At 61.2% G+C, this 42,616-nt stretch carries 52 protein-coding genes; 28 read left to right on the plus strand and 24 right to left on the minus strand.

All coding sequences use genetic code 11. From position 1 onward, the window contains the following. From F3J45_RS30205 to F3J45_RS27990, 6 genes are all read right to left on the minus strand, one after another. On the minus strand, positions 1 to 4,649 hold a 4,649-nt coding region (locus F3J45_RS30205; RefSeq protein WP_240164728.1), incomplete at its 3' end, for a zincin-like metallopeptidase domain-containing protein. Positions 4,650 to 4,651: 2 nt separating this feature from the next. Continuing rightward, positions 4,652 to 5,554, minus strand: coding sequence for a lytic transglycosylase domain-containing protein (locus F3J45_RS27965; protein WP_167070590.1), 903 nt, complete (start codon positions 5,552 to 5,554; stop codon positions 4,652 to 4,654). Continuing rightward, a complete protein-coding gene (locus F3J45_RS27970) occupies positions 5,551 to 6,117 on the minus strand; it encodes a S26 family signal peptidase (protein WP_167070591.1) in 567 nt (188 codons plus the stop codon). Before F3J45_RS27970 ends, F3J45_RS27965 begins: the two co-directional genes overlap by 4 nt. Next, positions 6,114 to 8,108, minus strand: a complete 1,995-nt coding sequence (locus F3J45_RS27975) for a type IV secretory system conjugative DNA transfer family protein (RefSeq protein ID WP_167070592.1) — start codon at positions 8,106 to 8,108, stop codon at positions 6,114 to 6,116. The genes F3J45_RS27970 and F3J45_RS27975 overlap by 4 nt, the downstream gene beginning before the upstream one ends. Before the next feature lie 71 nt (positions 8,109 to 8,179). Next, positions 8,180 to 11,068 carry a TraI/MobA(P) family conjugative relaxase gene (gene traI / locus F3J45_RS27980; protein WP_240164729.1) on the minus strand — a complete coding sequence of 963 codons (2,889 nt, stop codon included), beginning with the start codon at positions 11,066 to 11,068 and terminating at the stop codon, positions 8,180 to 8,182. Next, positions 11,065 to 11,427, minus strand: a complete 363-nt coding sequence (locus tag F3J45_RS27990) for a CopG family transcriptional regulator (RefSeq protein ID WP_167070593.1) — start codon at positions 11,425 to 11,427, stop codon at positions 11,065 to 11,067. Before F3J45_RS27990 ends, traI begins: the two co-directional genes overlap by 4 nt. Before the next feature lie 395 nt (positions 11,428 to 11,822). Here F3J45_RS27990 and F3J45_RS30210 point away from each other — a divergent pair, with 395 nt between their 5' ends. The 6 genes from F3J45_RS30210 to F3J45_RS28020 are packed head-to-tail and all read left to right on the plus strand — an operon-like array spanning position 11,823 to position 14,741. After that, a complete protein-coding gene (locus F3J45_RS30210; RefSeq protein WP_167070594.1) occupies positions 11,823 to 12,206 on the plus strand; it encodes a TraK family protein in 384 nt (127 codons plus the stop codon). Between the two features lie 16 nt (positions 12,207 to 12,222). Continuing rightward, the gene (locus F3J45_RS28000; RefSeq protein ID WP_167070595.1) at positions 12,223 to 12,981 is read left to right on the plus strand and encodes a conjugal transfer protein TraL; all 759 of its coding nucleotides are present in this window, start codon (positions 12,223 to 12,225) and stop codon (positions 12,979 to 12,981) included. A 10-nt stretch (positions 12,982 to 12,991) separates the two neighbouring features. Next, complete coding sequence (locus tag F3J45_RS28005; RefSeq protein WP_167070596.1) at positions 12,992 to 13,447, plus strand: conjugal transfer protein TraM; 456 nt, start codon at positions 12,992 to 12,994, stop codon at positions 13,445 to 13,447. A gap of 45 nt (positions 13,448 to 13,492) precedes the next feature. Continuing rightward, positions 13,493 to 13,870, plus strand: a complete 378-nt coding sequence (locus tag F3J45_RS28010) for a urate hydroxylase PuuD (RefSeq protein ID WP_167070597.1) — start codon at positions 13,493 to 13,495, stop codon at positions 13,868 to 13,870. Positions 13,871 to 13,873: 3 nt separating this feature from the next. Continuing rightward, the gene (locus F3J45_RS28015; RefSeq protein WP_167070598.1) at positions 13,874 to 14,374 is read left to right on the plus strand and encodes a hypothetical protein; all 501 of its coding nucleotides are present in this window, start codon (positions 13,874 to 13,876) and stop codon (positions 14,372 to 14,374) included. A gap of 28 nt (positions 14,375 to 14,402) precedes the next feature. Continuing rightward, complete coding sequence (locus tag F3J45_RS28020) at positions 14,403 to 14,741, plus strand: hypothetical protein (protein WP_167070599.1); 339 nt, start codon at positions 14,403 to 14,405, stop codon at positions 14,739 to 14,741. 69 nt (positions 14,742 to 14,810) lie between these two features. On the opposite strand, the gene F3J45_RS28025 is transcribed toward F3J45_RS28020, so the two are convergent. Next, positions 14,811 to 15,122, minus strand: coding sequence for a DNA-binding protein (locus F3J45_RS28025; RefSeq protein ID WP_167070600.1), 312 nt, complete (start codon positions 15,120 to 15,122; stop codon positions 14,811 to 14,813). A gap of 3 nt (positions 15,123 to 15,125) precedes the next feature. Beyond that, complete coding sequence (locus tag F3J45_RS28030) at positions 15,126 to 15,452, minus strand: type II toxin-antitoxin system RelE/ParE family toxin (protein WP_167070601.1); 327 nt, start codon at positions 15,450 to 15,452, stop codon at positions 15,126 to 15,128. A 454-nt stretch (positions 15,453 to 15,906) separates the two neighbouring features. Here F3J45_RS28030 and F3J45_RS28035 point away from each other — a divergent pair, with 454 nt between their 5' ends. Further along, positions 15,907 to 16,428 carry a hypothetical protein gene (locus tag F3J45_RS28035; RefSeq protein WP_167070602.1) on the plus strand — a complete coding sequence of 174 codons (522 nt, stop codon included), beginning with the start codon at positions 15,907 to 15,909 and terminating at the stop codon, positions 16,426 to 16,428. A gap of 121 nt (positions 16,429 to 16,549) precedes the next feature. On the opposite strand, the gene F3J45_RS28040 is transcribed toward F3J45_RS28035, so the two are convergent. The 3 genes from F3J45_RS28040 to parC form a co-directional block, all read right to left on the minus strand. Continuing rightward, positions 16,550 to 16,885, minus strand: a complete 336-nt coding sequence (locus tag F3J45_RS28040; RefSeq protein WP_370526497.1) for a hypothetical protein — start codon at positions 16,883 to 16,885, stop codon at positions 16,550 to 16,552. 234 nt (positions 16,886 to 17,119) lie between these two features. Further along, on the minus strand, positions 17,120 to 18,544 hold the full coding sequence (locus F3J45_RS28045) for a replication protein (RefSeq protein ID WP_167070603.1): 1,425 nt from the start codon (positions 18,542 to 18,544) through the stop codon (positions 17,120 to 17,122). 187 nt (positions 18,545 to 18,731) lie between these two features. Continuing rightward, positions 18,732 to 19,079 carry a ParC family partition-associated protein gene (gene parC / locus F3J45_RS28050; RefSeq protein ID WP_167070604.1) on the minus strand — a complete coding sequence of 116 codons (348 nt, stop codon included), beginning with the start codon at positions 19,077 to 19,079 and terminating at the stop codon, positions 18,732 to 18,734. Between the two features lie 273 nt (positions 19,080 to 19,352). On the opposite strand from parC, the gene F3J45_RS28055 reads away from it, so the two are divergent. The 15 genes from F3J45_RS28055 to F3J45_RS28125 all read left to right on the plus strand — a co-directional run bounded on the left by F3J45_RS28055 (position 19,353) and on the right by F3J45_RS28125 (position 31,571). Continuing rightward, a complete protein-coding gene (locus F3J45_RS28055; RefSeq protein ID WP_167070605.1) occupies positions 19,353 to 19,616 on the plus strand; it encodes a helix-turn-helix domain-containing protein in 264 nt (87 codons plus the stop codon). A gap of 179 nt (positions 19,617 to 19,795) precedes the next feature. Continuing rightward, a complete protein-coding gene (gene trbB, locus F3J45_RS28060) occupies positions 19,796 to 20,779 on the plus strand; it encodes a P-type conjugative transfer ATPase TrbB (RefSeq protein WP_167070606.1) in 984 nt (327 codons plus the stop codon). Between the two features lie 11 nt (positions 20,780 to 20,790). Continuing rightward, a complete protein-coding gene (locus F3J45_RS28065; RefSeq protein ID WP_167070607.1) occupies positions 20,791 to 21,279 on the plus strand; it encodes a TrbC/VirB2 family protein in 489 nt (162 codons plus the stop codon). Continuing rightward, positions 21,279 to 21,593: a conjugal transfer protein TrbD gene (locus F3J45_RS28070; RefSeq protein ID WP_167070608.1), complete on the plus strand. Its 315-nt coding sequence runs from the start codon at positions 21,279 to 21,281 to the stop codon at positions 21,591 to 21,593. The genes F3J45_RS28065 and F3J45_RS28070 overlap by 1 nt, the downstream gene beginning before the upstream one ends. 13 nt (positions 21,594 to 21,606) lie before the next feature. After that, positions 21,607 to 24,114: a transporter gene (locus F3J45_RS28075; RefSeq protein WP_167070609.1), complete on the plus strand. Its 2,508-nt coding sequence runs from the start codon at positions 21,607 to 21,609 to the stop codon at positions 24,112 to 24,114. Then, entirely contained in the window at positions 24,083 to 24,868 is a 786-nt protein-coding gene (trbJ, locus tag F3J45_RS28080) for a P-type conjugative transfer protein TrbJ (protein ID WP_167070610.1), read from the plus strand. The genes F3J45_RS28075 and trbJ overlap by 32 nt, the downstream gene beginning before the upstream one ends. Then, positions 24,869 to 25,072, plus strand: a complete 204-nt coding sequence (locus tag F3J45_RS28085; protein ID WP_167070611.1) for a hypothetical protein — start codon at positions 24,869 to 24,871, stop codon at positions 25,070 to 25,072. Between the two features lie 3 nt (positions 25,073 to 25,075). After that, complete coding sequence (gene trbL / locus F3J45_RS28090; RefSeq protein ID WP_167070612.1) at positions 25,076 to 26,764, plus strand: P-type conjugative transfer protein TrbL; 1,689 nt, start codon at positions 25,076 to 25,078, stop codon at positions 26,762 to 26,764. Positions 26,765 to 26,767: 3 nt separating this feature from the next. Then, on the plus strand, positions 26,768 to 27,064 hold the full coding sequence (locus tag F3J45_RS28095) for a hypothetical protein (RefSeq protein ID WP_167070613.1): 297 nt from the start codon (positions 26,768 to 26,770) through the stop codon (positions 27,062 to 27,064). A gap of 90 nt (positions 27,065 to 27,154) precedes the next feature. Beyond that, positions 27,155 to 27,871, plus strand: coding sequence for a type IV secretion system protein (locus F3J45_RS28100; RefSeq protein WP_167070614.1), 717 nt, complete (start codon positions 27,155 to 27,157; stop codon positions 27,869 to 27,871). 17 nt (positions 27,872 to 27,888) lie between these two features. Continuing rightward, on the plus strand, positions 27,889 to 28,809 hold the full coding sequence (gene trbG, locus F3J45_RS28105; RefSeq protein WP_167070615.1) for a P-type conjugative transfer protein TrbG: 921 nt from the start codon (positions 27,889 to 27,891) through the stop codon (positions 28,807 to 28,809). Then, complete coding sequence (locus F3J45_RS28110; RefSeq protein WP_167070616.1) at positions 28,810 to 29,265, plus strand: conjugal transfer protein TrbH; 456 nt, start codon at positions 28,810 to 28,812, stop codon at positions 29,263 to 29,265. Then, the gene (locus F3J45_RS28115) at positions 29,265 to 30,758 is read left to right on the plus strand and encodes a TrbI/VirB10 family protein (RefSeq protein WP_167070617.1); all 1,494 of its coding nucleotides are present in this window, start codon (positions 29,265 to 29,267) and stop codon (positions 30,756 to 30,758) included. The genes F3J45_RS28110 and F3J45_RS28115 overlap by 1 nt, the downstream gene beginning before the upstream one ends. 48 nt (positions 30,759 to 30,806) lie before the next feature. Next, on the plus strand, positions 30,807 to 31,265 hold the full coding sequence (locus tag F3J45_RS28120; RefSeq protein ID WP_167070618.1) for a KfrB domain-containing protein: 459 nt from the start codon (positions 30,807 to 30,809) through the stop codon (positions 31,263 to 31,265). A gap of 57 nt (positions 31,266 to 31,322) precedes the next feature. Next, positions 31,323 to 31,571 (plus strand): hypothetical protein, encoded by a 249-nt coding sequence (locus F3J45_RS28125; protein WP_167070619.1) that lies wholly within the window; start codon positions 31,323 to 31,325, stop codon positions 31,569 to 31,571. A 249-nt stretch (positions 31,572 to 31,820) separates the two neighbouring features. Here F3J45_RS28125 and F3J45_RS28130 read toward each other — a convergent pair whose 3' ends face one another. The 9 genes from F3J45_RS28130 to F3J45_RS28170 form a co-directional block, all read right to left on the minus strand. After that, positions 31,821 to 32,660 carry a 3'-5' exonuclease gene (locus F3J45_RS28130; protein WP_167070620.1) on the minus strand — a complete coding sequence of 280 codons (840 nt, stop codon included), beginning with the start codon at positions 32,658 to 32,660 and terminating at the stop codon, positions 31,821 to 31,823. A gap of 49 nt (positions 32,661 to 32,709) precedes the next feature. Next, the gene (locus F3J45_RS28135; protein ID WP_167070621.1) at positions 32,710 to 32,925 is read right to left on the minus strand and encodes a hypothetical protein; all 216 of its coding nucleotides are present in this window, start codon (positions 32,923 to 32,925) and stop codon (positions 32,710 to 32,712) included. Further along, positions 32,922 to 33,449 (minus strand): hypothetical protein, encoded by a 528-nt coding sequence (locus F3J45_RS28140; protein WP_167070622.1) that lies wholly within the window; start codon positions 33,447 to 33,449, stop codon positions 32,922 to 32,924. Before F3J45_RS28140 ends, F3J45_RS28135 begins: the two co-directional genes overlap by 4 nt. A gap of 35 nt (positions 33,450 to 33,484) precedes the next feature. After that, a complete protein-coding gene (locus F3J45_RS28145; protein WP_167070623.1) occupies positions 33,485 to 33,739 on the minus strand; it encodes a hypothetical protein in 255 nt (84 codons plus the stop codon). 173 nt (positions 33,740 to 33,912) lie between these two features. Continuing rightward, positions 33,913 to 34,527, minus strand: a complete 615-nt coding sequence (locus tag F3J45_RS28150; RefSeq protein WP_304623207.1) for a recombinase family protein — start codon at positions 34,525 to 34,527, stop codon at positions 33,913 to 33,915. Positions 34,528 to 34,650: 123 nt separating this feature from the next. Continuing rightward, positions 34,651 to 35,256: a DUF6012 family protein gene (locus tag F3J45_RS28155; RefSeq protein ID WP_167070624.1), complete on the minus strand. Its 606-nt coding sequence runs from the start codon at positions 35,254 to 35,256 to the stop codon at positions 34,651 to 34,653. 17 nt (positions 35,257 to 35,273) lie between these two features. Then, positions 35,274 to 35,450 carry a hypothetical protein gene (locus F3J45_RS28160; protein ID WP_167070625.1) on the minus strand — a complete coding sequence of 59 codons (177 nt, stop codon included), beginning with the start codon at positions 35,448 to 35,450 and terminating at the stop codon, positions 35,274 to 35,276. Positions 35,451 to 35,540: 90 nt separating this feature from the next. Continuing rightward, a complete protein-coding gene (locus F3J45_RS28165) occupies positions 35,541 to 35,942 on the minus strand; it encodes a hypothetical protein (protein WP_167070626.1) in 402 nt (133 codons plus the stop codon). Beyond that, on the minus strand, positions 35,939 to 36,220 hold the full coding sequence (locus F3J45_RS28170) for a hypothetical protein (RefSeq protein ID WP_167070627.1): 282 nt from the start codon (positions 36,218 to 36,220) through the stop codon (positions 35,939 to 35,941). Before F3J45_RS28170 ends, F3J45_RS28165 begins: the two co-directional genes overlap by 4 nt. A gap of 180 nt (positions 36,221 to 36,400) precedes the next feature. On the opposite strand from F3J45_RS28170, the gene F3J45_RS28175 reads away from it, so the two are divergent. The 6 genes from F3J45_RS28175 to F3J45_RS28200 are packed head-to-tail and all read left to right on the plus strand — an operon-like array spanning position 36,401 to position 39,041. Next, complete coding sequence (locus F3J45_RS28175; protein ID WP_167070628.1) at positions 36,401 to 36,613, plus strand: hypothetical protein; 213 nt, start codon at positions 36,401 to 36,403, stop codon at positions 36,611 to 36,613. Beyond that, positions 36,610 to 36,909, plus strand: coding sequence for a hypothetical protein (locus F3J45_RS28180; protein WP_167070629.1), 300 nt, complete (start codon positions 36,610 to 36,612; stop codon positions 36,907 to 36,909). Before F3J45_RS28175 ends, F3J45_RS28180 begins: the two co-directional genes overlap by 4 nt. Beyond that, positions 36,906 to 37,643, plus strand: coding sequence for a SprT-like domain-containing protein (locus F3J45_RS28185; RefSeq protein ID WP_167070630.1), 738 nt, complete (start codon positions 36,906 to 36,908; stop codon positions 37,641 to 37,643). The genes F3J45_RS28180 and F3J45_RS28185 overlap by 4 nt, the downstream gene beginning before the upstream one ends. Before the next feature lie 11 nt (positions 37,644 to 37,654). Next, positions 37,655 to 37,894, plus strand: a complete 240-nt coding sequence (locus tag F3J45_RS28190) for an antirestriction protein ArdR (RefSeq protein ID WP_167070631.1) — start codon at positions 37,655 to 37,657, stop codon at positions 37,892 to 37,894. 18 nt (positions 37,895 to 37,912) lie between these two features. Beyond that, positions 37,913 to 38,377 (plus strand): hypothetical protein, encoded by a 465-nt coding sequence (locus F3J45_RS28195; protein WP_167070632.1) that lies wholly within the window; start codon positions 37,913 to 37,915, stop codon positions 38,375 to 38,377. Next, complete coding sequence (locus F3J45_RS28200; protein ID WP_167070633.1) at positions 38,370 to 39,041, plus strand: hypothetical protein; 672 nt, start codon at positions 38,370 to 38,372, stop codon at positions 39,039 to 39,041. The genes F3J45_RS28195 and F3J45_RS28200 overlap by 8 nt, the downstream gene beginning before the upstream one ends. 226 nt (positions 39,042 to 39,267) lie before the next feature. Here F3J45_RS28200 and F3J45_RS28205 read toward each other — a convergent pair whose 3' ends face one another. The 4 genes from F3J45_RS28205 to F3J45_RS28220 all read right to left on the minus strand — a co-directional run. Continuing rightward, positions 39,268 to 39,966 (minus strand): fertility inhibition factor FiwA, encoded by a 699-nt coding sequence (locus F3J45_RS28205; protein WP_167070634.1) that lies wholly within the window; start codon positions 39,964 to 39,966, stop codon positions 39,268 to 39,270. A gap of 75 nt (positions 39,967 to 40,041) precedes the next feature. Beyond that, positions 40,042 to 40,287 carry a hypothetical protein gene (locus F3J45_RS28210; RefSeq protein WP_167070635.1) on the minus strand — a complete coding sequence of 82 codons (246 nt, stop codon included), beginning with the start codon at positions 40,285 to 40,287 and terminating at the stop codon, positions 40,042 to 40,044. Then, positions 40,287 to 42,308, minus strand: a complete 2,022-nt coding sequence (gene topA / locus F3J45_RS28215) for a type I DNA topoisomerase (RefSeq protein WP_167070636.1) — start codon at positions 42,306 to 42,308, stop codon at positions 40,287 to 40,289. Before topA ends, F3J45_RS28210 begins: the two co-directional genes overlap by 1 nt. Positions 42,309 to 42,362: 54 nt before the next feature. After that, positions 42,363 to 42,616, minus strand: a 254-nt coding sequence (locus F3J45_RS28220; protein WP_205300716.1) for a hypothetical protein, incomplete at its 5' end; no start/stop codon positions are given.

A 42,616-nucleotide genomic window follows, 5' to 3' on the forward strand; every position in this document is an offset into this window, starting at 1 on the left:
GCGATCAGTTGTTGCTTGACCTGCTCGGGCAACTTCTTCCACGACACTCCGGCGGTGCTGCCGTCCAGTGCGCCGGGCTGGGCGTGATTCATCACGTCCTGCCGTTCCTCGTTGGCCTTGTCGTGCATGGCCTCGACCTTGTGGCTGATGCCCGCCTTGACCGAAGCAGCCGACCGCCCTGCCCCTTTGGTGCCGCTCGACCGGGTTTCTGCGGCCATGCTGCGCACCTCGCCGAGCATGGCCTGAGCACCGGCCATGACTTCGGCCGCGTGGCCGCGTTCGATGGATACCGCCGCGTCGTCGGCACTGGTGGTCGGGTCGTTGCGCGCTTCCATGTCGCGAGTGCGTGCAAGGGTGGTCAGGCGTTCGGCGGTGATCGCCGCGTCACGCTTGGCCACGGCCATCTGCTCGTTGAGCATCCGGCTTGCAGCCGCATCGCCCTGCGCGGTGGCCACGTCGTTCCAGTCCGACCCCTTGTCGCCGTCCTTGAACTGGGGAACCATCAGGCCGCCGCCGTTCTTCTCGGCCGCCTCTTTGCCTTTGACAAGCCCGACGTTGACCTTGGGCTTGCCGTTGGCGTCCAGCTCCTTCGGGGCGTTGTGGTCGTTGTCTGCGGCGATCAGCAACGGGCGATCCGGGCTGCGCTCGCGCAGGTCGCGCGCCACGGCGTCGAGGTTGCCACTGTCGAAGGCGACGAACACCGGCTTGCCTCCCATGAGGCGCGACACGGTGTCGGCCGTGGCATAGCCTTCGGCGATCACCAAAGGGGAGCCGTCTTTGCTGGCCAGCGCCTTCGCCGGGTCGTCAGTCCCGACGACGGTGTACGTCCCGGCCTTCCTGCCGCCCTTCATCAACGCCTTGAAATGCGGGTTGACGCTCTGCAACGTCCATAGCTTGCCCTCGCCGTCCATGCCCGGAATGAGCAAGTCGCCCGACTTGAACACACGATTGGCCGGGTCGGCCTCGCGCAGCGCCTTGGCCTCTTTGACGGTCTTGGCGATCCTGATGCCTTGGGCCTCCATTTCCGGGGTTGCCTTCTCCGGCACGGTGCGCAGGCCGACAGGGTTGGTGATGCCCTTGGCCTTGCAATAGGCGTTCTCGGCCGTCGCGGCCGGTGCGCCTTTCCACAACGCCTGTGCAGCACTGGCGGTCGCTTCGTGCTTCGCATCAAGCGCGTTGTCTCGCGCCTGCTGCCGTTCGCGTGCTTCCTTGGCCAGCGTGGCCCGCTCGGCCTCGGACAGCGCCGCTACGGCTCCCTCGGGCTTCCAATGCACGACTTCGCCGGTTTTGAAGTTCTCGATATAGCCGCCGGGCGTCTTGCCTTCCAAGTGCAGCGCATAGGCCCCGCTTGTGTTGGCGGATCGGCGACCGAACACGGGCAGGCGGTGCATTTCACCATCGGCCACCGGGTGGTCTTTCTTGTCCCGAGCGCCGGACACGTCAAGCCCCGCGTCTCGCAGCGCGACAAGGAATTGGTCTTTGATTTCCCGAACCGCGTTCGAGCTGGCGACGTTGGTGTTTTCGACCTTCCACCGGGCAAGGCCCGAGGTGGCCACGTCCATGCCTTCGGGCGCGTACCATGCCTTGGCTTCCTTGTCCCACTTGGCCCCCAGCCCCTTCGCCTCGTTCTTCTCGGTGAAGGGCACGGCCAGATAGGTGCGGCCCTGCGCGGGGTTCTCGGGCTTCTCATGCTTCACCGGGCGGGTGGCTTGGCGGTCAGCATCGAGGCCGACACGTTGCGCCTGCTTAACAGCGGATTTTTCGGCCGCTTCGTCGGAGCCGCCAAAGCCCCAAGCCCGGCGGCCATCATCGAGCTGCACGTAGACGGCCTGCTGGCCTGCGTGCTGGGCGGCGTTCTCCGGCACGGTACGGCGGCTGTGGACGGTGTACGCCTGCCCGGCCGGGTCGTTATAGCCCTGCTGCTTGCGCTGTTCGGCAAGGTCGCTTTCCTCGCGGTGGACGGCTGCGGCGTCGTGGTCGCCACTGGCGATGTAGTGCCGCTGGGTCAGTTCATCGCCAAGCAACTGATCGGCCGCGCCAATCTTGGCGTCTAGGGCGTCCACGTCGTCGGGCAGGTCATGGCGCTGCCAAAAGGCGTTCTGCGTGTTGAGCGGCTGCATGTCTCGCAACACGTCGTGCGCCTTTTCCATCTGCACGGTACTGGCATTGACCATTGCACGGCCAATGGTTGAGTTCTGGACGTGCGCCAGTACCCAAGCCTCGGCGCGTTGCGTAGCATCGGGCGTGGCTGACCGCTCGGTGGGTTGTTGTCCGCTGGACATTTCGGCGAGGTAGTCGTGACGCGCTTTATCGGTCGCGGCATCGCCCGTATCACGCCCGAAGTCGCGCACCGTCTCGAACATCCGTTCTTTCACGACCGGATTTAACAGCACATTGTCATGAATCCACTGCGCCGCCTCGTCCATCGCAGGTTTGCGTTCATCAAGTTCTGCTTGATTGTGCGACCAATACTCAAAGTCCATTTCTTCATACTGGCGCAGCGCCGATGACAGTTGCTGCGCACTGTCATAGTCAGGGTTTCCGGTGGCTATCGCCATCTCTGCATCAAACACCCTGCACGCCTCGTAGCGCCAATCTACCGGAACCGGCGCGGGTTCCTGCTGCGGGGCTTCAACTTGGGCAACGTCGGCCTGCTCCAGCGAAAGCCCGGCCATCAGGCCGATGGCGTTAAGACGCTGCGCGGTGGCCTTCGCCTGAGCGCCGTCCGGGGTATCGTCGTTGGCAAACCACTCCCAGCGCTCGACCCCCTCTATTTCGCCCGTGAACGTGTCAACGTGTGGCCCGCGCTGTACCTCGACCTGCCAATGGGTGGGCTGCACGCCCGGCGGCGCTACCACGTCGATGCCGTCCGGGTCGTCCTCTGTGTTGCCACCCTCAACAATGAGGCCGACCGCACGCGCTTGCCCTGTCCACTGCTCCGGCAAGCTGCCCTTGTTGCGCGACGGCTTGAACTCGCCGAACGCTTCGGCGGTCGCCTTGCTCACGTCGCGCATCAGCCATTGTTGTCCGTTGCTGCCCGGTTCTGGATGGTTGGCGGCCAGTGCGACCGCCTCGGCCAATCGCTGATCGGGAGTGGTAGCGCCCGGCCGGGTGATGGGCAAGCTGATGCCCTGTTCTTCCGCGTGGACCATAGCGACCAGCTTTGCCGATGTGTTCCATTGCGGCGAGGAACCATCGCGCACCCATTCCGTGCTGCCTGCACTTTCCCCGGTGTAGTTGTCGATCACGTTAGTGTCAGGCTTGCTTTTGAATACGGCCAGCGCCTCGGCCGCGCTGTCGGTCTGGCCGATCACTACCGTCTCGATGGGCTGGCTGAACGTGTCGCGGCGCTCGATAGTCCAGCGCGGGCTATTGATCGCCTTTTCATGCTCGCCGATAGCCTTGGCCAGCGTGGCCGGTTGGCTCTCGTCGTCGTTGGAAATGTACTGTGACAGCCGCTTGCCGTTGCGCTCGGTCATCAGCTTGCTGTCGCTGCCCATTTCCGTGCGGATGCCGGTTGGCTGGCCCTGCTTGTCGAAATAACTAATGTCGTAGCTCGGGCCGTACTGGCCTGCATCGGCTGGATCGTGCGCGAAGTCGATTCGCGCTGTGTAGCCGTGGCGCTCGGCCTCTGCCTTCATCATCTGCCAGCTTTCCAGCGGCGAATAACCCTCGACGGCGTTGGCGTCCTGCTCTTGCAGGACGGCCAGCACTTCGGGGGCTACCTCGGGCACCGGCTGACGCTCGACGGTCTGCATTTTCGTTTGCTCCTGCTCGAAGCCCATAACGTAACCGGCGATGCGCTCGGCGTCGGCGGCGGCCCGGAAAATCTCTTTCGGGTCTTCTTTCAGGGCCTTGATCCATGAACCGACATAGGCCGCGTGCTGGCCCGGATCGTGGCCAAGGTCGAGGCGCTCGCCCAGCATCAGCGAGGCGATTTCGGCGCGCAGTTCCTCGCGGGCGTACCCTTCGGAACCGAACGGGTGGGACAGGTCGCGGTCGAGGCGTGACGGGTGGCCCGTCCAGTGGCCGACCTCATGCAGCGCCGTGGCGTAGTAGGCATCGGCGGTCGGGAACTGGTTGCGCTCCGGCAGCGTGATGCTGTCGGTGCTCGGCCGGTAATAGGCCCGGTCGCCGGGTACGTGCTGAATGCTCGCGCCCGAGTTGGTCATGATGGCCTCGGCACGGGCGTGACGTTCCGGCTCTGGCATGGTGGGGCGCGCTTCGAGCGGCGGCAGACCGTCGATCTGCGAAGCGTTGAACACCACGGCCATGAATGAGCGCGGGCGTTCGAGCTGCACATTGATGGTCTTTTGCTTGCCGGTTTCCGGGTCGAGGATCGGGCGGCCCTGCTCGTCGGTTGCCTTGCGTTCCTCGCTGAACTTCCAATAGACAATGTGGGTGCCCTTGGAACCCTTCTTGACCTGACCACCATCGGCGCTGGCTTGGTTGTAGGTCATCCAACGCGGGTCACTGTGGCCCTGCATGGACAGCCACATGCTGTTCATGCCCTTGTATTCCTTCCCGGTCGTGGGGTTGTACGGCAAGCGCAGCTCGCCCGGCTGCCATGGCTTTTGCCACGGTGCGGTGCCCTGCTCCAGTTGCTCGACAATCCGCGCCGCGACTTCCTCGGCGTACTCCTTTTTCATGGTCAGTTACTCCCCTTCCGTACAGCCTTGCGGTTCACGATGATGGCCGTGCCGCTCGGGTCGTCGGCCAAATCGGCGTTCGACTGCCACGCCTCGGCCTCGGTCATCGCGGTTTCGTGAAACGCGCCATTGGCTTCTGCTTCCTCTGCCGTGTGCTCGATCTGCACGCCGGGGGTGCCGCCATCTTCTGGCGACTTACTCACGACGGGATCGACACGCGGGGCCAAGGCGGTCACTGCTTCGGCGACCTGCTGGGTGCTGCTCGCGTCTTCTTTGGTGCTCATGGCTTCGTCCTTCTTCGGTGGTTTGCGTACAAACACGGCGGTGTCTGCCGTGTAGGGGTTCACTGCGGGCACATTGACGGCGACCTGCTGCTGGCCGATGCCGTAGCGGGCCAAGTAGCCGTTCAAATAGCCCTTGTTGTAATCGCCGGTGTTGTAGGCCGACAGCGCGGCCTTGAGCGCCGTTTGCTGCTCCGGGTGTTCCTTCAACGCGCCCGCGTAGAAGGCGGTCAGCACGCGGGCACCGGCGGCGAGGTTTTTACAGCCGTCGAACATATCTTCGACGCTGTAGCCGAGGGCTGGCAGGTTCTTGCTGTTCACCTGCATGTAGCCCATATCGACGCTGTGACCGGCCGCTATCGCCGCGTAGGCGACGGTCACGGCGTCTTGCACGTTCTTGACCTCCATCGGTGGCTTGAACGTGACCTTGCGGCGCTTGGGCTTGGTGGTGCCATCCTCGGCCGTGACCATGATCGGCTGCCCTTTGTCGTCGCGCTCGATCACCCATTTAACGTTCACGTTGAGGGCCAGCGGGTCGCCCGCGCTCTCCACCTGAATGACCTTCTCAATCGTGGCCGGGGCCACGTTCGGCGCGCACGCCATCATCATGTCGAGGCCGATCATTGCTTGGTCACTCCTGTAGTCACGGCGGCAACGTCGCCACTGATGGCCAGTGGCTGAGCGATGCCGCGAACGCTGGCCAGCTCCACCGGCCCGAAATAGCGGCTGTCGAAGCTGCCCGCGCTGTAGGTCGAGAACAGCCAGACTTGGCCCGGCTGCACGATGTAGCGGCCCGCTGGCCAGCTCGGCACGGCGGGCATCGCGGCGGTGTTCGGCAGGGCTACGCCGTTGACTGTCACCGGCTTGCCCGGTTCGAGCTGGATGGCGTCACCCGGCACGGCCGACACGGGCTTGAGCAAGGGCGTCAGGCCGGTGTCATCGCAGTTGCCCGCTGTCAGGTAGTGCCGTTCGGCCATGAGGCGAACGACAGGGAGCGCAGGCGGGCAGACCTCGACCAGCTCGCCCCGCTTGATGCTGGCCGCTTCGGCGGTCTGCACAAGCCAAAGCCCGTGCGGGGCTGAGTCTGTGAAGTTGAGGCGCAAGCCTGCGTAGTTGGCGGTGGTGATGGCGAAGCCGATCACCCCGGCCGCGCACACGGCGGCGATTCCGAAGCGGCGTTGTTTCATGAGACGACAAAGCCCCCGTTGCTGTTAATGGCCTCGTCGTCAGGCGATGCGGCGATGGCCGCGTGACGCCCCGGAGCCTTGCGCACCACGTCGCTCGGCACTGGCTTGACCTTCGAGCGCTTGGCAAAAACGGGGTCTTTGAAGTACAGAATCTGTCGGCCGCGGATCACGGGCTTACCCGCGACGAACACCAGCATTTCCCCGGCTTCAAGGATTTTTTCGCCGGTCACGTCCTTGGTTGGGCCGGGTAGTGTCATCACCTCGTCAGCGGTCAACAGCGGCCGCTGAGTCGGCGAGAAGCTGCGCGACACGTTGTCGAGGATCGCGCCGAAACGCTTACCCGACGTGGTGATTTGCTCGACCACAACCGTCGTGATGCCGGTCATTTTCGACATCCATTCGGCGGTGTTGTAGTTGTTGGGCGCGTAGGCGACCCGGATATGGCAGTTGGAAATGATGCTTTCGTAGTTCGTGTAGGACTTGTAGAGCTGCTGCACGTCCTGCGTGATTAGGTAGCACTTGATGCCGTAGCCGCCGATCATGGCCAAGGCTTCCTCGAACACGTCGAGCCGTCCGAGGCTTGGGAACTCGTCAAGCAACATCAGCAAGCGGTGCTTGTGCAGGGTCTTTGATCGGCCGTCGTCAAACTCCATTTCATCCGCAAGCGTGGTCACAATCATGGTGACCAGCAGGCGGGTTAGCGGGGTCAGGCGGCGCGATGTTTTCAGCGTCGAAATGAAGTACAGCGAAACCGGCCGGTCGTGATCCATGAGGTCGGCAATCTTGAAGTCGCTGCGCGATGTGTTCTCGCCCACGATGGGGTCGCGGTACAGGGCAAGGGCGTTGTTCGCGGTGGAAATAATGCTGCCCAGCTCGCGGGCGGGTGTGGTGGCCATCCGCGTGCCAACGCCGGTGATGACGATCTGCGCCTCTCGGTCTGCTTGCATGGTCGCGGCATCGCCGACCAAATGTACCGCCCGCATTTCCTCGAACAGCCCTGCCAGTGCCTTCGGATCGCCTTCGTCGTCGTCGGCCAAGTCATTCTCGGTATCAGGCGCGGCGAAGTCGCCAACGCCGGTCAGCATGTGCGCCACGTCTTGCAGGCAAGGCGTGCGGCCAACTGCTGCCCCCTTGTAAAGGGCGTGCAGCATGAGGCCCACAAGCAGCTCGTAAGCAGCGGTGCGGAAGTGGTCGCTTTCGATGCCCTTACCATCAGAATCGACAATCATCAGGGCGATGCTCTGCGTGTCGCTGACCTGAAAACGGGTCTTGAACTGGATTTCTTCGACCGGGTTCCAAGCGCAGCTATTGCCCGGCTTTGCTGGGTCGAAACGCAGGATCACGTTATTGGCATACTTCTGCCGCCAGCCCGAGGTCATGGCGTAGTTTTCGCCCTTGCGGTCGAGTACCAGCACTGAATGCGGCCAGCTAAGCAGGGTCGGGATGACAAGGCCCACACCCTTACCCGAGCGGGTCGGGGCCAAGGCGCAAATGTGCTCCGGGCCGTCGTGGCGCAGGTAGTGAATGTTCCCGGTTTCCGGGTCATCGAACGCACCGCAATAGACGCCCTGCCCCTTCTTGCCATCCTGCGGCAACAGGCCGGAGTCTTTAACGTCGTCCATATCGGCGAACCGGGCAGTGCCGTGCAGGTCGTCATGCTTGCGCGAGCTGCGGGACTTGAAGCCGACCCACAACACATAGACCAGCATCCCCACAAGGATGCCCAGCGCGAAGAAGATAAAGGCGTAGGTGTACGACTGCGGCGCGTAGTCGTAGAACTTAAACATCCAATCCCACCACGCGAACGGCGAGTAGATTTGCCCGAACAGGGGCGCGCCGAGTGCTGGATGGTAGGCCACCCGGTAGGCGATGAACTGCGTGCAAAGCGCGTTGAGCGCGCATATGTAGGCAATGAGATAAGCCGCGCCGATAAGCCGAAGCCTACCGCCTGACTCGTTCTTTTCTTCGTTGATTTCGGGGTTGCTGCTCATATGTCCGTGTTCTCCTTTCTTGGGACTGCTTCGCTGTCTGCTGCGCCGGGGCGCGTCAATGAGTCGATGCGTTATCGCTCAATGACGGGTGCCCCTTTGCCGGACTCTTTGAACCTGCCGCGAGCGTCTAGCTCGACCTCGCGGCCGATCTTCCAGTGGGTGGCCTTTGCCACGACTCTTGTGGTGGATGGTTTCACCAGCATCTCGTCGCCCCGCTTCAACAGCAGCACCTCGCTGCCGTCTTCCATGCGGCGGCGGCCCTGATACGTGGCCTTGCCCGCATCGGTTGCCTGCCATTGCCGATGATAGTTTAAAGACGATATTTTGTCGCGCTTTTTATTGCGATCCGCAATCCATTTTTCGACCGCCGGGCTAGACGGCACGGGCTGCGCGGGCTTGGCTGGTGTCCGGCTTCCCGTCTTTTTGCCGGACAGGCCAGTGGCGGCCATAAATTCGGCTTCCATGTCGTCGGGCGCAGGGGTTGTGCGAGTTGGTTTGCGGGTCTGCTCGGGGGCCGGGCTTGCCTTTGGTGCCACATCGACCTGCCAGTTGTTGCGGTCGAACGTGCGACCGTCTGGCAAGGTCACGCTCTCGCTGCCGGTGTGCTCCACCCGCACGCGGTCGCCCACGCTCGCGCCGCTGCGAGCAATCGCCGGTTCGAGGCCGACACCCCATAGGGTGCGTTCTTCGCCATGCTCGTCGCGCATCGTGACAAAGTAGCTTTTGCTGTTGCCCTTGACGTGCTCGAACGGGGCCTTGCCGTGGTCTACCAGTTCGGCGAAGTCGGCCAGGCGCTGCGCTTCCTTCTCCATGTCTTTATGCGCGGCAGTGTCGCGGCGAAGCTGCTCCATTGCCGGATCAGCGAACCGCACCTTGAAGCCGTGCATACCGGCCAGCATGGCCACCTCCTGCCGGAACTCGTCTGTGCCCTCCACTACCAACGGCTGGCCGTCGAAACGCTTGGACGCCAGTTCGAGCGCGACCAGTGCCGCGCCGGTGGTGGCCTTCTGTGCCTGAACATGAGTGTTCCGGTCGATGACCATACCGCCGTCGATGGTGCTGTAAGCCATCGTGCCGTCCTTGCGCGCCTTCGGCTTGAGCTTGTCGAGAACGATGGCCTTGGCCTTGTCGGCTCGGTTGGCGGTGAGCAAGTCGCCCTGCCACTTGCGTTGGCGTTCCTCACGGCTGCGCAGCACGGCCAGCGCCTCGGCGTTGCCGTGCTCGGCCTGCTGGGTCAGCCAGTCGGCCCACGACGGCATACCCGTCTGCTTAAACAGCGCATCGCGGCGGGCGCTCGCGGTCGCCCGGTTCCTGTTTCTGGTGGCGTCGGCCTGCTGCTTGATGGTGGAGTACATCACACGCTTGGCGGCCCCCTTGGCTGCCACCTTGACCATCATCCGCTGCGTTTGGCTCCAGTGGCGTAGCTGGGCATTGGCCAGCGCGCTGTCGCGCTTGATGGCATCGAAGCCCTGACGGCGGCCGACAATCGCCGCCTGCCGCTCGCGCTGGTACTGCGCGAACAGCGCCGACGTGGCCGCGCCTTCTTGTCGCCGTGGCTTGGGTTCGTAGCGCTTTCGGGCGGCCTTCGCATCGGCCTGCTGCTGGTTTGGCTGGAAAGGCCCGAGTCGGTCGGTTAGCGCCTTCATGGATAGATCGCGACCGGCGTTGCTCGCCTTCGCCCATAGGTTCAATTCGGGATCACCGATCACCAGACCCGCGCCGCGCTGGCGAACCTGTAAGCCATGCTCGGCGGCTGCATCGTGCAGCTCTTGCCAGCTCGTCGCCGCTCGCAGCGCCGGGGCCACTTCGCGGGCTGCGTAGCCCGTCAGTGTCTCGATGCCGCTTTGGGCTTCAATGTCGGCCGCCTTGCCGCCTACCCGCGTGCGTCCGCTTTTTCCTGCTTCGCTAGTAGCTGCTCTATCGCCATTTCGCGGCCGTCGCACGCCGTCAGCGCCGTTTTCTCCTCCTTGCTGTAGACCATTACGTGCGTCACCCGGCAATAGCACTGGAGCTGATTTTTCTGAGCCATCCAGACGGCAGCCGGACAGCTTTCGCAAACCGTTGAGGGTTTCGGCCTCTGGTGGCTCGGTAAGCGTGAGATCGTAGGACTCTCGTAAATGTCGTCGAACGCTGCTAGGTCGTTGCTCTGGTCGTCGTTCGGGGTCGAGTCGGAAACTATCAAGTCCGTCATTGTCGTTTTCCTCTGCTGTAGGTTCAGTAGTTTTTCCAGCGCTATCTAGATAACAATCAGATAGCTTTCGTAACCCGCCCAGCGTCTTTGCCTCGGGCGGTTCGGTTATTTCAAGGTCGTATGCTTCTTTTAGAAACTCTCGGAATCGAGTTGGGCGCAGCTCTGGCCGCTGTTCCGGCCCAAGGTCTACGCTGTCGCGGATTTTGTCTTGCGCGGATTGGCTTAATCCGTGATTGGTTCTTTCCAATCCGTATTTAATTTCAAGCCGTTCGCACGCCTCCATCAGCCGTTTTTTATCGTAGAACGGTTCGATATTTTGCAGCCCAGTCGGATGCACCTTGTTAATGGCGACGTGTACATGCAAATGGTCAGTGTCTGTATGAACTGCCGAAACTCGCTGATGATCGGCATAACCGATTGTCGCGCAAAGTTCGTCCTCGATGGCGTGCAATACTTCAAGCGATGGCTGTTCACCGGGCGGAAATGAATAAACCAGATGATAGGTCTTATCTGACTTAGACCTGATATTGGCGGCTTGTATTGCTTCGATTGCGATGGCCGCAGCGGCTGGGTCTTCAGTACCGCAATTAGTCACCCGGTAACTGTGTACCTTCTCGCCTTTAATCGTACTTTCCTTGGTGTCTAGGATATAATCAGAAGTCCTAGCCCAAGTGTTGGGATCAATTTCGCCAACGGCCGCAATCATGTACCGCACCAATCGTGCGGGACTGGATGTGCCTTTATCCCTTGGAACCCGTTTGGCGATCATTTCACTACCCGCGACATAATAGCGAGGACTTCGCCCTGCAACTTGCGAAAGTCATTCATCATCGCTTCTACGTCCATCGGCCTTGCACCTTGGCCGCGCTTCTCTGCGAGCCAAAGTTTCAGCAGCCCCGCGACCCGCCCAAGGTCGCCATTGACCTTGGCCAGATCGGCCACGGCGGTGAGGTCAACAACCGACCGTATTGGCGTGTTCAACCCGAGCGCGCGCAGGTAGCCCGAACGGGACATGCCCGCTTCCTCGGCGCGCTCTGTGATGGCCGCCTTTTCCTCGTCAGTCACCCACACCTCTATCGGCTTTCCGCGCCGTCGAGGTGGAGCCTTTCTTTTGGTGCCGTCTTGCATGGCTTGTGCTCCGGTTGTTGCTTTTCAGCTCTTAGACGCGGCAGCGGCTGGGGCCTCGCAGAGCAAGATGCCGTTGAGCCGAAGGCGAATAAGGGGCGGTGTTGGATGGGGACGGGCTTGCCCGTACCCGTACAACACACATCTTGCCGTCTAGTCCTACGCAATTGTATGCGACAGTGCCCGAACGATCCACCGCAAACCGGCCCAAGGGCCGAAAAAGCCGACGAATCGCATAGAATCGCGTATCGTCGCGCAGAATCGCACTAAATGGCTTGCCTGATCGCATAGAATCGCGTACAGTCGCATTCAATCGCACTGATTCGCGCAGAATCGCATTAGCGTGTATGATGGGCCGTCCGCGATTGAGTCGCGGGGGTCAACAGGAGGAAACAGGCATGGCAGACACGCCTAGCAACAAGCCCCGCCGGGGCGCGGGACGTGTCGCGTTTCTGGCTCGCCTCGATCAGTTCAAGCAACTGATCGAGGCCGGTAACGAACAGCGCACGGTCTATGACGACTGCGGCGGCGAGGATGAACTAGGTATCAGCTACTCCCAGTTCAACCGTTACGTCGTCCGGTACATCACGGGAGCAAAAGACGATGGACACCAAAGGAAAGGCATCGGGCAAAGCGCCCCGCAAAGCCCCTCCCCGGCCGCTACAGGGGCCGCCGGAGGACAAGCCGGGGGCAACCCTGCCCCAGCCCCAAAACCCGGCGCAAAGCGCCCCGGATTCGAGCACAACCCAAACAGCGGAAATAACCGCGACGACCTTATCTAATAGGAGTGAACAAGACATGGCTAATAACGCTACCCCTTCGACCATTACCGAACTCGTCCGCCAAGTTCATTTTATTCTGCAAGGTAAAGGCGGCGTCGGTAAGTCGCTGATTGCATCGGTAGTTTCGCAATTCACTAAAGGCAAAGACCGCCCGCTGGTCGTATATGACACCGACCCGGTAAACGCCACTCTCGCCGGTTATAAAGCGCTGGACACTCAACGCCTCGAACTGATGCGCGACGGCTCGCTGGTCGAACGTAATTTCGACCGCCTGATTGAACAAATCGTAGAACAAGATTCTGATTTCGTGGTCGATAACGGCGCGGCCTCGTTCATCCCACTGTCTTACTATCTGGCCGAGAACGACGCGATTAACCTGATCGCTGAGAACGGCAAACAGGTTTATATCCACACCGTTATTACCGGCGGCCAAGCACTGCGCGATACTTTGGGCGGCTTCGCTTCGTTGTGCGAACAAATGCCGGGCGATGCGCGTCTGGTAGTTTGGCTGAATGAGTTCTTTGGCGATATTGAAGCCGAGGGCAAAACTTTCGAGGAAATGAAAGTTTATCAGTCCAACAAAAACCGCGTGCATGGCATCGTCCGCATTGCTCGCCAGACTGGCAGCACTTACGGCGAAGACGTGAAACTGATGCTCGACAGCAAGTTGACGTTTGACGAAATACAGCAGTCGCCAGACTTCGGCCTTATGTCGAAGTCGCGCCTGAACAAAGTCAAGTCTTCGCTTTTCCAGCAGCTCGACACGATCATCTAAGGGGGTCGTGATGCTCGACTTTGACGACATACGAAAAGAGGTCGCCATACGCCACAACGTGCTGCTTGGCAAAGATGACCCGATTCTGGTCACGGTCACGGTCAACGAGCTGGTGCTGTCCCGCTACCTCGATCTGATTTCCGATCAGTACGATGAAGCAAACCGCACCCTGACCCTGACCCTGCAACAGCAGGTCGAACAGTCGAAGGAAACGGCCGGGAAGATCATCACCGAGGCCGCCAACTACGTCAGTGACCAGTTGCGGCAGGCGGTAGCCGAGGCGGTCAAGGACGCCGGTAAAGACCTGCGCCGTCAGGTCGCCGAGGTACAGGCCGCCAGCCGTGAGGCGGTGGCCAGCGGCCGCGATGCGCAGGTGGCCAAAAGCAGCGCCATGATGGCCGCAGTGCTGTCTGGTGTGGCCGCTCTGGTCGCGGTGGTCGCTCTGGTGGTGGTGCTGGTGAAATGAGGTCGCCGGGCTTCGGCCCGGTGCCTACCAACTGAGGGTATTTCTATGGACGGTCAAGGCATCAACCTAGCGGCGATTAGCCCGTGGGTGGCCATACCCGTTGGCCTCGCATTGGTCGCGTGTATCGGGTGGATCGTGTGGGAAGCGCTGCGCAACCGACCTTTGCCCATAACTCCCGCACTGATCGCCATTGTGCTGATGGGGTCGGTTATGTGGGCCACACATACACCCCAACCGGACGAATGGGAGACGTTCAAGGCCGCGCACAACTGCAAGGTCGTAGGCAAAAGCGAAGGTCATAGCAACAGCGGCGTCGGCATCACGACACGCGGCAGTGTGGCATTCATAGCGGGTGATCGGTCGCCCGATCAGACTGGCTACCTGTGCGACGACGGCGTGACCTACTGGAAAAACGAGAGGTAGAGCATGGAAAGGAAAATTGCAGCTTATGCCGTTCACTGGGTCGGCTTGGTGGCTATGCTGGCGCTGTTCTGGCAAGCGGTGCGGTTCGTCATGGGCGACATAGGCAACCCATTGAACCCGGTGTTTGAGTTTGTACGTCACGGCGCAGGCATAGCCGGGCCAGTGCCTACCCTTTCGAGCTGGGGGCCGTTTGACGGGCTGCTTGATGGCTATCAAAGGCTCATGATGTGGTGCTTTGGCGTCATGGCTTGGATGCTTGCCGCGCTGCTGGTGGGCCACGCCAGTCGGGAGGTTGCTCGCATGATTCTGGTCGGCTGGACGCAGTACCAGACCGAGCGCAAAGAGGAACGCAAAGCGGCCCGGATCGCGGCAACGCGGCAGGCCGCTAAAGATCGCCGCCGTGAGCTGCGCCGGAAGGTTCTCGAAGCGCAGCAGCCGCGCCCTAAATCGTCCGGCATCTTGCCATTCATTGTTGGCGCGCTGTTCGGCTCTTTCTTCCTGTAACACAACAACTAACTTAGAGGGATCGCTTATGTTGGCTGCACTGTTTGAAATCCTGCTGTTTCTGATGCTGGTTCCGGCCCTGATCGTGTTCGCGCTGTTCAAGATCGCGTCGGACATTGCCGACTACTTCGGGTTCTGGCTGTTCCCCGGCATCTTCGGTTTGTGGCTGGGCATCAACCTGTCGATGGTTGCGCCGTCTGATCCGAATGTGCCCTTTGAAAGCCTGATTGAAGTTATCGCACACTCTCACATTGTCGGATTTGCCACGCCGCAAGTGCTGTTCGTGATGGGGATTTTCTCGCTACTGGTGCCCCCGGCCTGCTCGCTGTTCAAGCTGATGTTCAGGGCAACGCGAGACGCCAAGTAAAACCGGCCAGAAACAAACAAGCCCGCTCGATAGCGGGCTTTTTGTTGGGCACCAAATGGGGAAGGGTGGTCAGTGAGCGGCCGCCGCTGGGTGTATCGGTTGGATGGCCAGACGCAGGCCCATGACTTTCAAGATGGCGGTCAGGCTGCGCACCTCGGGGTTGCCCTTCTCTGACAGCGTGCGATAGAGCTGGGACGGGTTCAGCTCGGCCGACTTGGCCACGCTGCGCACGCCACCGAACGCCTCTGCCATCTGGCGCAGGGCAATCAACAGTTCGGCTTGCTCGCCGTCTTCAAGGATGCTGTTCAGCAGCTCGACCGCGTAGGCCGGATCGCTGCGGAACACCTCGGCCATCGCCGTGTCGTGTGATCTGTCTTTCATCGCTCAATCTCCAGTTCGTTCTTGCCAGTCGCGCCAGTACGCGCAGGCCCGGTCAATGTCGCTGCTCTGCTTGCGCTTGTCGCCGCCGCAAAGCAGCAGAACGACGGTCAAGCCCGCCTTGGCGTAGTAGACGCGGTAGCCTGGCCCTACGTCTATGCGCAGCTCCCACACGCCGTCTCGCAGCGGCTTGTGATCGCCGAAGTTGCCCAGCTCCACACGCATGATGCGCCGGTCTATCGCAATTCGCGCCTTCGTGTCGCGTACCTGCTCGCGCCACTCTGCGAAGTGGTCGCGGCCGTTGGGGTCGAGGTAGTGCCGTATTTCTTGCATGTGGTTATTGTCGTTTATAAACGATAAAAGGTCAATATGCAAATCGACCGAAACGGATGTTTTTTTATCCGCATACGCGCCGGGCGCTGATCGACTTTACCGGATCAATGGTTACGCTCGCGTGATCGCCATGTGATGACGGGGCTTTATCCGTGTACAGATAGAGAACCATCCGCACAAACGATAGATTGCCGTCCGTATACGGATAAATGACAATCCGCACACAAAACGGATAAACTACTATCCGTATGCGGATATTTTACACTCGGTATATACGGATGGTTTATATCTGCATATGCTGACGAACTATCGTCCGCATGCGGATAGTTTTATATCCTAAAAATGTACCGATCACTTTCTATCTGTATGCGGATAGTTGCTTGCCGTATGCGGATGATGTGCTATCATTAGCTAAGGATAGATGGCTATCCGCATAGCGACCGGGAGGGCTACCATGCAGATTCGAGAACAGGGCCGTAAAATCCAGTGCATTCGCACGGTCTACGACAAGGCGATTGGTCGCGGTCGGCAGGTGGTTGTGGCCACGGTGCCGCGTTGGAGCACCAGCCTGATGCCGTCTGAGGACGGGCTTGTTAATCTCACTGAGGCCGAGCGCGAGCAACTGGCCGAGTTCTTGGCCAAGCGCCGGGCAGAGTCCGAAGAATCGAACAGCCGCTACACCGTCATGTCGGCAGACACTTGGATGGCCACGCTAGCCAAGTCCATCAAGGCCGGTCAGACACTCCGGCCGGAGCAGGCCGACGCGATCTGGCAGAGCATGGGGGAGGTGGCCAAGGCGCTGCGCAAGGCTGGCTATGCGAAGCCCAAGGCGATCAGGAAGGCCAAACCAGAACCGACACCAGCAACGCCGGAGCCGGACACGTCGGCGTTAGGGTCGAAAGCGATCAGGCCCAAACGGGTCAGGAAGCCAAGCGCCGCAAAGGCCGCGGCTGACAGCACGGGCAAGGTAGAGTAGGGCGCGCCTACGCGGCGGCTGTGCCTGTAGCCCTTCCCTTTGGTGCCAGATTTCACGTAGGCGCAGCCTATTCAATGCGATCATGCGCGATTGAATGCGATTCTATGCGACTGTACGCGATTCACGGTTGCGGTATCGACTGCAACCGCTTCACGGCCGCGACGAAATCGAGGCGCAGCAGGTGCATGGCCAAGTCAATCGCCCCGCCACCCCCTCGGTCGGCCTGTACGTCGTACCACTTCGCGCCGGTGGCCAGCAGCTCGATCACGCCACCGCCAAGCGAGACATGCACCCGCACCGTGGCTTTGTCCTTGACTGGCTGAAACGTCGCGTCACGCTTCCAGTACAGCCCCAGCGCATCGAGCACGACCAGCACCGGCACCCCGCGCAAGTGCTCGATCCGGGCATCATCAAATCGTCTTGAGCGCATCGCCTTCCACTCCCCGTCGAACAGCACCGACGTTACCTATCATCAACGGCCCAAGCCTCCGCCCCGTTCCGGGGCTGCGCGACCCGTGGACAACGCTTCGCGTTGACGCACCGGCCTTGCGGGCTACTCGTGATATTTCATCACGGGGGCTACTCCCGGCTGCGCCGGGCAAAAGCGCGGGAGGCTTCGCCATTAGTAATACGCACGGACTTTGAACACCTGTTGTCACGGTACTGCCGGGGGCGGTGTACACCTGCAACATCAGGACGACCGGGCCGCCGTCAAAAGCTCGGGGGCTTCGCCATTAGTAATACGCACGGACTCTGAACACTCTACAGGCGGGGCCTTGAGGTAGCCCGATACGGCACCCACGGATACGCCCATTTGCTTGGCGATGGCCCGCACGCTCAAGCCTTCGCGTCTAAGGGCCTGCGCCTGCGCCTGCTTGGCGTTGGCAGCCTCAAGGTAGGTTTCCCGGTCTACCGCACCGGCAGCGCGTCTACGGCCTTCCTCGCGCTTCCTGTGGCGTTCTGCGGCCTCGGCCTGGCTGACGATGGTCTTGAGCTGACGCTGTTCGTCAGCGGTGATTCTGAACAGGTTGATAAGGGTGTCATTCTTTGGCGTGTACAGCGGCGCGTAGTCCTTGCCGCCAAAGCTGACTTTCTCCCCGGCTTCGTAGGCTTTGGCCTTGCCGAACAAGGTCATCAGCTCTTTCGAGCGACTATTCCATTGCGGGTCAAGCTCGCGGGCCAGCGCGGCCGCTTCGTGGTACATCTGCTTGCTGTTGGTCGCCCCGGACAGTAACAGGAAGTTCAACCGCCAAAACAGGTGCTGCATCCGGCTGCCTTCACCGACGCCACCGCGCAGCTCGGCCAGCTTGCGCAGGTCTTCGAGTCGATCCCACGCGAGCTGTCGGCCGGAGAAACCGCGCAGATTGTCGGCTTTGCCGCCGGGCACCAAAAGGAAAGGCTTTCTCGGTGCGCGCTGCTCGGCCTGCTTCTGCTGTTCTTGCCGTTGCTGCTCGATAGTCCATCGGGCCGCCGGTAGCAGCGCCTCGGCCAGATACTCGAAGTTGTAGCGGATCGGTTGGCCATCGTGGCCGCTCTGGACGTGAACCACGCGGCAGACTTCGCCGCTCTTGCTGTTGACCGTCTCGACGGTGCGCAGCACGCGGCTGGCGTCCTTGGCCATCGGATCGGCGCCGACGTGCGCGAGGCGATCCACAAGGTAGCGTTGGCAGGCGTTCCAGCGGGGCAGGGCCTGACGTGGAATCGTGCCCTCTAGCAGCCACTTGGCCTGTATGCCCCGGCCGCTGTAGATCAACACGGACGGCGGCGGCAAGCCTTCGTCGGCGCAGAAGTACAGGACAGACGCGGCCAGTTGGTCGGGCGAACGCCCGGCCAGCGCGGGCACGCGGTAGGTGTCGAGGTCGGCGAACAGCAGGCCCAGCCGCGAGAGGTTCACGACACGCCGGTTGGGGCGGATGAACTCGGCTTGTGACATCCAAGTGTCGCGAGTCTTGTCCACCAGATTGAGCACGGTGGGCATATCCGCCAAACGATGGGACGACTGGCGCTTGTCGCCGCGAACGTCAACCAGCAGCGCGAAAAACCCGCTCCTGTTGCTGTCGTGGTACAAGTGCGCCTCGTCCTGAGAACTGAACAGCGCAAGCTGTGAACTTGCCATAAAGCTCCTGCCTTTCGAGGCACACCACGCGGGCGCACCTCTTGTCAAAGGCAGAGCGAGACACTAGAATGAACCTGAATTTACCCCGCCAAGGGCGTCTGTTCCGGTTCCCGTCGCCAAACGGTTCTGTAAGTCGCTCTGCTATTCGCCAAAGCCCCGTCGCCAAACGGGGCTTTTGCATTTCTGGTCAACCAACAATCTGCAACACTGCGCGGTCGAGGGCCTGCCGGGCCTTCTGCGCGTGATCGTTGGCGCGGTTACTTCTGGCCAAGGTGCGAGGCACCCAGCCCTGAGCATCTGTTTCCCACTGGTATATGCCGTGCTGCACCAGCACCGAACCGGCACCATCCAGCGATGAAAAGTAGCGCGGGCCGCCACGGTACTGCCCAAGGATGCGGTCTTTCTGAGCGATCCGCAGCACCACGACCAAGCCTTTGTCAGCCTTACCAATGGTTGCCGCATGGACGCCACCGGCGGCCAGCACTTCCTTGAACGATACCGGGTCGATGACAGCATTAGAATCAAACGTAATCATGCCTCACCCCCTAGAGACTGTCTAGCATGGTTGGATTTTGCGAAAAGCATTATTGCATAATAGCGCATTCGTCTACAGCGCGGTGATGGCACGGGTGGCCACTACCTGAAACCTTCTTTTTTGGTGCATTCCTTGACCTTTGCCGTAGACAAAAAGGCTCCGATTCGGGCAACCTTTTTGCTAACATACGGCAATTTACTGCGCGTGTTGTGTGCCCTTTTTGCTACTACAACCCGCTAAATTCACCATTGAAAGGGGAGGTGCCGAGCCGAAATGCCTAGACGACGCGACACCGATTTAGAACAAGAACACGACGAAAAGCCGGTGGCGGCTGAGCGGCTTCTTTTTGCCAAAAACTTTAGAAAGGCTCGCATCGCCGCCAAGATGAGCCAACGAGACGTCAAGGATAAGACGGGATTTGCGCAGTCATGGGTCAGCGAAATCGAGACAGGGAAAATGTCACCTACCATCGACAACATGGCCAAGCTGGCCCACTGCCTTGGCGTGCCTCTCTGGCAGCTTCTAGTACCCTCGTAGCACTCCCCCGCGCCGCGATACCTTTCGTCAGGTTATGCCAACTAGACCCCACATCGCCGTGGGGTCTTTTCGTTTTTGGATACATTCGCCCTTGTTCCGGTGATAGTGTTTAGACTATCATTATGCCGTCAAGCCTGATCGGCTTGATGCTATCGTGGCAACCGGTAAGGACGAAAGGAATGGACGTAAATTCTCCCGACCCGAAGGCTTCTAGCCTCGCATCCAACAGGGCCGAGCACGACCGGCGCATTGCTGAAAAGCTGCGCCGCGAACTCGGGCCGCAGGTCTGCGAGCTGCTGGAAGATTCGAAAGTTATTGAAATCATGCTGAACCCCGACGGTTCGCTTTGGTGCGAATGGCTCGGGGCACCAATGGAACGAATCGGGACAATGGCCAAGTCGCAGGCCGAGTCGCTGATGGGCACTGTAGCTTCTTCGTTACGAACCCATATCACCGCAGCGAACCCGATCCTTGAGTGCGAGCTACCGCTTGACGGCTCGCGGTTCGAGGCGCTGATTCCGCCAGTCGTCAGCGGCCCTACCTTCACTATCCGTAAGAAAGCGAGCATCGTTTTCACGCTGGCCAACTATGTGAAGTCGGGGATCATGACCGAGGCGCAATGCGCCGCGATCAAGAGTGCTGTTCTCGAACGCCGCAACATCCTTGTTGTGGGCGGCACTGGCACCGGCAAAACCACGCTCACTAACGCCATCATCGCCGAGATTGATGCCGTCACCCCTGAGCACCGTATTGTCATCATCGAGGACACGCGGGAGCTGCAATGTAGCTCTCCGAACGTTGTCCCGTTGCGGGCTGTCGATCACGTCGATATGACCCGTCTTCTCAAAGCAACCATGCGCCTGCGCCCTGACCGGATTCTTGTCGGTGAGGCCCGCGACGGGTCGGCGCTGGCGTTGCTCAAGGCATGGAACACTGGCCACCCCGGCGGGGCGGCCACTGTTCACGCGAACTCGGCAAATGCGGGGCTTATCCGCATGGAACAGCTTGTGGCGGAAGCCACGGCAGCGCCGATGCAAGCGCTTATCGCCGAGGCCGTCGATTTGATCATTGCGATTGAAAAGACGGCCACGGGTCGGCGCATCAAAGAAGTCGTCACCGTCACCGGACACGACGGCACCAACTACATCACCCAACCGATATAGGAAATCATCACATGACCGCAAATGCCCTGTTCGCTTCGCCTGTGGCGTCGTCGGCTCCAACCTTCACGTCGAAGGCTCGGGCCGTCCTGACAAGCCCTTACTTCTGGCTGATGGCCGCGCTGTTCGTGGCTCTTTTCTTTGGTGCCGAACCTGCCCATGCAGCGAACGCTACCGAGGGCGGCGGCTCCGGCCTGCCGTGGGAAAGCCCTATCTCGAAACTCGTCCAGTCGATCAGTGGCCCCGTTGCCTTCGGTATCGCCCTGCTCGGCATCATCGCCTGCGGCGCGACCCTGATCTGGGGCGGTGAAATCTCCGAGTTCACCCGCCGCATCATCTACGTGATCCTCGTTGTCTGCATCATCGTGTTCGCCAAGAACCTGCTTACCGGCACCATGTTCTCGGGCGCAGTGATCCCGGCAAACGCGGCGATCACTGCTGACGATCTGGCCACCGCCTCGAAGGCCCAAGCCAACGCACTGCCGGGTGCAGGGGGTAACTGATGCAAGCCGAGGAAGCGCGTCGATTGACGCCTTTCCACCGGGCACTGCACCGGCCGCAACAGGTATGGGGGGGCGAGCGCGAGCTAATGCTGTTCTCCATGCTGGTTGCGGGCGGCCTGATCGTGTCGGCCATGAACTGGCCCGCCACGATCCTTGGGACGTGCATCTGGTTGGTTTGCGTCTATGGCCTTCGCAAGATGGCGAAGGCCGACCCGAACATGAGCAAGGTCTACGTTCGCCAGCTCAAGTACGGCAACTATTACGGGCCGTTCTCGCGGCCTCACCGGGTGGCCAAGACGCCACGTATCTACTGATAAGGAGCGGACAATGCTTGCGTTAGCACCCTTCCGTAGCAAGGCCGCTGGCTTGCCCGACCTGCTCAACTACGCCGCGCTGATTGACGAAGGCGTGGTGTTGGGCAAAGACGGCTCGCTGATGGCTGGTTTCTTCTTTCGTGGTGACGACGCGGCATCCGCCACCACGTCAGAGCGCAACTACCTGACCGCATTGGTCAATCAATATCTCGCCCGGTTCGGCTCGGGCTGGTCGCTTTGGACTGATGCCTCACGGTTGGCATCGCCGGGCTATCCAACCCCGGAAGAATCGCATTTTCCTGAGCCGATCACGGCCCTGATCGACGCCGAGCGCCGGGGAACCTTCGTCAAGGAACACGCGCTGTTCGAGAGCGAGTATGCGCTGATTCTGACCTACCTTCCCCCAAGCCGCCGCGACTCGAAACTGGCCGAAATGGTCTACGACGATGACGGCGTAGACGACAGCGACCCGGCCGACCGCCTGTTGCTGGACTTCAAGAAAAAGCTCGATGACCTGCAAGATGGCGTCGGCGATCTGCTGCATATGCGCCGTATGGCCACGATCACGGTGGGGGAGGGCGACGACGCCTATCAGAGTGACGAACTGGTCAACTACCTGCACTACACGCTGACAGATGAACCTATCGCGCTGCGCATTCCTGACTGCCCGATGTATCTGGATGCTTGGCTGGGCTACCCGGCGCTGTGGCCGGGCGACACGCCGAAGGTCGGCGACAAGTTCGTGTCGTGCGTGGCTATCGAAGGTTTCCCCGGCAACTCGTTCCCCGGCATCCTCGACATGCTCGACAGCCTGCCGATGGCCTATCGCTGGTCGTCGCGGTTTATCTTCCTCGAACAGCACGAAGCCGTGGCCGCCCTCAACCGTTACCGCTTGAAGTGGCAACAGAAGGTGCGCGGTTTCTGGTCGCAGGTCTTCAAGTCGCAGAAGGGCATGATTAACACCGACGCCCTGAAAATGGCGCAGGAATCCGAGGTGGCAATTAACGACGCCAGTTCGGGCTTGGTCGCCTACGGCTACTACACGCCAGTGATCGTTCTGATGCACGAAAACCGCGCCTTTCTGGCCGAGCAATCACGCTACGTTAAGCGCGAGCTGGAGCGTAAAGGTTTCGCCGCCCGCGTCGAGTCGGTCAACGCTGTAGAGGCATGGCTGGGCACACTGCCGGGGCACACGTTCCCGAACGTGCGTCGTCCTTTGGTGCATACCCTGAACCTCGCCGATCTGCTGCCGCTGGCCAGCCTGTGGCCCGGCCTGCGCGAGTGCCCGTGCGACCTGTACCCGGCTGGCTCGCCGCCGCTGATGCACACGGTTACGACCGGGGCGACCCCCTTTCGCCTGAATCTGCATGTTGGCGACGTGGGTCACACGCTCGTTTTCGGCCCGACCGGCGCGGGTAAATCGACGTTGTTGGCGACGATGCACGCGCAGTTTCGGCGCTACCGCAGCCGTCGCCGCCGTGACGGCAGCCGTGCGCCCGCGACCATTACCGCCTTCGATAAAGGCCGGTCGCTGTACGCGCTTTGCAAGGCCACAAAGGGCGTGCATTACGACATTGGCAACGACGAATCCGATACTCCCGCGTTGACGCCGTTGGTGGACATTGACAGCGAATCCGAAGCCCTGTGGGCCGAGGAATGGATTGCTACCTGCTTCGAGCTGCAAGCGGGCAACCCGCCAACCCCGCAGCAAAAGGCCGAGATTCACCGGGCCATGAACCTGCTGCGTGAGGCACCCCGCGATTTCCGTTCGCTGACCAACTTCGTGTCAACGGTGCAAGATCAGGAAGTGCGCGACGCACTGACCCACTACACCCTGTCCGGCTCGATGGGCCACCTACTCGATGGTGTCGAAGATAAGTTGCAGACCAGCACCTACACGGTCTACGAAATTGACGACCTGATGAAGATGGGCAACAACAACGCCATTCCGGTGCTGTTGTATCTGTTCCGTCGCTTCGAGCGCTCGCTGACCGGGCAACCGGCCATGCTGTCGCTCGATGAAGCGTGGGTGATGCTGGGCCACCCGGTGTTCGCGCCGAAAATCCGCGAGTGGCTGAAAGAGCTGCGTAAGAAAAACTGCCTCGTCATCATGGCCACGCAAAGCCTGTCCGACGCGGTGTCGTCCGGCCTGCTCGACGTGCTGCTTGAACAGTGCCCGACGAAAATCCTCTTGCCGAACAAAGAAGCGCACCTGCACGGCACCAAAGAGACGCCGGGACCGGCTGACCTCTACGCCATGTTCGGCCTGAACTCGAAGGAAATCCAGATTCTCAAACACGGCCGCTACAAGCGCGAATACTACTACAAGTCGCCCTTGGGTCGCCGCGTCTTCGAGCTGGGCTTGGGGCCGCTGGCTCTGGCCTTCGTTGCGGTATCCGACAAGGAGGACTTGGCGGAAGTGCGGCACCTGATCGCCGATCACGGCGATGACTGGCCGCTTTATTGGTTGGATCACAAAGGAGTGGATTATGAACAGTATCTTTCGCGCAAAGCTGCGTAATGGCGTGCTCTCGGCGGCTGTGACCGCCACCCTCGTCGTCGGTGGTGGCTTCGCCACCCCGACCCCGGCCTATGCGATCTATTGCGCCAACTGCTCGACGTTCTATCAGCAAATGATTGATTACGTCGAGGCGGCCAATACCGCGTTGAACACGGCCGACCAGCTCAAAACGCAAATGCAGCAGTACCAGAACATGGTCACGCAAGGCACCGGCCTGCCGGATTCCAAGTGGGCCAGCATCGCCGCTGACTTGAAAGGCGTGGTGAATGTCTACCAGCGTTCGCAGGCGCTGGGCCGCGACATTCAGAACCTTGATTCGCAGTTCAACATGCAGGTGCCGGGCTGGCAAAGCTACCTCAACGAAGTGGCCGGATCGGCGCAATATCCCGCCTCGCAGACCATGCCCGACCGTTACGAAAAGTGGTCGCAGGAAGGACGCGATAACGTCAAGTCGGCGATGGAGGCGGCGAACATGAATACCAGCTCTTTCGAGTCCGAGGATGCCCAGCTCAATCAGATGGTATCCCGTTCGCAGTCGGCCGTAGGCCGTATGCAGGCGATTCAGGCGGGCAACGAAATCGCCTCGCAGAACGTGCAGCAACTGCAAAAGCTGCGCGATCTGTTGGCCACGCAAATCAACTTGCAGGGCAACTACATGGCGCAGGAACAGAACCGCCGCGATCTTGACGACGCGCTGCGCACCCAGCGCCGCAGCGGCACGATCACCCAATCCGGCAATAACAAGGGGTACTAAATGCTCAACATCAAGGTAGTGACTCTGGTTCTGTTGCTGGCCGGTTCCGCCGTTGTCGGCGGGGCCGGTACGGCCTTCTACATCAACAGCGCTTCGGCCAGCGCCGACGCTACGGCCGTTCTCAACTGCAAGCCTGAACAACGTCCGGCTGAGACGTTCAAGCATGTAGACCCGGTGAACACCGGCCGCGATAAGGGGTATTGAGTCATGGGACGGCGCGAGCAACGCTTTACGTTGTGGGTCGTGCTGCTGCTGCTCGCGTCTTTTTTGGTGACAACTGACGCGATGGCCGCCACGAACCTGCACGACCCGAGCGGTTCCTTTACCGGCCTGCTCGATCTGGTGAAAAACAGTGCATCGCAGTGGGATGCCAAGCTGAAAGGCTACGCGGAACGGCTGTTCTGGATGCTGGCCCTGATCCAGTTCATTTGGACGTTCATGCCGCTGGTGTTCAAGCAAGCCGACCTCGGCGAAATCGTCGGCGAGCTGCTGCGCTTCATTCTGGTGATCGGCTTCTTTTGGGCGCTGTTGCAGTTCGCGTCGGAGTGGGCCGAGGCGGTGGTGAACAGCTTCCGCCAAGCGGGCGCAGCGGCCGCCGGGCTGGGTGAGACGGCCATTCGGCCGGGCGACATTTTCGGTACGGCGATTGAGCTGGCCAACACCATCGGCGACGTGGAAACGTGGAACCCTCTCACGGCGTTTATGGTGGCCCTCGCCGGTGTGCTGGTGCTGCTGTGCTTCGCGTTTATCGCCGCGTTCATGGGTCTGACCATCATTGAATCGTATGTGGTCATCAATGCGTCTGTGCTGTTCATGGGTTTTGGCGCTTCGCAGTGGACGCGGGAATACGCAATGGCCATCGTGCGCTATGCCGTTTCCGTTGGTGCCAAACTGTTTATTCTGACGCTGATCGTCGGCCTCATTACCGACTCGGCGAAGCAGTGGCAGGCGGCTTACAACCACGACGATGCCAGCATGTGGACGATGATCGGTCTGGCGTTTGCCTGCGCATACTTCGCAAAGACCATCCCCGAGCTGGTAGCAGGCATGATTAGCGGCACGTCTATGGGCGGCGGCTCCACCATCGGCGGCATGGCGGCGGCCGGTGCAGCCGGTGCAGCAGCGGCTATCGCAACTATCGCCACGGCTGGGGCAGCAGCTCCGGCGGCGGCCGGTGCGATGGGTGCAGCCAGTGCCGGGGGCGGTGCCGCAGCGGCCGGTGGCGCAGCAGGCGCTACGGGTGGTCTGGCAGGCGCGATCAACTCCAGCTTTGCCGGTGCCAGCTCCGCAGGTGGTGCCGCGTCGTCAATGGGTGGCGCTGCGTCCTCTGGCGTAGGTGCCAGCACCGGCGGCGGCGCAGCAGCCAAGGGTGCCAGCTCCGCAGGCGCGAAAACCGGCGGCGCAACAGCCAACCCCGCGTCGGCCGCGCCGTCCTCGCCGAGCAATGGCGTGCAGCAGGCAGCCAAGCAGGCCGGTAAGGCTGCGCAGGGCGACGACGAAGGCAAGTCACAAGCAAAACCTGGCTCTGCCAGCCCGCAGGCCGCCCCGGCATCGAGCGGCGACGGCGGTTCGTCCAGTTCGGCACCGGCGCAGCAAAGCGAAGGGCAGGGCGGCGACTCCGCTTCGAGTGGCAAAGGTATGAGCGGGCGGCAGGTCGCCGAGGGTCTGACTAAGGCGGCGGGCCTCATGTCTGCCATTGCCGTACCGGGCATGGAAAGCGCGGCAGGTCTGTCGCTGGGCGACGGCAAGCCGCAGCCAACCCCTGACAGCGGCAGCGGCGATGCACCGTCCATGGCCTCCGATACCCCCAGCGAACCGCAAAACGTGATCCGTCCGGCTGACACTCCGCCACCGAGCGGCGGCAGCACGAACCCCGGCACCAAAGGGGAGGATTGACCCATGAGCACACTTCTCGCGGTAGTGATGTTGGGGGGCATGTTCCTCGCTGGTATCGGGTTTTGGGCGCTTGGCCAGTGGCTGCGCAGCCGTGGCTACGGTGATCGCTTAGACAAGATCGACGCCAAGGTGACGAAAGGTCAGCAATTCACCAGCCGTCTGCTGGGGCCTTTGGGCGGCGGTTTTGTCGGTATCGCTCGCTCGCTTAGTCGGGTTCCACTCCTTGGAAACCGACGCTCCCGCGATATGTGGGATGACCTCGAAGAGACGGAACGACAGCGCAGAAAAGACCGCACGTAACCCCAAAAAAAAGCCCTCCTAGCGCTTGCTAGGGGGGCTAACTTTGGCCAATAATATCGTTTAAAGACTATCAAACGGACGGACTGAACCATGCAAAACAAAGGCAAGCAAAAAGGGAAGGGGGCCGACGCGAGCGCGAAAGCGTCACCGCCGAGCACGCCCTACCTGAACGCACGGCGCGAATGGAACGAACGCTACGGCGATGTGGTGAAGAACGCCAATAGCTGGCGTGTGGCGGCTCTGGTCGTCGGCGTTTTCGCCATCATTTCGGTCAGCATGAACTTCTATCAGGTGGCCACGGAAAAGATCGCGGTCTACTACGTCAACCTGACCGAGCAGGGCGCGATCAGCTCGATTTTCCGCGCTGACCAAGCCAACAAAACGCCCGAGGCCCAACAGGTTCGTCGGGCGTTGCAGGATTGGGTGATTGGTGCGCGCACGGTCTACGCCGACTACAAGGCAACCAAGAAAGCGGTCGATTACACCTATGCGATGACCCTGCCAGATAGTGCCGCTTTCACCGAGCTGGCCAACTATCACCGTACCAATGACCCATACAAGCGCGCAGCCGAGGAAACCGTAGAAGTCTCCGTGCAGACGCCGGTGAACATGGCCGGGGATACGTGGCTGGTCGAGTGGACGGAAACCCGCCACAACCGCGTTTCCGGCAAGGTGATCGGACAGCCGACCACGTACCAACTGACGGCCAACGTTCTGTTGGCTCAACCTGTGAGCGAACAGCAGCTAATGGCGAACCCTACGGGCATGTACGTCCGCAGCTTCTCTTGGCCCGCTCGTAATAACTGATCTGACTGGTGACCTTTATGAAAAAGACTCAATGGATTGCGGGCCTTGCGGTTGCCGCATTTGCTGTTCCGGTGTTCGCTCAAGACGTACCCGCGCTGGCTACTAGCCCGCAAGGCGAGGCGCTGCCACCGATCCCGATGTTTGCCCCGGATAGCGTCAAGCTGAGCGCCAAAGAGGCCGAAGGCGTGCGTCTGGCCAAGCAATGGATGGCACACCCTGATCGCCCCGTGCGTGGCCCTGACGGCAGTGTGAAGTACCTTTTTGGTGCCACCCAACCGACCCTTGTGTGCGCGCCGCTGGAGCCGTGCAACATCGTGTTGCAGGCGGGCGAAGTGGTGAACGATCTGCACGTAGGCGATAAACCGCGCTGGACGATTACCCCGGCCACGATGGGTTCGCCCGAGGGTGAAGCTACCGTGCTGGTCGTCAAGCCGAAGGACGTGGGCCTGAGCACCAGTCTGACCGTAACCACTGACCGCCGCCTGTATTCGATCAAACTGGTGAGCAAGCCGAAAGACTGGATACCGGTTCTGTCGTTCGACTACCCGGATGACATGGAACGCGCATGGGCTTCCTACCGCGAGCGTCACGCCAAACAGACCTACAGCAACACCATGCCGACCGGCCAGAATCTGGCCAACCTCGATTTCGGGTTCAAGGTCGGCGGCGATAGCCCGAGCTGGAAGCCGGTGCGTGTCTACACCGACGGGTCGAAAACCTATATCCAATTCCCGTCCGCGAATTTTGGCGGCGAGGCCCCGGCACTGGTGGCCAAGGGTGAGGGCGGATGGTTCTCGAAGGCTCCGACCAAGCTAATCAACTATCGCCCGATCGGCGATCGCTACGTGGTTGATAAGGTGATCGACAAGGCCGCGCTGATCGTCGGCGTCGGCAGCGATCAAACCGAAGTCACCATTACCCGCACGGGGGGCAAGTAAATGGCCCGCTTCCAACTGATCGCCACGGTTGCCACGGCGCTGCTTTTGAGCGCCTGCGCAACCTCTCGGCCTACCATGTCCTACGTTGAATCCACCGTTTCCGCGGCCGATTCGCAAACGCTGTCACGCGAGGCAGTGGCCTATCTGGCCGACGCCTTGCCGCCTGCGCGCACCACGCTTGTGCTCGATCCTCCGGCCGCGAAGGATCACGACCACCTGACAGCGGCCATGATTCCAGCCCTGCGCGCGCGGGGCTATGGCGTGACGCTGGTTGACCCGAAAACCGGCCACCCGGCTGGTCAAGGCATCGCCCTGCGTTACCTCGCTTCGCCGCTCGATAGCGGCGTACTGATGCGCTTGCAGTATCAGGGCATCGAGGCGAGCCGCTACTACCCTCGCGGCTCTAATGGCCTGCTGTTGCCGGGCGCTCCGTTCACGGTTCGAGGGGGCCAGTAATGAGCACGAACAACAAAGACAACGACCAAAGCACCGATCTGCCGTTGGAAGATGCAGAGCATCACAACGACAAGGCCAATGGCCGCCAAGAGCCGCCGATAGACGACGATCCAGACATGCGCGACGACGGCGCATCGCCCGACTTTCTGGCGGCACCAAAAAGGGGGAAGGGGGTACGCCGCCTTAACCGTCTGCCGCTGGCCATTGTCGGCGGTGTCGTTGCGCTGGCTGTGATAGGTGTCACCTACACCATGTACGACCGCCAACAGCAACAGATGGCGGCCGCCAGTGGTGCAGGGCAAACGCGCACTGTGGGCGCGGTGGCCACGTCACCAGTGCAGCCGGGGCCAAACGCTTCGGCACCTCCAGCACCGCCGGAAATGCCAACTGATACGGCGCAGGCTGGTGGCACGCAACCGCAGGGCGGTGCGCCGGTAGACCGTGGCGGCCGTGGCCAGAACTCGGGATCAGGTCAGCCGCAGATTTCGCAGGCGATGCAGGATCGCTTGCAGAAAATCAAGCAGGTCGAGGATCGCCGTTTTCAGATGGCCATGCAGTCACTCGATGCTGATTCGTCGGTAGAGATGGGCCGCAAGAACGACCGCAACGCCAACGCGAACAACGCGGCCGGAGCGCAGCAAGCAGCGGCTTCGGGCCGCCTAAGCGCTGACGAACTGATGAACCGCTACGCGGCTGCAACTGGTCGTGCCGGCGGAATGGGTGGCATGGGTGCCGGCGGGATGGATTACGCCGGCGGAATGGGTGGCATGGGCGTCGGCAGCATGGCGGCCGAGAACCAGCAGGATCGCAAGGCTGCGTTCCTCGCCAACACACCAGAGGCCGAGGTCTATTTGGCTCGCCAGCGTAAGGCAGCCATCGCGCCGTCGCAGGAAGTTAAAGCGGGCTGGGTGATTCCCGGCGTGATGATTTCCGGCATCAACTCGGATTTGCCCGGCCAGATCATCGGACAGGTTCGTGAACCGGTGTACGACAGCGCGACCGGCACCCAATGCCTGATCCCGCCCGGCTCCCGCGTCGTGGGCACCTACGACAGCGGCGTGACGCTGGGTCAGACCCGAGCGCTCGCGGTGTGGCGTCGGATCATCTACCCGGACGGTTCGTCAATCTCGATTGACAACATGCCGGGCACCGACATGGGCGGCTACGCTGGTTTCAACGATCTGGTCGATAACCACTACCTGCGCATCTTCGGCAGCGGCTTGCTGTTGTCGGTCTTCTCGGCCGGTATCCAGCTCTCGCAGCCGCAGGCCAGCAACGGCGAGAACTACAGCAGCTCGCAAATCATCGCCGGGTCGCTGGGCCAGCAGATGGGCCAGATTGGTATGCAGATGGCGCAGAAGAACATGAACATTCAGCCGACGCTCGAAATCCGTCCGGGTTACGAGTTCAACATCATGGTGACCAAGGACATTATCCTGCCGACGTGGGAAGGTCACCCGATGGCCGGAAACTCCGGCAAAGGCTGCTACTGAGGGCGCGGCCGTTCGCGGCCGCTTTTATGACGTAAGGAGTACAAAGTAATGGCGAACAACCAAGCCCCAAGCTGGAAAAACCCAACCCCGCCGCCGGTCAAGATGATGCCCGAGGGATCGCGCAAGGTGTGCGTACTCAACGGCAGCCGCCAGATTGACCAAGTGGTTAAAGGCGACTGGATGACGGTCAAGGTGCTGCCCGAAAGCGGGCTGCCAAAGGGTATCTACCAGCTCGCCGAAGCCACCAAGGGCAGCACCGGCAAAGACGCATCTTTCACTGGCCAAGTGCTGTTCAGCGACAGCAAGGCGGTCTACCAGCTTTCCGGCAAGGGCGTGGTCGAACACCCACGCTCGGCCTTCGCTGAGCTGGAAGCCAAGGGCGAGAAGATCGTAGACGGTCGCAGCTACACCGTGGCCTATGCCAACGGCAAGGGCGTGGCCAGCAACGCGCAGACGGCCAACGTCGCGGCCCGTACCGCATCAAAAGGGCAAGGCGCATCGCTGTAACCAACAGGGCGGCCGATCTGGTCGCCCTTTCACTTTGAGAGACTGCAAGGGGGATACATGGTTAGCAAAAGCTGGATCGAGCACGCCTATCCGCTCCAACAGGTGGCCATCTACCTGCAAGGCACCCGGCATAGCGACCGGGCAGCCATTATCAGCCAGTTGGAAACGGTGCTTGCGCGCTTGAAGGCTGGCGAAAACGTCGGCCGCGAGGAAGACGACGATTTCGGCTACTCGTTCAAGTACGTCGCGGCGGCCGAGGGCGAGCCGTCCTATTTCGATGAAGCGTGGGGCGTCAACGGCCCGTGATAGGGCCACCACTACATGCAGCCGAAACGGTGAACCATGCCGGTTGAGCTGTACCACTAAGGGCCGCGAGGCCCTTTTTCTTTGCCCGTAGAAAGGCCGCTAAGCGGCGCAGGCGCGCAAGCGGCAGGATGCCATAGGGAAGGGCGGGAAATCGCCGCTATGGGGCTGCAATGCAGCCCGGCGTGCGTGTAGGTACTGGGTGGGGGAGGTTGGCCAGCGCGCCGGGATCACCGGCGCGGCAGTGGCGCGCTATTGGATTGCACAATCCAAAACAGGGGGCAAAGTCTCCTGCAGGACGGTGGCCACCTTCGGCCGGGGCGGCCGCCGTCCGTTCGTGTAGCGCTGCAAGTAGCGCAGCACACCCAGCGTCATGCGTGCGTCGGCGAGGGCGCGGTGCGCGCCATCTTCTGCCACACCGCATTCGGTCGCCGCGTCGATCAGCTTTAGCCACCTCCAGCGGTCGCGGTTGCTGTCGTATTCGCCATGCCATGCGGCGTACATCAGCATCGCGCAGGCGGTCGAGAACGTCGGCGCAGTCAGGCCGTGGCGCTCGTGGGTCTGCCGCAACAACCGAACGTCGAAAGCGGTGTTGTATGCAACCACTGTCCGGCCAGCGACGATGGCCGCGTACTGCTCGGCCACCTCGGGCCAGCTCGGCGCGCTGGCCAGCATCGCGTTAGTGATGCCGTTGTACGCGCTCGTTTCGTCCGAGATTGGCCGGGTCGGTCGTATCAGCGTGTCGAGGATCGGCGCGCCGGTCACGTCGAGAATCGTTATCTCGCACACCTCGTCATCGTCGCCGACGCCGGTGGTTTCGGTGTCGATGGTCAGACACTCGCCGCCGATCAGGTCTTTGGCTTGCTTGGCCACCGATTGACGACGGAGTTGGGCAGGGCCTGGCTCCCAACGCCACGGCACGCAATCGACTGGATCGTACACGTCATAAGCGCCCTGACCTTGCCAGACGCTGCCAACGGGTCGAGTGCTTAGGCCCGGCATGAGGCGGTGGCGCTCCTTGAGGTGCTTACAGCAAAGCCACCCCTTGGCCTCTGCTTCGGCCGGGGTGAGGTGTATCCGGGTTCTGGCCATGTGGCCCCCTAATAAAAATGCCGGGCTTGCGAGGCCCGGCGCATTCGATTTAATCCGCTTCGGTTTCAAGTGCATCTGCGAGCTGATTTAGAGCATCGGCAAGGCGGCGCATCTGGCCTATCTCGTCTGCCAAATCACCATCCCAATAACGGAGTTCCAGCGTCTTACCGAAAGGCCCGTTGAGGGGAAATATCCCGCCGTAGCTGAGCTGTTCATTGACGTGCTTCTCTGCCCGCTCGATCCGTTCCCGTCGCTCGCCAGTCATGCCCTTTTACCTCTTGACGCGGCGCGCAAACCGCTAGGTGGCGGCGCGGTGCGATAGAGCTGGCCGGTGCGAAGCTCCAATGTCACGCACTCGGGCTGCATGGTCACGATGATGCCGGGGCTACTGAGGTCGCCCACGGGGATCTGCCACCCGGCAATCGTGCTGGGGGTCAGTTCGTAGGCTTGATCGGTGGCGAGGTCGCGCAGCACCCACGACTTGTTACCGGTCATGCCTTTCTGGCTAACGACGTGCAGCGCTGTGCGCAGCCCCTCGGGGAGCTGGGGCAGCCGGTCGGCCTGTGACAGCGGTCGGAATGCGAACGTGTTGTTGCAGCTCGGGCAAGTGGTGCCGAACGTGGCCACGTCCGATATGACGAAGTGGCCGGACTCGTTCACCTGCCAATCCGCTGCTTTGAGCGCGTTGGCAGTGCCGCAATATGGACAGGCAACAGTCACCGACTGCGCCGTGTCGGCGATGGGGTGGGCGACTTCCAGAATATTGGTTGCATCGGGTGCGGTAGCCATCGGAACCTTCCTTTTTGGTGTCGAGGCCGAGCCGATCAGGCCCGGCGTTTGGCGGCGATCCATGCCAGCACCGCGTTGAAGACGCGGGGGGCAAGGATGACGACGGCGGCCAGTGCGGCCGCGAAGCGCAGGCCGGGGCCTGCAAGACTGGTCAGCGGCGCATCTGCGACGGTGGCCAGCACGTACAGCACTGCGAGCTGTACGCCAAACAGCCAAGCGAAAGCCTTGGCGACGGTGCGGGTCAGGCCGCGCACGCGGTAAAGGGTCGAGTAAAGGGCGGTGGTAGTCATGGTGTTTTCTCCGTTCGGTTGTTGGCCTGTCGGCATGTGGTCAGCGGCTGATAAAGCTGCATTGCACCCTTCGGGCCGAAACGTAGTGGCGGACGCTGCAAGCGTTGCAATGCTGCGCAGCCGCTACACTGGCCGATCAGCAGGCCAACGAACGGGGAAAATCACCTGCCGCCCTATTCGTCGCCCTGCTGTGTGTTGCTGTTTGCTTCCGCCTCCTTCAAGGCTTCATACAAAGCTGTTTTGCCTACGTTGATCGCGGCGGCCGCCTCGCGGACGTTTAGGCCCTTGCCTCCGTCTGCGTCCTTGAGCATGAGCTTCTGCGCCCTTGCCAGCTTGGCCGGTGTCACTACCGGCCGCCGTCCACCGTGTCGGCCACGGGCCGACGCGCTGGCCAACCCGGCCTTGGTGCGCTCTCTAATCAAGTCGCGCTCGAACTCGGCGAGCGTGGCGAACAGGTTGAACAGTAGCTTGCCATTGCGCGTGGTCGTGTCGATCCCGGCATCTGTCAGCGACCGAAACCCTACGCCGCGCTCGCGCAGCTCGTCTACGGTCTGCACCAAATGGGCCATCGAGCGGCCGAGGCGGTCAATTTTCCACACCACAAGGGTGTCGCCTTCGCGCAGGTACTCAAGCGCTTTTTCAAGGCCCGGCCGTTCGGCCTTGGCTCCGCTGGCCACGTCGGTGAAAACCTGATGGCATCCGGCGCTTTTCAGCGCCTCGATCTGCATGTCTAGCGACTGGTCGGCGGTCGAAACGCGGGCGTAGCCGATCAGCGTGGACATATCCATGCTGGCCGTGCTGTTGTCTCGCGGATCACGCATTGTCGCCCCCGGTGCTGTTGGGCTGGCTTCTGTTGGGCATGGTTCGCTTCCTGATGCCGCCGGTGATCCGGCGGCTGTTGTGGTTAATGGTTAGATCGAGGCGCGGAATGCGTGCTCGATGCTCGGCATACGGCCGTTGTGAAAGGTGACGTTCTCCACGATCCGGCCCCGCTCAATGGTGTGCATCTGGAATACCTCGGATCGCTCCAGCACTTCACCGCGAGCATTCAAGCGATCAGCGCTGTGCGCTTTGCGGTCGCGGGTGCGCAGCTCCATGCACGGCTCGATCTGCACGGGGGAAAACTGGCGGCTGACTTCCGGCCAGCGCCGGGTCCACCGGCCATCGCCCGTTGCGTACCAAAACATCATGTCTTCGCTGATGGCATCAAGCTCGTCATCGAGAACGAAATACTGCACCTGATGATTGACGACGCGATCACCGCCGACAGCCCAACGGGTGATCGTGGTGAACTCTCGCACGCGCTCGGTCGTCTCGATCAGGATTCCATTCATGGCCTTCTGTCCGATCTTGCGGCACGCGACCTGATAGTGCTTGTTGCGGTAAGGCCGCTTGGCCATCAGGTCAACGCCATTGCGCAGATTCAAGCCCAGCGCAGGGCAGTGAAAGTCGATCAGCTCACATACTGGCTCGTTCACGCGACAGGCCAAAAGGCGAGGTACAAGGTGGATAAGCATCGCGGTGGTTCCTTCCATTATTTGACTTGCCAGACGCGACCGGCGCGGCTGGGATCAAGGGTTTTCATCAGTGCTTCTGCGACACACGGCGGCGCAACTTCACCCGCGTAGCGTTTCAGCAGCTCCCGGTGGGCCGGGTGGCCGATCTGCGATGCGGTCAGGCCCTTAACTGTGGTAATTTCCTGCTCGGACATAGCGGCTTCCTCAAGTTGGCTTGTCCAAACGCCGGGTAGCGGTTGCAGCCACTACCCGGCATCCCTTCCGGCCGTTCTGGCCGAAATCTCTTACTCGGCTGGCAAGTGATCCTCGCGGGCCAAGTCTTGCGCCAGATTGGCCAGTACCTGCGCCAAGGTGGCCGGGTCTTCGGCGGCGATTTTGTCGGCCAGTTCGCTTGCGCCTTTCAGCGCTGGCTCGATGTTCACGGTGTTATCGGCGATCACGTCGTGGCCATCGTTGCCGTAGATGAACAGCACCCAGCCCTGTTCGCCGACGTGCTGATGCGTGACGTGCAATTGGTCTTCGTCAGTGGTGAACATTGCCGCTTCGATTGCAGCGGCGTCGGTGCTGTCCTTGAGCGTGGTTTGCTCGCCATCGAACACCGAGATTTTGTAGTCGTCGGCGATCAGGCCCTTGATGGCTTCGCGAGCAATCAGGCGCTCGATCATTTGGCGTTGTTGGGCGTTCATTCGTGCGACTCCTTTCCTTTGGTTTTGGCGTTGGGGTTGTAGCCCTGCTTGGTCATTTCCGCGTCGATGATTGCGCACGCTTTCTCGCGCAGATCGTCGGGCAGGTCTTTCTGGATCGCTTGCAGAGCTTCGCAGGCAGCGAAGGCGCGGGCCAGCTCGCTATCCATCTGCTCGATGGCTTTGGTTTCACCGCCTTGGATCAGGCGGCGGACGATGTTGCCGACCTCACCCCAAGTCGGGGTCAGGTCGATGGTGGTGATGGTTGTTGCCTTCTGCATGTGAACCTCTCCATTTGTCCGCTTTCTGTCCGTTATTCTAACGTGTCCGTCAAACGTCTGCAACGTCTTTTATTCGGACAATTTCGACCTGTCCGCCAAACGGTCGTTTTGCGGACTTGCTAAATATCGTGTTTTCGCTATCATTTGGATTGTGCAATCCAAATGTGAGAGGATGCGGTTATGACCTTTGCAGCGATGCAACAGCCGGTCGATACGGCCGACATGGAAAGGATGGTTCGTCAGCTTCACATACTGGGGCTGTATCTGATCGAGCAAGGCCGGGTGCGCCCGTGTGGCGGTGGTGACTACTCGCGCATGGCCTTGGAATACGTCATGGCCGAGCATGGGCTGTGCAAACACAAAACGATGGGCACCAAAGGGAAGGGCGGATGAGCAACAACAATCAAAACGACATTCGAGAGATAAAAGTGATCCTGCTGGACGACTTCGCGGGATCACTTCGCAAACATCGCCGCCGGGCTTTGGTCGTGCTGATCTTTACTTTGGTGTCCGCACTGCTGTGGCTGCTGCTGTCGCCAGCGCCTGGCTCGGTGCCGCCTGCGCTTGAGCGCACGTATCTGTTTGTCGGGGTCGCGGGGTTCGCGCTGTCCTCGACGGTGTTTTTGGGCGCTACGGTTTGGCTGTCACGGCTGACCAAAGAGCGCGAACAGCTTATGCGTGGTGAATGATGGTTGCCGTCCTCGATCCCACGACGCAGGCGTATGCCGAGCTGCAAGCGGCCTACGTCCACTACAACAACGCGCTGTTTGACGGAAAGCTGCCGTTCTGCCTTATCACCATGCAGCGCGAAAAACGCACCTACGGCTATTTCTCGTCGCGCCGGTTTGGCAACAAGCACGATAAGACGATGACCGATGAAATCGCCATGAACCCGTCTTACTTTGGTGTCGTCCCGCTGCTGGAGATTCTGCAAACGCTCGTCCATGAAATGGCGCACCTCTGGCAGTTCCATTTCGGCGAGCCGGGCCGACGCGGCTACCACAACAAGGAATGGGCCGAGAAGATGGAAGCCATCGGCCTGATGCCTTCCAGCACCGGCAAGCCGGGCGGCAAGAAAACCGGCGAGAAGATGGCCGACTATGCCATTGACGGCGGGCCGTTCATGCAAGCCACTGATGTACTGCTGGGTACTGACTTTCGCATTTCATGGTTCGACCGGCACCCGCCTGCCGGGACTGAGGTTGCGGCAATCTTCGGCGAGGCCGGGGGTGGCGGTGACGATGACGACGACGGCGACGACATGGGCGGCGGGATGCTCGAACCTGTCGCGCCGGGCAACAAGTCGAACCGAGACAAATACCGCTGCCCCAACTGCGGCGCGCAGGCATGGGGCAAACCGGGCTTGAAGCTGCTGTGCGGTGGTGATGACTGCGACGGCGCACCGTTCGAGCTGGCCAACTGAGGGTTACTGCAATGACTGACGCTATTCGCAAGGTCGCAAGCCAATGGCGCGACGGCAACCAAGAAAACCCGGGCGGGGTCGTGCTGATCTGGCAAGGGGCTGTGTATGGCTGGAAAAATGAACTGCGCGATGCGAACCACGAACGCCCCGGCGCTTACGCGGTGGACGTGTCCGGGCAGGTGTTCATTGCCGAAGGCGGCGACGACTACAACGGCGCGGAACGCTGGGCGGCTGCGCAACCAAACAACTGATAAGTAGAGGTAGAAAGGATGACTAACTTCGGTGACAAACGGCGGCAACTGTTGAAGATCAGCAACGCCGCGATCAGCGCGCAAAAAGGGACATTAGGGCCGCGCATGGCTGCATCCATTGTGGCCGCTACTGTGACCGCCATGATTACTGGCGGGGTGGTGCAGCTCGGCGTCCCGGTAGTTTTGGGTAGCGGGTTGGCGGCTGCGGTTTTGGTCAACTACTACGCGCCGTTTGCGAAGACGTGGGGTGAATCACTGGACAATCTACTGACTGACTATGAGCCGGTAGACCATGACGCTTACGCCGAACTGCACCGCGTCACCCGCGAGCGTGGCGGCCTTGAGTTCTCCCCAGTCTTTGAGTGGATCGACCGAGAACAACAGGCAATATCAGCCCTTGCGCGGCCCATTCCGAAAGAAGCGGGTAACAAGTTCATCAACAAGCTGGTTTCACCAGTCCGTGAGGATCGCCGGAATGACTGAGCACACGCTGACGCTGACCAACGATCAGCTTTATGAGGTCTACTGCGCAGCATGGCGTGAGTTCGTGGCCCTGCACAAACAGGCCACGGTCAACAGCAGCGGGGTGTCGAACCACGTCCTAAAACGTGTACGGCATTCCCGCACCGCAATAGGCCAAGTCTGCGACATGATCGAGACGCTGCTACCCGCGTTCAAGACGAACGCTGAGGCGTACACGACAGCTCGCGCCCAAGCAAAGATCGAGGTCGAGTATGGCGTGATGTTCGCGTCGACGCGCAACGGCAGGTCATTTGTCATGCCAGACTTTTTCGGCACCGGCGATGTAAAGCGCTATGACCTTAGCAAGATCGCCCCCTTTGCAACGGTCGTCCCCCCCAGCTTCCGGTCGCGCCCGAGTAACGAAATTCTCGAAGTGGCCGAGCTGGCCGAGGGTCTGCATGGGAAGAACTTCGCCATGCTGAGCGAGGATGAATTAATGCGCTTTCGGCACCTTCGCCAGTTCGGCCGCAAGTATGGCCTGTTGGTCAGCGTTGAGGTGATGAACGACGGGGACGACATTCAAGACGAACTCGCGGCCGCATCGCCTGAGCTACAGGAGGAAATCTATCGACGCCTGACCACCCAAGTCGCCGTGCGCTGGTTCGCTCTGGACAGCGCAACATGAAAACTTCCACAAAGGTCGTTTTGCTCGTCGTGTTTATCGTCGCGGGTGTCTGGCAGCAGCGCCAACAGAAAGCCGCCGATCAGGCGGCTTATGAGGCGCGGTGCGCTGAGATAGCAGCCAACCCCAATCATCCGGCATCGCCCTGCGCAAGCCCAACGCGACCCGATCACCCACTACCAGCACGCGGATAACGAAAAGCCCCAACACGGGGCTTTTTGCTGTCTGGTCAGTCCATCCCCATGCCGCGATCACGCGGCGGCCGCCTGTGGGCCTGCGGGGCCTTCTCCGGGGCCTGTCGCGCCTGCTCCTGCCCTGCCCCTCCCCTTTTGGTGCCTAACGGCTCTTGCGCGCTCTGTGGGGCCTTCTCCGGCAATCGAAACGCCTCTGAGGCTCGCATAATGCTGCCGTCTGTACCGGCCAGCTTTGCGAGCACCTTGGCGTTGTCCTCCCCAGCGATCACGACAGGGAACGCGGCGACGTTGTTGGCCAGCAGCCAAAGAGTGCGGGTCACACCGTCGTTGAATCTGACCGAAGGGGTTGGCCCGCGCTCAAGCGCGACACTGGCCAGCGGCACCGGCGATTCACGCCCGGCCGCGAAGCCTGCCACGGCGTGCCGATACTTGTAGTCGCTGGGCATGTCCTTGCGCAGCGGGCAGCCGTCCGGCCGACCGGGTGAGGTCAGGCCACCGGAGAGCCATAGGCGATTGAACGCTACGGCGTTGACCGGCACCACAAACCGGTCGTGATCGGCTTGGCCTGCATCCACCCGCATGAACGCATCAGGCTTGCCGGGCACCGGCAGGCACCAAAGAAGGCGGCCGGGGGTGCTGTCGTCCGGCTTGGCCAGCTCGGCGGGCTTTTGGCTCTGGTCAAGCTCGCGCAGCTCGGCCCGCATGGCACGGCTACGACGCCAGTTCTCGAACATATACCCTCCTATTTCCGGGCTGAAAAGCAAAGGGGCCAGCCTCCCGGCATGGCCCCCTGAGTGGGTCGGTTTAGCTTACTCGGCTGCGGCGTCGTCAGTCAGGCCCCGGCGACTACGGCCGATCTTTAGTCGTACCTCGATCATCATCTTTTCCAGCTTGTCATCGGCGCTTCTCAAGCCAACACCATAGATGGAATCGGCCTCGAACGTGTCGCCGTCGAGGGCCAGCAGAATAGAACGCAGCTCGATGGCGGTCAGTGGCAAGACGGTATCGGGCAACGTGGCCAGCTCGTCAGGTGTCATTTCCAGAAAGCCGATCATTAGCTTGCCTCCTTCGCGGCCGGTGCGTCGTCGCCGAACACGGGCTTGCCGTCCGCGCCGGTGTTGTACTTCGCATCGCATTTAGGGCTGGTGCAGCTGTAGAAGTCATAGGGCCGGGGCTTCATGCCGCGCTTGACCGGCTTGCTTGTGCCGACCCGGTGGGCCAGCTCCGTGCCGCATTTCGGGCAGTTTATGCCGGTAGGCGCAGGCGGTGCCTTGCGCTCGCCCGGCTTGCCCTTGGCGTCTGGCAGGGTGGTTTTACACTCGCGGTCAGAGCACGCCCAAAAGAACCCGTGTTCGCCCTTGATCCGGCGCAGCCCCTTGGCGCAGGTCGGGCAAGGGTGTGCGACCGGCAGGTTGGCCGACTCCAAGCTGGCCAGCTCGTCATCCAGTGAGGCCCACGCGGCCGAAACTACGTCGTGATAGCTGGCCTGACCTTCGGCGATCTGGTCTAGCTGATCCTCAAGGCCACGGGTGTAATCGAGGTCAATAAAAGCGAATCGGTCTACCAGACCATCGCGCAGGATTTCGCCTGTGCTCGATGGTGACAGATAGCCTTTTTTGTCTTCTACGATGTACTCGCGGGTCGTAATGTTGTCCATGATCGCGGCATAAGTGCTTGGTCGGCCGATCCCGAGCTTTTCCATTGCTCCGATCAGGGTAGGCTCTTTGTACCGGACTGGTGGCTTGGTCTTCTTGGTGAGCAAGCGGCCATCGCTGGCCACCAGTGCATCGTCCACGGCAAGGGCGGGGATCGGGTTGCTGCTGGTTTCGTCCTTCTCGTCGTCTTCGTCGGGCGCGTCCTCGGCATAGACAGCCTGCCAGCCCGGCGAAACCAGCGTTTTGCCGGTGGCCTTGAACGATACCGGCGTACCTTCGGCGTCACCCGCGAGACGCACGGCACGAACGGCATAGATTGCGTCGGCGAGCTGCGAAGCCACGGCACGCTGCCAGATAAGCCGATACAGCGCTTTTTCGGCTTCATCCTCGCCACAATCAAGGTTCGCCGCCTGCGTCGGCCTGATGGCTTCGTGGCCTTCCTGAGCGCCGTCTTTCGCCTTCCACTTGCGCGGCTTGTCGGCCAGCTTCAAGCCCGCGCTCTGCGCGTAGGCGGCAATGTCCGCAATACCTTCCTCGTCCATATTCGGCGCATCGGTACGGTGATACGTGATCGCGCCTTGCTCGTAGAGCTTCTGCGCAAGCTGCATGGTGACTTTCGGCTTGAGCTTGAGGCGTTTGCCCGCGTCCTGCTGCATGGTCGAGGTGGTGAACGGGGCTTTCGGGGCCTTGCCTTCCTCGCTGTCGCTGTACTCCGCGACGGTCACGTTGCGGACAGCGGCGGCCAGCTTGGCCAACGTGTCATCGAGCAGATAGGTTTCACCGGGGGCAAGGTGAGGCTTAGTGTCGAACTGCGCTTTCCACTTCGTTGCGTCGTCGTTGGAAAAGATCAACTCGGCCCCGTAGTGCTGAGTCGATTTGAACGCGGCAATGGTGCGTTCGAGGTCAACGACCAGACGCACCGCCGGGGATTGCACGCGGCCTGCGCCGATCCGTTGGCCGGTAGCATTGGACAGGGCCGGACTGACGCGATAGCCAATGATCCGGTCGAGGGCGCGGCGCGCTTCCTGAGCATGTACCCGCTGCATGTCGAGCGCCCGAGGGGCCTTGAATGCGGCAAGGATTTTGTCTTTTGTGATCGCGGTGAACGTCACGCGCTGCGGGTTGTTGAGCTTGAGCGATTCGGCAAGGTGCCACGAAATCGCCTCGCCCTCGCGGTCGGGGTCGGTGGCCAGAATGACGGCATCGGCATCCCTTGCGGCGGCCTTGAGCTTGGCCAGCACACTACGGCCGCGCTCGGTCGCTTCATAGCTCAACGCGAACGATACCGGGTCAATGCCCATTTCCTTCGGCGGCAGGTCGCGCACATGGCCAACGCTGGCCATGACGGTGTAGCGGTCGCCAAGGATCGGGCCGATGGTCTTAACCTTCTTCGGTGATTCAACGATTACCAATGTGGTCATTGGGGTAACTCCTGTAGTCCAGTAGCGGCCGGGGTGTCCGGCCGCGTCTTCTCGTTAAAGGCCCGCATCCATGCCACGGCTGCGCGAACGCTGCGCCGGGGTTGGTTCGATGCCTGCCTGTTGTTTCAGCTTGGCCGGGGCGTCCTTCGGTAGCGCCACGTCCTTGCCGCTCTGCACGTCGGCGATCAGTTGTTGCTTGACCTGCTCGGGCAACTTCTTCCACGACACTCCGGCGGTGCTGCCGTCCAGTGCGCCGGGCTGGGCGTGATTCATCACGTCCTGCCGTTCCTCGTTGGCCTTGTCGTGCA

It is taken from the genome of Pantoea sp. Ap-967, assembly GCF_011752565.1.
In the GTDB taxonomy this organism is placed as follows: Bacteria; Pseudomonadota; Gammaproteobacteria; order Pseudomonadales; family Pseudomonadaceae; genus Aquipseudomonas.

Coding starts and splice junctions, on each gene's coding strand:
- F3J45_RS28205 (WP_167070634.1), bottom strand. CDS start 39,966: ATGTTCGAGAACTGGCGTCGTAGCCGTGCCATGCGGGCCGAGCTGCGC.
- F3J45_RS28180 (WP_167070629.1), top strand. CDS start 36,610: ATGAGCAACAACAATCAAAACGACATTCGAGAGATAAAAGTGATCCTG.
- F3J45_RS28120 (WP_167070618.1), top strand. CDS start 30,807: ATGGCGAACAACCAAGCCCCAAGCTGGAAAAACCCAACCCCGCCGCCG.
- F3J45_RS28070 (WP_167070608.1), top strand. CDS start 21,279: ATGCAAGCCGAGGAAGCGCGTCGATTGACGCCTTTCCACCGGGCACTG.
- F3J45_RS28135 (WP_167070621.1), bottom strand. CDS start 32,925: ATGACTGGCGAGCGACGGGAACGGATCGAGCGGGCAGAGAAGCACGTC.
- trbB (WP_167070606.1), top strand. CDS start 19,796: ATGGACGTAAATTCTCCCGACCCGAAGGCTTCTAGCCTCGCATCCAAC.
- F3J45_RS28160 (WP_167070625.1), bottom strand. CDS start 35,450: ATGTCCGAGCAGGAAATTACCACAGTTAAGGGCCTGACCGCATCGCAG.
- F3J45_RS28195 (WP_167070632.1), top strand. CDS start 37,913: ATGACTAACTTCGGTGACAAACGGCGGCAACTGTTGAAGATCAGCAAC.
- trbL (WP_167070612.1), top strand. CDS start 25,076: ATGGGACGGCGCGAGCAACGCTTTACGTTGTGGGTCGTGCTGCTGCTG.
- F3J45_RS28185 (WP_167070630.1), top strand. CDS start 36,906: ATGATGGTTGCCGTCCTCGATCCCACGACGCAGGCGTATGCCGAGCTG.
- trbJ (WP_167070610.1), top strand. CDS start 24,083: ATGAACAGTATCTTTCGCGCAAAGCTGCGTAATGGCGTGCTCTCGGCG.
- F3J45_RS28095 (WP_167070613.1), top strand. CDS start 26,768: ATGAGCACACTTCTCGCGGTAGTGATGTTGGGGGGCATGTTCCTCGCT.
- F3J45_RS27975 (WP_167070592.1), bottom strand. CDS start 8,108: ATGAGCAGCAACCCCGAAATCAACGAAGAAAAGAACGAGTCAGGCGGT.
- F3J45_RS28125 (WP_167070619.1), top strand. CDS start 31,323: ATGGTTAGCAAAAGCTGGATCGAGCACGCCTATCCGCTCCAACAGGTG.
- F3J45_RS28025 (WP_167070600.1), bottom strand. CDS start 15,122: ATGAAAGACAGATCACACGACACGGCGATGGCCGAGGTGTTCCGCAGC.
- topA (WP_167070636.1), bottom strand. CDS start 42,308: ATGACCACATTGGTAATCGTTGAATCACCGAAGAAGGTTAAGACCATC.
- F3J45_RS28020 (WP_167070599.1), top strand. CDS start 14,403: ATGTTGGCTGCACTGTTTGAAATCCTGCTGTTTCTGATGCTGGTTCCG.
- F3J45_RS28045 (WP_167070603.1), bottom strand. CDS start 18,544: ATGGCAAGTTCACAGCTTGCGCTGTTCAGTTCTCAGGACGAGGCGCAC.
- F3J45_RS28130 (WP_167070620.1), bottom strand. CDS start 32,660: ATGGCCAGAACCCGGATACACCTCACCCCGGCCGAAGCAGAGGCCAAG.
- F3J45_RS28170 (WP_167070627.1), bottom strand. CDS start 36,220: ATGCAGAAGGCAACAACCATCACCACCATCGACCTGACCCCGACTTGG.
- parC (WP_167070604.1), bottom strand. CDS start 19,079: ATGATTACGTTTGATTCTAATGCTGTCATCGACCCGGTATCGTTCAAG.
- F3J45_RS28155 (WP_167070624.1), bottom strand. CDS start 35,256: ATGCTTATCCACCTTGTACCTCGCCTTTTGGCCTGTCGCGTGAACGAG.
- F3J45_RS28165 (WP_167070626.1), bottom strand. CDS start 35,942: ATGAACGCCCAACAACGCCAAATGATCGAGCGCCTGATTGCTCGCGAA.
- F3J45_RS27990 (WP_167070593.1), bottom strand. CDS start 11,427: ATGCAAGACGGCACCAAAAGAAAGGCTCCACCTCGACGGCGCGGAAAG.
- F3J45_RS28100 (WP_167070614.1), top strand. CDS start 27,155: ATGCAAAACAAAGGCAAGCAAAAAGGGAAGGGGGCCGACGCGAGCGCG.
- F3J45_RS28015 (WP_167070598.1), top strand. CDS start 13,874: ATGGAAAGGAAAATTGCAGCTTATGCCGTTCACTGGGTCGGCTTGGTG.
- F3J45_RS27965 (WP_167070590.1), bottom strand. CDS start 5,554: ATGATCGGCCTCGACATGATGATGGCGTGCGCGCCGAACGTGGCCCCG.
- F3J45_RS28140 (WP_167070622.1), bottom strand. CDS start 33,449: ATGGCTACCGCACCCGATGCAACCAATATTCTGGAAGTCGCCCACCCC.
- F3J45_RS28010 (WP_167070597.1), top strand. CDS start 13,493: ATGGACGGTCAAGGCATCAACCTAGCGGCGATTAGCCCGTGGGTGGCC.
- F3J45_RS28115 (WP_167070617.1), top strand. CDS start 29,265: ATGAGCACGAACAACAAAGACAACGACCAAAGCACCGATCTGCCGTTG.
- F3J45_RS28075 (WP_167070609.1), top strand. CDS start 21,607: ATGCTTGCGTTAGCACCCTTCCGTAGCAAGGCCGCTGGCTTGCCCGAC.
- F3J45_RS30210 (WP_167070594.1), top strand. CDS start 11,823: ATGGCAGACACGCCTAGCAACAAGCCCCGCCGGGGCGCGGGACGTGTC.
- F3J45_RS28200 (WP_167070633.1), top strand. CDS start 38,370: ATGACTGAGCACACGCTGACGCTGACCAACGATCAGCTTTATGAGGTC.
- traI (WP_240164729.1), bottom strand. CDS start 11,068: ATGATCGCCAAACGGGTTCCAAGGGATAAAGGCACATCCAGTCCCGCA.
- F3J45_RS28085 (WP_167070611.1), top strand. CDS start 24,869: ATGCTCAACATCAAGGTAGTGACTCTGGTTCTGTTGCTGGCCGGTTCC.
- F3J45_RS28005 (WP_167070596.1), top strand. CDS start 12,992: ATGCTCGACTTTGACGACATACGAAAAGAGGTCGCCATACGCCACAAC.
- trbG (WP_167070615.1), top strand. CDS start 27,889: ATGAAAAAGACTCAATGGATTGCGGGCCTTGCGGTTGCCGCATTTGCT.
- F3J45_RS27970 (WP_167070591.1), bottom strand. CDS start 6,117: ATGAAACAACGCCGCTTCGGAATCGCCGCCGTGTGCGCGGCCGGGGTG.
- F3J45_RS28145 (WP_167070623.1), bottom strand. CDS start 33,739: ATGACTACCACCGCCCTTTACTCGACCCTTTACCGCGTGCGCGGCCTG.
- F3J45_RS28030 (WP_167070601.1), bottom strand. CDS start 15,452: ATGCAAGAAATACGGCACTACCTCGACCCCAACGGCCGCGACCACTTC.
- F3J45_RS28000 (WP_167070595.1), top strand. CDS start 12,223: ATGGCTAATAACGCTACCCCTTCGACCATTACCGAACTCGTCCGCCAA.
- F3J45_RS28110 (WP_167070616.1), top strand. CDS start 28,810: ATGGCCCGCTTCCAACTGATCGCCACGGTTGCCACGGCGCTGCTTTTG.
- F3J45_RS28190 (WP_167070631.1), top strand. CDS start 37,655: ATGACTGACGCTATTCGCAAGGTCGCAAGCCAATGGCGCGACGGCAAC.
- F3J45_RS28175 (WP_167070628.1), top strand. CDS start 36,401: ATGACCTTTGCAGCGATGCAACAGCCGGTCGATACGGCCGACATGGAA.
- F3J45_RS28035 (WP_167070602.1), top strand. CDS start 15,907: ATGCAGATTCGAGAACAGGGCCGTAAAATCCAGTGCATTCGCACGGTC.
- F3J45_RS28065 (WP_167070607.1), top strand. CDS start 20,791: ATGACCGCAAATGCCCTGTTCGCTTCGCCTGTGGCGTCGTCGGCTCCA.
- F3J45_RS28055 (WP_167070605.1), top strand. CDS start 19,353: ATGCCTAGACGACGCGACACCGATTTAGAACAAGAACACGACGAAAAG.
- F3J45_RS28210 (WP_167070635.1), bottom strand. CDS start 40,287: ATGATCGGCTTTCTGGAAATGACACCTGACGAGCTGGCCACGTTGCCC.
- F3J45_RS28150 (WP_304623207.1), bottom strand. CDS start 34,527: ATGGATATGTCCACGCTGATCGGCTACGCCCGCGTTTCGACCGCCGAC.